At 66.4% G+C, this 56378-nt stretch carries 50 protein-coding genes, 3 tRNA genes and 1 pseudogene (2 of these 54 only partly in view); 17 read left to right on the forward strand and 37 right to left on the reverse strand.

What is annotated here, in order from left to right; translation table 11 throughout:
* The 5 genes from KTR40_RS13675 to KTR40_RS13695 all read right to left on the reverse strand — a co-directional run.
* On the reverse strand, window positions 1–506 hold the 5' end (the start) of the coding sequence (locus tag KTR40_RS13675; RefSeq protein WP_228404064.1) for an acyltransferase family protein. 691 nt of this gene lie to the left of the window's left edge; only the first 506 of its 1197 coding nucleotides appear in the window; the start codon lies at window positions 504–506; its stop codon lies beyond the left edge, outside the window.
* A 148-nt stretch (window positions 507–654) separates the two neighbouring features.
* Window positions 655–728: transfer RNA gene (locus tag KTR40_RS13680), tRNA-Met, on the reverse strand.
* 61 nt (window positions 729–789) lie between these two features.
* Window positions 790–861 (reverse strand) — tRNA-Thr (locus tag KTR40_RS13685).
* 351 nt (window positions 862–1212) lie between these two features.
* Window positions 1213–3345 carry a DEAD/DEAH box helicase gene (locus KTR40_RS13690; protein WP_228404065.1) on the reverse strand — a complete coding sequence of 711 codons (2133 nt, stop codon included), beginning with the start codon at window positions 3343–3345 and terminating at the stop codon, window positions 1213–1215.
* Window positions 3346–3750: 405 nt separating this feature from the next.
* Complete coding sequence (locus KTR40_RS13695) at window positions 3751–4407, reverse strand: MOSC domain-containing protein (protein WP_228404066.1); 657 nt, start codon at window positions 4405–4407, stop codon at window positions 3751–3753.
* A 181-nt stretch (window positions 4408–4588) separates the two neighbouring features.
* On the opposite strand from KTR40_RS13695, the gene KTR40_RS13700 reads away from it, so the two are divergent.
* The 3 genes from KTR40_RS13700 to KTR40_RS13710 are packed head-to-tail and all read left to right on the forward strand — an operon-like array spanning window position 4589 to window position 8008.
* Complete coding sequence (locus KTR40_RS13700; RefSeq protein ID WP_228404067.1) at window positions 4589–5245, forward strand: Tat pathway signal protein; 657 nt, start codon at window positions 4589–4591, stop codon at window positions 5243–5245.
* A gap of 2 nt (window positions 5246–5247) precedes the next feature.
* Window positions 5248–6456: a glutathionylspermidine synthase family protein gene (locus KTR40_RS13705; RefSeq protein WP_228404068.1), complete on the forward strand. Its 1209-nt coding sequence runs from the start codon at window positions 5248–5250 to the stop codon at window positions 6454–6456.
* Window positions 6457–6469: 13 nt separating this feature from the next.
* The gene (locus KTR40_RS13710) at window positions 6470–8008 is read left to right on the forward strand and encodes an APC family permease (RefSeq protein WP_228404069.1); all 1539 of its coding nucleotides are present in this window, start codon (window positions 6470–6472) and stop codon (window positions 8006–8008) included.
* A gap of 94 nt (window positions 8009–8102) precedes the next feature.
* Here the strand turns inward: KTR40_RS13710 and KTR40_RS13715 are convergent, their stop codons facing one another.
* From KTR40_RS13715 to KTR40_RS13745, 7 genes are read right to left on the reverse strand one after another with little or no spacing between them, the layout of a single operon-like run.
* Window positions 8103–8873: an SDR family oxidoreductase gene (locus tag KTR40_RS13715; protein ID WP_228404070.1), complete on the reverse strand. Its 771-nt coding sequence runs from the start codon at window positions 8871–8873 to the stop codon at window positions 8103–8105.
* A 50-nt stretch (window positions 8874–8923) separates the two neighbouring features.
* Entirely contained in the window at window positions 8924–10336 is a 1413-nt protein-coding gene (locus tag KTR40_RS13720; RefSeq protein WP_228404071.1) for an MFS transporter, read from the reverse strand.
* Window positions 10333–10842, reverse strand: coding sequence for a helix-turn-helix domain-containing protein (locus KTR40_RS13725; RefSeq protein WP_228404072.1), 510 nt, complete (start codon window positions 10840–10842; stop codon window positions 10333–10335). The genes KTR40_RS13720 and KTR40_RS13725 overlap by 4 nt, the downstream gene beginning before the upstream one ends.
* A 45-nt stretch (window positions 10843–10887) precedes the next feature.
* The gene (locus tag KTR40_RS13730) at window positions 10888–12051 is read right to left on the reverse strand and encodes a cystathionine gamma-synthase (RefSeq protein WP_228404073.1); all 1164 of its coding nucleotides are present in this window, start codon (window positions 12049–12051) and stop codon (window positions 10888–10890) included.
* Window positions 12052–12090: 39 nt separating this feature from the next.
* A complete protein-coding gene (locus KTR40_RS13735; RefSeq protein WP_139029995.1) occupies window positions 12091–13476 on the reverse strand; it encodes a cystathionine beta-synthase in 1386 nt (461 codons plus the stop codon).
* 55 nt (window positions 13477–13531) lie between these two features.
* A complete protein-coding gene (locus KTR40_RS13740) occupies window positions 13532–13906 on the reverse strand; it encodes a DUF1304 family protein (RefSeq protein WP_228404074.1) in 375 nt (124 codons plus the stop codon).
* A 27-nt stretch (window positions 13907–13933) separates the two neighbouring features.
* Window positions 13934–14371 carry a VOC family protein gene (locus KTR40_RS13745; protein ID WP_139029997.1) on the reverse strand — a complete coding sequence of 146 codons (438 nt, stop codon included), beginning with the start codon at window positions 14369–14371 and terminating at the stop codon, window positions 13934–13936.
* A gap of 175 nt (window positions 14372–14546) precedes the next feature.
* Between KTR40_RS13745 and KTR40_RS13750 the strand changes: the two genes are divergently transcribed.
* Window positions 14547–15530, forward strand: a complete 984-nt coding sequence (locus KTR40_RS13750; protein WP_228404075.1) for a DNA-3-methyladenine glycosylase — start codon at window positions 14547–14549, stop codon at window positions 15528–15530.
* Window positions 15531–15597: 67 nt separating this feature from the next.
* On the opposite strand, the gene KTR40_RS13755 is transcribed toward KTR40_RS13750, so the two are convergent.
* Window positions 15598–17313, reverse strand: coding sequence for an AMP-binding protein (locus tag KTR40_RS13755; protein ID WP_228404076.1), 1716 nt, complete (start codon window positions 17311–17313; stop codon window positions 15598–15600).
* Window positions 17314–17427: 114 nt separating this feature from the next.
* On the opposite strand from KTR40_RS13755, the gene KTR40_RS13760 reads away from it, so the two are divergent.
* Window positions 17428–17706 carry a putative quinol monooxygenase gene (locus KTR40_RS13760; RefSeq protein ID WP_139030000.1) on the forward strand — a complete coding sequence of 93 codons (279 nt, stop codon included), beginning with the start codon at window positions 17428–17430 and terminating at the stop codon, window positions 17704–17706.
* An 87-nt stretch (window positions 17707–17793) separates the two neighbouring features.
* On the opposite strand, the gene KTR40_RS13765 is transcribed toward KTR40_RS13760, so the two are convergent.
* Both KTR40_RS13765 and KTR40_RS13770 read right to left on the reverse strand, forming a co-directional pair.
* Window positions 17794–18219 carry a co-chaperone YbbN gene (locus tag KTR40_RS13765; RefSeq protein ID WP_139030001.1) on the reverse strand — a complete coding sequence of 142 codons (426 nt, stop codon included), beginning with the start codon at window positions 18217–18219 and terminating at the stop codon, window positions 17794–17796.
* 118 nt (window positions 18220–18337) lie between these two features.
* Window positions 18338–18886: a thioesterase family protein gene (locus KTR40_RS13770; RefSeq protein WP_139030002.1), complete on the reverse strand. Its 549-nt coding sequence runs from the start codon at window positions 18884–18886 to the stop codon at window positions 18338–18340.
* Between the two features lie 69 nt (window positions 18887–18955).
* Between KTR40_RS13770 and KTR40_RS13775 the strand changes: the two genes are divergently transcribed.
* On the forward strand, window positions 18956–19687 hold the full coding sequence (locus KTR40_RS13775) for a potassium channel family protein (protein ID WP_228404077.1): 732 nt from the start codon (window positions 18956–18958) through the stop codon (window positions 19685–19687).
* A gap of 354 nt (window positions 19688–20041) precedes the next feature.
* Complete coding sequence (locus tag KTR40_RS13780; protein WP_228404078.1) at window positions 20042–21010, forward strand: LysM domain-containing protein; 969 nt, start codon at window positions 20042–20044, stop codon at window positions 21008–21010.
* 97 nt (window positions 21011–21107) lie between these two features.
* Here KTR40_RS13780 and KTR40_RS13785 read toward each other — a convergent pair whose 3' ends face one another.
* From KTR40_RS13785 to KTR40_RS13805, 5 genes are all read right to left on the reverse strand, one after another.
* Window positions 21108–21539 (reverse strand): CBS domain-containing protein, encoded by a 432-nt coding sequence (locus tag KTR40_RS13785; protein WP_228404079.1) that lies wholly within the window; start codon window positions 21537–21539, stop codon window positions 21108–21110.
* Between the two features lie 119 nt (window positions 21540–21658).
* Window positions 21659–23257 (reverse strand): phenylacetate--CoA ligase family protein, encoded by a 1599-nt coding sequence (locus KTR40_RS13790; RefSeq protein WP_228404080.1) that lies wholly within the window; start codon window positions 23255–23257, stop codon window positions 21659–21661.
* A complete protein-coding gene (locus tag KTR40_RS13795; RefSeq protein WP_228404081.1) occupies window positions 23250–24461 on the reverse strand; it encodes a hypothetical protein in 1212 nt (403 codons plus the stop codon). Before KTR40_RS13795 ends, KTR40_RS13790 begins: the two co-directional genes overlap by 8 nt.
* Before the next feature lie 277 nt (window positions 24462–24738).
* Window positions 24739–24820: transfer RNA gene (locus tag KTR40_RS13800), tRNA-Tyr, on the reverse strand.
* A gap of 168 nt (window positions 24821–24988) precedes the next feature.
* Window positions 24989–25243, reverse strand: coding sequence for a hypothetical protein (locus KTR40_RS13805; protein ID WP_228404082.1), 255 nt, complete (start codon window positions 25241–25243; stop codon window positions 24989–24991).
* Window positions 25244–25427: 184 nt separating this feature from the next.
* Between KTR40_RS13805 and KTR40_RS13810 the strand changes: the two genes are divergently transcribed.
* Window positions 25428–25919, forward strand: coding sequence for a YajQ family cyclic di-GMP-binding protein (locus tag KTR40_RS13810; RefSeq protein WP_104998705.1), 492 nt, complete (start codon window positions 25428–25430; stop codon window positions 25917–25919).
* Between the two features lie 151 nt (window positions 25920–26070).
* On the opposite strand, the gene htpX is transcribed toward KTR40_RS13810, so the two are convergent.
* A complete protein-coding gene (gene htpX, locus KTR40_RS13815) occupies window positions 26071–26940 on the reverse strand; it encodes a zinc metalloprotease HtpX (protein ID WP_139030007.1) in 870 nt (289 codons plus the stop codon).
* 32 nt (window positions 26941–26972) lie between these two features.
* Window positions 26973–28244: an MFS transporter gene (locus tag KTR40_RS13820; RefSeq protein WP_139030008.1), complete on the reverse strand. Its 1272-nt coding sequence runs from the start codon at window positions 28242–28244 to the stop codon at window positions 26973–26975.
* A 95-nt stretch (window positions 28245–28339) separates the two neighbouring features.
* On the opposite strand from KTR40_RS13820, the gene KTR40_RS13825 reads away from it, so the two are divergent.
* The 3 genes from KTR40_RS13825 (at window position 28340) to KTR40_RS13835 (ending at window position 31090) form a co-directional block, all read left to right on the forward strand.
* Window positions 28340–28825, forward strand: coding sequence for a Fur family transcriptional regulator (locus tag KTR40_RS13825; RefSeq protein ID WP_139030009.1), 486 nt, complete (start codon window positions 28340–28342; stop codon window positions 28823–28825).
* Window positions 28826–28832: 7 nt separating this feature from the next.
* Window positions 28833–30329 (forward strand): catalase, encoded by a 1497-nt coding sequence (locus KTR40_RS13830; protein WP_228404083.1) that lies wholly within the window; start codon window positions 28833–28835, stop codon window positions 30327–30329.
* Window positions 30330–30454: 125 nt separating this feature from the next.
* Window positions 30455–31090, forward strand: a complete 636-nt coding sequence (locus KTR40_RS13835) for a DUF2461 domain-containing protein (RefSeq protein ID WP_228404084.1) — start codon at window positions 30455–30457, stop codon at window positions 31088–31090.
* Here KTR40_RS13835 and KTR40_RS13840 read toward each other — a convergent pair.
* From KTR40_RS13840 to KTR40_RS13895, 12 genes and pseudogenes are all read right to left on the reverse strand, one after another.
* Window positions 31068–31790 (reverse strand): annotated as a pseudogene (locus tag KTR40_RS13840) (ABC transporter ATP-binding protein); the annotation flags it as partial. The gene KTR40_RS13835 and the pseudogene KTR40_RS13840 overlap by 23 nt on opposite strands.
* 130 nt (window positions 31791–31920) lie before the next feature.
* Entirely contained in the window at window positions 31921–32694 is a 774-nt protein-coding gene (locus tag KTR40_RS13845) for an ABC transporter permease (RefSeq protein WP_228404085.1), read from the reverse strand.
* A complete protein-coding gene (locus KTR40_RS13850; protein ID WP_139030014.1) occupies window positions 32691–33533 on the reverse strand; it encodes an ABC transporter permease in 843 nt (280 codons plus the stop codon). Before KTR40_RS13850 ends, KTR40_RS13845 begins: the two co-directional genes overlap by 4 nt.
* On the reverse strand, window positions 33530–34516 hold the full coding sequence (locus KTR40_RS13855) for an ABC transporter substrate-binding protein (RefSeq protein ID WP_228404086.1): 987 nt from the start codon (window positions 34514–34516) through the stop codon (window positions 33530–33532). The genes KTR40_RS13850 and KTR40_RS13855 overlap by 4 nt, the downstream gene beginning before the upstream one ends.
* Before the next feature lie 218 nt (window positions 34517–34734).
* Window positions 34735–35340, reverse strand: a complete 606-nt coding sequence (locus tag KTR40_RS13860; protein WP_228404087.1) for a TetR/AcrR family transcriptional regulator — start codon at window positions 35338–35340, stop codon at window positions 34735–34737.
* A gap of 138 nt (window positions 35341–35478) precedes the next feature.
* Window positions 35479–37023, reverse strand: a complete 1545-nt coding sequence (locus KTR40_RS13865; protein ID WP_228404088.1) for an amino acid permease — start codon at window positions 37021–37023, stop codon at window positions 35479–35481.
* Between the two features lie 175 nt (window positions 37024–37198).
* Window positions 37199–37606: a DUF779 domain-containing protein gene (locus KTR40_RS13870; protein WP_139030018.1), complete on the reverse strand. Its 408-nt coding sequence runs from the start codon at window positions 37604–37606 to the stop codon at window positions 37199–37201.
* The gene (adhP, locus tag KTR40_RS13875) at window positions 37606–38628 is read right to left on the reverse strand and encodes an alcohol dehydrogenase AdhP (RefSeq protein WP_171059069.1); all 1023 of its coding nucleotides are present in this window, start codon (window positions 38626–38628) and stop codon (window positions 37606–37608) included. Before adhP ends, KTR40_RS13870 begins: the two co-directional genes overlap by 1 nt.
* Window positions 38629–38667: 39 nt before the next feature.
* Entirely contained in the window at window positions 38668–40191 is a 1524-nt protein-coding gene (locus tag KTR40_RS13880; RefSeq protein WP_228404089.1) for an aldehyde dehydrogenase family protein, read from the reverse strand.
* Window positions 40192–40329: 138 nt separating this feature from the next.
* Window positions 40330–41679, reverse strand: coding sequence for a GAF domain-containing protein (locus KTR40_RS13885; RefSeq protein WP_139030020.1), 1350 nt, complete (start codon window positions 41677–41679; stop codon window positions 40330–40332).
* A gap of 196 nt (window positions 41680–41875) precedes the next feature.
* The gene (locus KTR40_RS13890) at window positions 41876–43330 is read right to left on the reverse strand and encodes an FAD-dependent oxidoreductase (protein WP_370633139.1); all 1455 of its coding nucleotides are present in this window, start codon (window positions 43328–43330) and stop codon (window positions 41876–41878) included.
* A gap of 50 nt (window positions 43331–43380) precedes the next feature.
* Window positions 43381–44379 carry a DNA topoisomerase IB gene (locus KTR40_RS13895; RefSeq protein ID WP_228404090.1) on the reverse strand — a complete coding sequence of 333 codons (999 nt, stop codon included), beginning with the start codon at window positions 44377–44379 and terminating at the stop codon, window positions 43381–43383.
* A 104-nt stretch (window positions 44380–44483) separates the two neighbouring features.
* On the opposite strand from KTR40_RS13895, the gene rarD reads away from it, so the two are divergent.
* Together rarD and KTR40_RS13905 are read left to right on the forward strand one after the other, a co-directional pair.
* Window positions 44484–45509, forward strand: a complete 1026-nt coding sequence (gene rarD, locus KTR40_RS13900) for an EamA family transporter RarD (protein ID WP_139030022.1) — start codon at window positions 44484–44486, stop codon at window positions 45507–45509.
* A gap of 39 nt (window positions 45510–45548) precedes the next feature.
* Entirely contained in the window at window positions 45549–46802 is a 1254-nt protein-coding gene (locus tag KTR40_RS13905; protein WP_139030023.1) for an NAD(P)/FAD-dependent oxidoreductase, read from the forward strand.
* Window positions 46803–46910: 108 nt separating this feature from the next.
* Here KTR40_RS13905 and gabT read toward each other — a convergent pair whose 3' ends face one another.
* Window positions 46911–48281: a 4-aminobutyrate--2-oxoglutarate transaminase gene (gabT, locus tag KTR40_RS13910; protein ID WP_139030024.1), complete on the reverse strand. Its 1371-nt coding sequence runs from the start codon at window positions 48279–48281 to the stop codon at window positions 46911–46913.
* 98 nt (window positions 48282–48379) lie between these two features.
* Entirely contained in the window at window positions 48380–49810 is a 1431-nt protein-coding gene (locus tag KTR40_RS13915) for a gamma-aminobutyraldehyde dehydrogenase (RefSeq protein ID WP_228404091.1), read from the reverse strand.
* Window positions 49811–49978: 168 nt separating this feature from the next.
* Between KTR40_RS13915 and KTR40_RS13920 the strand changes: the two genes are divergently transcribed.
* Window positions 49979–51415 carry a PucR family transcriptional regulator gene (locus tag KTR40_RS13920; protein WP_228404092.1) on the forward strand — a complete coding sequence of 479 codons (1437 nt, stop codon included), beginning with the start codon at window positions 49979–49981 and terminating at the stop codon, window positions 51413–51415.
* A gap of 19 nt (window positions 51416–51434) precedes the next feature.
* On the opposite strand, the gene KTR40_RS13925 is transcribed toward KTR40_RS13920, so the two are convergent.
* On the reverse strand, window positions 51435–53036 hold the full coding sequence (locus KTR40_RS13925) for a CHAD domain-containing protein (RefSeq protein ID WP_370633140.1): 1602 nt from the start codon (window positions 53034–53036) through the stop codon (window positions 51435–51437).
* Window positions 53037–53188: 152 nt separating this feature from the next.
* Between KTR40_RS13925 and KTR40_RS13930 the strand changes: the two genes are divergently transcribed.
* The 3 genes from KTR40_RS13930 to KTR40_RS13940 form a co-directional block, all read left to right on the forward strand.
* A complete protein-coding gene (locus KTR40_RS13930) occupies window positions 53189–54478 on the forward strand; it encodes a CynX/NimT family MFS transporter (protein ID WP_139030028.1) in 1290 nt (429 codons plus the stop codon).
* A 6-nt stretch (window positions 54479–54484) separates the two neighbouring features.
* A complete protein-coding gene (locus tag KTR40_RS13935; RefSeq protein WP_139030029.1) occupies window positions 54485–55165 on the forward strand; it encodes a FadR/GntR family transcriptional regulator in 681 nt (226 codons plus the stop codon).
* 115 nt (window positions 55166–55280) lie between these two features.
* Window positions 55281–56378 carry the 5' portion of an AI-2E family transporter gene (locus tag KTR40_RS13940; protein ID WP_228404094.1) on the forward strand. It continues 162 nt past the right edge of the window, so only the first 1098 of its 1260 coding nucleotides appear in the window; the start codon lies at window positions 55281–55283; the stop codon falls past the right edge of the window.

Raw genomic sequence — 56378 nt, forward strand, 5'->3', positions numbered from 1 at the left:
CGGATGCGGCCCACCAGCAGGACATAGGCGGCCGAGTAGAGGAGGAGGTGGGCCAGGAACCACAGGTGGAGGTAGGCGCCCTGCCACGCGCCGTCGTAGAGGGACCTAACGAACTCCCCCGGAGCGGGACTTCCGGACGCCAGGTAGGCGAGCGGAACGTTGACTGCCACAACGAAGAAAACGAGCGGCACCCCGATGCGGACCCACCGTTCCCTAAGGAACCGGCGCGGACCCTTGCGCTCATAAGAGCCGGGCAGGAAGTAGCCGGCCACCAGGAACAACAGGCCCAGGCCCACGGCCGCGTTCACCGTGTAGAACGGGACGAACCAGTCGCTGGTGGCCTGGTCTTCCACGGGCCAGAAGCCGCCGGTCTCCCCGTACGCCTGGGCGGCGTGGTGGATGATCACCATGGAGATGATCAGCACCCTCAGGACGTCCACGAAGGCCAGTCGGCCTGTCCCGGCGGCGGCGGCAGGTGGCCCGCCGGACCCAGCTGTTCGGGACATTGTTGGCCCTCCTCGCCGCGCTCCTGCCTTTGGATCCATCCTCTACCGCCAGTCCCATGGCGCCAGAGCCGAAGGACCTTCTGTTGGCGGCACCGAAAAGGGCACAGAAAAGCCCCCGGAATCTCGGCGATTCCGGGGGCTTAGCCTGTAGCGGTGGGGAGGCTCGATCTCCCGACCTCACGATTATGAGTCGTGCGCTCTAACCAACTGAGCTACACCGCCACGAATGAGAAAAACCTGCGCCAAGCCGGTCAAAACCGCCTTGACACAGGCCCTCATCCAGAGCCCCCCACCGGAATCGATCCGGTGACCTCGTTCTTACCAAGAACGCGCTCTACCACTGAGCTAGGGGGGCAACGAGTAAATACTCTACCGGAAGATTTTCCCACCAACAAATCGGCGTCCGGGGCGGCTTTTGGGCGGCGCAACGCTTGCAGTTCGCGCCCCATGGATCCCGATTTTCCGCGCCGTTACGGGGTTGTGCGGCCGGGCAGACGGCGACAGGGTCCAGGCCTGCGGACGGTTTTGCAGCAAGTCAACGGCCCTGGTGTGTCGAGTCGCACACTCGGCTTGAGTTTTTGTCCGGGTATGCAGGTTTCGAGCCCCTGGGAGTCTGCGCCTCTGGACAAAAACTTCAAGGGTTAAATGCCGGTGGGCCGGCTTGGAAGCCGGCCCACCGGGGGAACGTGTCAGGCTAGCTGACGGTTTACCACTTGCCCTTGCGGTTGAAGTCGCGCTGGCCGCCCTCGTTGCCGTGGCGGGGCTTCCGTGAGCCGTCACCGTGGCCGCCGAAGCGGGAGTCGCTGGCCTGGCCGCGGCTGGCACCGCTGTCAGCACCAAAGGAAGAACGCTCGCTGTAGGAGCGGCCGCCGCGGTCCGCGGAGGACCGCTCGCCGTCGGACTTGCGGAATTCCTTCTTGAACCCGCCGTTGCCCTTGAAGTTGCCTCCCCGGTCACCGCCGCGGTTGCCCTGGTAGGAGCCGCGCTCGCCGGATGGCTTGCGGCCGTTGTCCAGCTCGAGGTGGATCAGCTCGCCGCCGATCCGGGTGCGGGACAGGGCACGCAGCTGCTCGGGGCTCAGGTCCGCGGGCAGCTCCACCAGGGAGTGGTCCGAGCGGATGTCGATGCCGCCGATCTGCGCCGAGGAGATGCCGCCCTCGTTGGCGATGGCGCCCACGATGGAACCCGGCATGACGCGCTGGCGGCGTCCCACGGCGATCCGGTAGGTGGCATTGCCCTCGGTCAGCGTGCGGGTCGGGCCGCGTGAGCCGAAGCCGTCCTTGGAGCGCTCGCGCTTCTGGAACTCGGGAGCTGCAGGCAGTTCCTTGACCAGCAGAGGCTGCCCGCCCTGCGCCATGACGGCAAGGGCTGCGGCGATCTCCGAGGCGGGCACGTTGTGCTCTTCCTCGTAGGAGGCGATGAGGTCGCGGAACGGAGCCACGTCCTCGGAGGCCAGGGTTTCCGTGATGCGCTCGGCGAACTTGCCCAGGCGCAGCGTGTTCACGGTTTCGGCGGTGGGCAGGTGCATCTGCTCCACCGGCTGGCGGGTGGCCTTCTCGATGGAACGCAGCAGGTACTTCTCCCGCGGCGTCATGAACAGGATGGCGTCGCCGGAGCGGCCTGCACGGCCGGTGCGGCCGATGCGGTGCACGTAGGACTCGGTGTCGTGCGGGATGTCGTAGTTGATGACGTGGCTGATGCGCTCCACGTCAAGGCCACGGGCGGCGACGTCAGTGGCCACGAGGATGTCGATGCGGCCTTCCTTCAGTGCGTCCACAGTGCGCTCGCGCTGCTGCTGCGGAATGTCGCCGTTGATCGCGGCGGCCTGGAAACCGCGGGACTTCAGCTTGTCAGCCAGGTCCTCAGTAGCCATCTTGGTGCGCACGAAGGCGATGACGCCGTCGAACTCTTCAACTTCGAGGATGCGGGTCATGGCATCGAGCTTGTGCGGGCCCATGACCTGCAGGTACCGCTGCCGGGTGTTGGCGCCGGTGGTGGTCTTGGACTTGACGGAGATCTCGGCCGGGTTGTTCAGGTACTGCTTGGACATGCGGCGGATCTGGCTCGGCATGGTGGCCGAGAACAGTGCAACCTGGCGGTCGGACGGGGTCTGCTGGAAGATCTGCTCCACGTCTTCGGCGAAGCCCATGCGCAGCATCTCGTCGGCCTCGTCCAGCACCAGGTACTGGAGCTCGGACAGGTCCAGGGAACCCTTGGAGATGTGGTCGATCACGCGGCCGGGGGTACCAACAACAACCTGGGCACCGCGGCGCAGGCCGGCCAGCTGGGGACCGTAGGCGGAGCCGCCGTAGACGGGGAGGACGGTGAAGTCGTCAATGTGCTTGGCGTAGGACGTGAAGGCCTCGGCAACCTGCAGCGCCAGCTCACGGGTGGGAGCCAGGACCAGTGCCTGGGTCTTCCGGGACGGGCCGTTGAGGTCGTGGAGTTCGGCCAGGCGGGACAGTGCCGGTACTGCGAATGCTGCAGTCTTACCGGTGCCGGTCTGGGCGAGGCCCACGACGTCGCGGCCTTCGAGCAGGAGCGGGATGGTTGCTGCCTGGATGGGGGAAGGCTTTTCGTAGCCGACATCCTGCAGGGCGGCGAGGACGCGGCCGTCGATGCCGAGGTCGGCGAACTTGATGCCCTCTTCCTCGTCGTCCTCAGCCTTGGCGGCGGGAGCGGCGGGTGCTTCCTCAACCTTGGCGGGGGCTTCGGCGGGAGCTGCTTCGGGGGCTTCGGCGGGTGCCGGGGCGGCCTCGGCTGCGGGGGCAGCGGGCTCGGTGAATTCGATGCTGGCAGTTGCTGTTTCAGCAGTGGCGTCGTTGTGATTTTCGGGCATAGGGAAATATTCCTCATCCATAGGGGGCCAGGCGGCACTACCCGAGGTGAGTGGAGCCGCAGTACGTGTGCCGTGGATGCCGGGCAAACATTGACCGGCCGGTCACAGAAGTCCGGCGCTTTCGCAATCCCGTGGCAGGACTTCCCGCTGCATCTCTTGGCTGCTATCCCAGCAGTCTGTACAGCGTTTTCTTTAGCCGGCTCTCCCTATGAAAATGCCCGCATCGCTTGTGCGGGCCCCAACACTTGCCAGTCCTGCCTCAAAAATTGGGCAGGAATAAGGGATTTCCGGAGTGGGGGATGTTTCAAGTGTAAGGTACGCACCCGCCGCAGCGGAAATTGAACGTACGACGACGGCGGTGAGCTTGCGCACACCGCTCCCCTTCCAGCCGCCTTGCCCTTGCGGCTACCGGCCCAGCTGCCGTTCCAGGGCCTCGAACTTCTGCCTGAACTCCGGCTGCTGCAGGCGGATCTCACCGTCGGCATCGGCGTCGCGCAGTGCTTCCATGGCTTCCAGGTCAGGCTCGCTGAACCACCTGCCCACGGTGATGCCGTGCCTGGGGACGTACAGCCGGTGGATATGGTCTCCCGCCTGGATGCTCCCCGTCCGGACCACCCGCAGGTAGGCTCCCACCCGGCCTTCCTCGGTGAATCGCTTGACGAACCGCGGCTCGCGCATCCGGCGCTGGAAGGTGGCGCAGGGCGTGCGCGGCGAGGTGACCTCCACCTCGACGTCCAGGCCGATCTTCCAGCGCTCTCCGATCACCGCGCCGGTGGCATCGATCCCGGCAACCCGAAGGTTTTCGCCGAAGATCCCCGGCGGCAGCTCGCGCTGGAGTTCGCCCTCCCAGAAGTCCGCGTCCTCCTGCGAGTAGGCGTAGAGGGCCTGGTCCGGCCCGCCATGGTGGACACGGTTGGCCTGGATGTCGCCCTGCAGGCCCAACCGGTGCACCTTGACCGGGCCTTCGGCGGGACGCTTGTCGATGGCGGTCACGCCTACGTTCGATGCGTCCGGCAGGAGCTGGTGGACGCGGCACACGGCAAGGACAGAGGCGGTTTCCATGGCTCCAGTGTAGGGTCGGCGGCCGGCAGCGGCGGGGAGTTGCCGGGATGGGGACTTCTCCCCTGTTCCGGACGGGCTGCCCTACTCGCAGCCGCTACCGGCAGGGACTACGCTGATTTCAGGATTGCAATTGGGGGTGCAGCGCTGTGCCCAATTCACGTGGACAACTGAGGGGGACACCATGGACCCGAACAAGGACCCGGACCACGGGCGGCCCGGCGGCCAGCCTGCGGGCGAAGGCGGGCAGCCTGCGGGCGAAGGCGGGCAGTCTGCCGGGGACGGACAGCCGGGCGGGGACGGGCACAGCGGCGCGAAGCCCCCTCCCTGGCAGGTGCCCAAGCCTGAACTGCGCCCCGAACTCCTGAACCAGCCGGTCACTCCGGTGGACCCGTTCGCACGGGACCGTGAACGGCAGCTCAACGAGGAAGCATCCCGGAAGAAACGCTCCCAGCGGCGCACCGTCGTCGTAGGCCTGGGCGTAACAGCGCTGCTCGCCGGCACCATCACCGCCGTGGTGGCCAGCAACCAGGACGATCCCGAGTACGCGCAGGTGTGCTTCAACGACGAAACCGGCGAGCGCGTGGAAGACCGCAACTGCGACAGCTCCGCCGGACGCGGCGGCGGTGTTTTCGCCTGGTACTTCTTCTCCCGCGGCGCCTACGTTCCGCCGATAGGCCAGAACCGTTCCACCGCACCCAACTACACCCGGACCGTGCCCAGCGGCGCGAAAGTGTCCACCGGATACAGCACCAAAGGCGGAACGGTCAGCCGGGGCGGCTTTGGAACCAGCGCCAAGAGCGGCAGCAGCGGTGGCGGCGGCAAGGTCTCGGGGGGCTGAGCGTGAAGCGGTTGATGTCTGAGCCCAGGCCTGGCTGGAAGCAGAAGATCGAGGAGCAGGGCCTGGTGTTCTCCACCACCACCATGGACGACGGGCGCCGGATCGAGTACTGGAACGAGGCCGCGTACTACGAGTTCACCATGGAGGAGGTGGAGCGCCTCGAGGAAACGGCCGAAGAAATGCACCGGATGTGCCTGGAAGCGGCGAAGTTCCTGGCCACGGGTGCCATGGGCACCATCGGCATCGGCGCGCAGGCGCTGGAACTCGCAGCAGAATCCCTGCAGGCCGGGGACGTGGATGTCTATGGCCGGTTCGATTTCATTTACGACGGGCAGGGCGGACCCGCCAAGATGCTCGAGTACAACGCGGACACCCCCACGGGCCTGATCGAGGCGGCGGTGGCGCAGTGGTTCTGGCTGCAGGATGTCTTTCCGGAAAAGGACCAGTGGAACGGCATCCACGAGGCGCTGATCCGGCAGTGGAAGAAGGTGCAGTACCGCACCGGGATGAGCACCCTGCACGTTGCGCATTCGGAGGTTGAGGAGTCCGGCGAGGACTGGATGACCGCAGCCTACATGCGGGACGTGGCCAGCCAGGCGGGGTGGACTACCATCGGCATCAACATGTCCGATATCGGCTGGGACCCCAACCTGAACCGGTTCGTGGACCTGGACAACTTCATGATCAGCACCATCTTCAAGCTCTACCCGTGGGAGCTGATGATGAAGGAACCGTTCGGCCACCGGCTGCTGGAGCGCGCGCACAACCCGCGCTGGGTTGAGCCTGCGTGGAAGATGCTGCTCTCCAACAAGGCCCTGCTCGCCGCGTTGTGGCATCTGTATCCGGAGCATCCCAACCTGCTGCCCGCCTTCCTCAACGAGCCTGGGCCGCTGAAGGAATGGGTTGCCAAGCCGCTGCACGGCCGCGAAGGGGACAACATCAAGATCCACGCGGCCGGTATCAGCCTGGAACAGCCCGGCGGCTACGGCCGCGAGGGCTGGTGCTACCAGCAGTACCAGGAACTGCCGGACTTCGACGGCAACCATCCCGTCCTGGGCCTGTGGGTGGTGGACGGCGAATCGGTGGGCTGCGGCATCCGGGAATCGGACGGGCCCGTCACCGATTACTTCTGCCGTTTCGTGCCCAACACCATCGACGCGCCGGCGCCGCTTTCGGCCGTGGCCTCCAGCAAAGCAGGTATCGCACTATGAATCCGGTGGCAGCATGAGCACAGAGATTACGACAACGGGCGGCCCCGGAGGCACGCCAGGCACCACCGTTCCGGCCAAGGGTCTCCGTGCCGGCATCCTGGACCTCGGCGACTCCGTGATGATCGGCCTGGCCTCCACAGCGCCGGTGTACTCGCTGGCGGCAACACTCGGCCTGATCGTGGCCGTCAACGGGAACTACACTCCCCTGATCCTGCTGCTGGGCTTTATCCCCGTCCTGTTCATCGCGTATGCGTTCCGCGAGCTGAACAGCGCCATCCCGGACTGCGGAACCACCTTCACCTGGTCGCGCCGTGCGTTCGGCCCCTGGGCGGGCTGGCTGGGCGGCTGGGGTGTGGCGCTCGCGGGCATCGTGGTCCTGGCCAACCTTGCCCAGGTGGCCGGGCAGTACCTGTGGCTGCTGATCGGTGACGGTTCCCTTGCCGGGAACAAGGCGCTGGTTACTGGCACCGGCGTGCTGTTCATCGCCGTGATGACGCTGGTCAACTACCGGGGCATCCGGCTGGGCGAGCACGTCCAGCGGGTCCTGACGTATGTGCAGTACATTGCGCTGGGCATCTTTGCCCTGGCCATCGTCGTCGGGATTGTCCGGGGCTCAGCAGGGGGCGACACCACCATCCAGCCCTTCGACTTTGAGTGGTTCAACCCGGCCGGTGCCTTCGCGGATCCCGGGGCGGTGGTCCACGGCGTGCTCCTTGCCCTGTTCATTTACTGGGGCTGGGACACGTGCCTGGCGGTGAACGAGGAAACGGAGAACCCCTCCACCACCCCCGGCCGCGGCGCGGTGATCTCCGCCTTCATCCTGGTGGCCATCTACGTGTCCGTCGCGCTCCTGGTGATGATGTACGCCACGGTGGGCACCGAAGGCATCGGCCTGGGCAATGAGGCCAACCAGGACGACGTGTTCCTTGCCATGCGGGACGTGGTGTTGGGCCCGTGGGGCTGGCTGATCGTCGTCGCGGTCCTGGCCTCGGTCCTGTCCTCTACCCAGACCACCATCCTGCCCACAGCCCGCGGCACCCTCTCCATGGGGGTCCACGGCGCGCTGCCGGCAAAGTTCGGCGAGGTGCACCCGAAGAACCAGACGCCCGGCTTCTCCACCCAGGTCATGGGGGCCGCGGCCATCGCGTACTACGTGGCCATGAGCTTCCTGAGCGAGAACCTCCTCTCCGATTCCATCAGCGCCATCAGCCTGTTCATCGCGTTCTACTACGCACTGACCGGCTTCGCCTGCTTCTGGTACTTCCGGGGCACCCTGCGGCAGTCCGCGCGGAATCTGTGGTTCCGGGGCATCCTTCCCCTGGTGGGCGCCCTGCTACTGACCGCCGCCTTCTTCATCTCTGCCGTGCAGATGTGGGATCCGGCGTACGGCAACACCCAGATCTTCGGCGTCGGCGGCGCGTTTGTGAGCGGCGTGCTGCTGCTGGCCCTGGGCGTGGTGCTCGCCGTCGTCTGCCGTTTCCTCCCCTCCACCCGGGGCTATTTCACGGGCAAGGCCGCCGCCGGGCAAACCAGCGCCCGCTCCCCCAAGTAAGTAGCGCTAAGTGTCGTTTTGAGGGGTCAAAACGACACTTAGCGCTACCTAGTTGGGAAGGGAGGGCTGGGAGGGGCGCCGGGCGGGAAAGGCGCTACGCGGAGAAGCCGCCGTCTGACTTGATCAGCTGCCCGGAAACCCAGCGGCCGGCGGGCGAGAGCAGGAACGCCACGGTGCCGGCCACGTCTGCCGGTGTTCCCAGGCGTCCGGTGGGCTGCCGGGACAGGAGAGCCGCGCGGACCTCGTCATCCATCCACCCGGTGTCCACCGGCCCCGGGTTCAGCACGTTCGCCGAGATGCCCAGCGGCCCCAGTTCCCGGGCGGCGGCAATCACGATCCTGTCCAGCGCCCCCTTCGACGCGCCGTACGGCAGGTTGAACGCCGTGTGGTCACTGGTCAGCGCAACGATCGCGCCGCCGTCGTCCGTTGCCTGCCGCGCAAAAGCGGCAATCAGCTGCCAGCTGGCCCGGGCATTCACGGCGAAGTGCCGCTCGAACGATTCGAGACTGGTGTCCAGGATGCCGGAATCCACGGACTCGGCGTGGCTGAGCACCATGCCGTGCAGCGGGCCGGTGAGCTGCACGGCGTCCGCCACCAGCTTCCCTGCCGCGGCAGGGTCCTCCAGGTCAGCGGGCAGGGTATGGACCTGGGCACCAATGGCTTCCAGCTCGGCAGTCAGGCGGACGACGTCGTCCGGTTCAGTCCCCCACGGCATGCGGGCGTCGTAGCCCGGCCAGTAAGCCAGGACCAGGTCCCAGCCTTCCGCCGCCAGCTGCCGGGCGATCCCGGCGCCGATGGAGGCAAGCCTTCCGGCGCCGGTGATGAGGGCGACGTTTCGGACGGGAACTTCGGGCGGCGTCTCCATGGCACCAGCCTAGTAGCGGCGGGTCGGGGTCCGGTGTCAGGCGGGCGGTGTTAGGCAGGCGTCCCTGCCGTGGCGGGCTCGCGGGAGCCCGAGTGCCTGCGGATGGTGGCGCTGATGACCGCCGCGATGGTGCACATTGCCGCGGCACCGAACCAGGCGTAGGTGTACTGGCCGGTGGCGTCCCGGATGGCGCCGGCGCCCAGGGCGGCGGCGGCCGCGCCGAGCTGGTGGGCCGCGAAGACCCACCCGAACACCACGCTGCCGTCCGCGCCGAACGTTTCCCGGCAGATGGCCGCTGTCGGCGGCACGGTGGCCACCCAGTCCAGGCCGTAGATCACCACAAAGACGATCATGCTCGGCTGGACTTCGGCGCTCAGCAGCAGGGGCAGCACCAGCAGGCCGATGCCGCGGAACTGGTAGTAGACCGCCAGGAGAATGCGGGGGTTGAACCGGTCGGTCAGCCAGCCGGAGGCGATGGTCCCCACAATGTCGAAGATTCCGACGACGGCGAGCAGGCCGGCAGCGGTGGTCTCGGTCATGCCGTGGTCGTGGGCGGAGGGGATGAAGTGGGTGCCGATCAGCCCGTTGGTGGTGGCGCCGCAGATGGCGAACCCGGCCACGAGTGCCCAGAAGGTCCGGACGCGGCTGGCCCGCCGGAGGACCTGCAGGGCACGGACGGCGGCATTGCTGCGGGCGGCGGGCTCCGGCGTCGTGGCCTGCCTGGCCGGAACAGGCTCTGGTGCGGTCTCGCCGTAGGGCAGGACCCCGGCGTCGGCCGGCGAGTTCTTGAGGAACTTCAGCACCAGGGGAACCACGGCCAGGGCTCCGGCGGCAATCAGCAGCGACGCCTGCCGCCAACCGGGATCCTGCGCCAGCACGGCAATGAACGGAAGGAACACCAGCTGGCCGGCGGCACTGCCTGCGGTGAGGATGCCGATCACCAGGCCGCGGCTCTTCACGAACCAGGTATTGGCAATCGTGGCAGCGAACACCAGCGCCATGGATCCGGTGCCGAGCCCGATCAGCAGCCCCCAGGTCAGCAGGATCTGCCAGGACTGGTTCACCAGCACGGTGAGGGCACTGCCGGCGCCGATCAGCACGAGGGCGGTGGCCGTCACAGCCCGGATGCCGAACCGCTCCATCAGCGCTGCGGCGAACGGCGCCGTCAGCCCGAAAAGGACCAGGTTGATGCTGACCGCCGCGGACAAAACGGTGGTGGACCAGCCGAACTCCTGCTGCAGCGGGACCATCAGGACGCCGGGGGCGGCGCGGAAACCCGCCGCACCGACCAGCGCGAGGAAGGCGACGGCGGCCACGACCCATGCAGGGTGCAGGCGGCGGCGCGGGCGCCCCGGCGGGGCTTCCCGCAAGCGGACGACGGCGGAGGCAGGGCCGGCGGTTACGTCGGCAAGGCCCGGGCCGGCTTCCCGGGACGCGCCCTCGACGGTCTTGTCCACGCTCATGCGGCTGTTCCTTCGTGTCCAGGGGCGGTGGAGAGCTGGACGGGTTCCGCCGAACGGGACCTGCTGTGCCAGCTGGTGTTGGCAGCCGTCAGCCGCTCCCCGCACGCGGTGCAGGTATCGGCGGAAGTGGTGCGCTGGCCGCAGCTGCGGTGAATAACGTACATGTGGGCCTGCTCCGACGGTGCCGGCAGGTGCTTCTCCGCCCAGATTGTCACCGCATTCAGCACCGGGAGGGCATCTTCGCCCTTCTCCGTCAGGACGTATTCATTCCTGGTGCGGCCGCCGTCACCGTACGCCCTTTTGGTGAGCAGCCCCGACTCGACGAGGCCGGCCAGGCGCTTGGTGAGCACGGAGTCGGCCACCTCGAGCCGGGCCTTCATCGCATCGAAGCGTCCGTTGCCAAAGAAGACCTCCCGGAGGATAAGGATGGTCCACGGGTCGCCCAGGATGTCCAGGCCGCGGGCCATGCTGCAGTTGCGCCGGGACCAGTCGGATCGAAGTGCCATAACGGCACCCTAGCTGACTATCTTGAAGAAAGCCAGCAGAAAGCCCTACGGGATTGAGGCGAAGGCCTGTTCAAGGTCTGCCACCAGGTCCTCAACATCCTCGATCCCGCAGGACAGCCGGAGCAGGTTCACGGGAACGGCGAGTTCGGTGCCCTTGACCGATGCATGGGTCATCTCGGACGGGTAGTTCATCAGCGACTCGATGCCGCCCAAAGACTCCGCAAGGGTGAACACGGAGGTTGACTCCGCCACCTTCCGGGCAGCCGCCTCACCGCCCTTGAACTGTACGGACACCATGCCGCCGAAACTGCGCATCTGCTTTTTTGCGAGCTCGTGGCCCGGGTGGGACGGCAGCCCCGGGTACAGGACAGCCTCCACCTCGGGACGCTCCAGCAGCCACTCGGCCACGGCCTGGCCGTTCAGGCTGTGCCGGTCCATCCGGACCCCCAGCGTCTTCAGCCCGCGGGTGGTAAGGAAGGCGTCCATGGGGCCGGAGACGGCACCCACGGCGAACTGCACAAAACCGATCTTCTCAGCGAGGTCCGCGTCGTTGACCACTACGGCGCCGCCCACAACGTCGGAGTGGCCGCCGATGTACTTGGTGGTGGAGTGGACCACGACGTCGGCACCCAGGGCGAGCGGGGTCTGCAGGTAGGGCGATGCGAAGGTGTTGTCCACCACCAGGAGGGCCCCGGCGTCGTGCGCTATCCCTGCGAGCGCCGCGATGTCGGTGATTTTCATCAGCGGGTTGGACGGGGTTTCCACCCAGACGAACCTGGTCTTGTTGGCGCTGACAGCCGCCCGCACGGAATCCAGGTTTGCCATGTCCACGGGGGTGTTGCCGATCCCCCACCCGCCCAGGACCCGGCTGATGAGCCGGTAGGTGCCGCCGTAGGCGTCGTTGCCGAGCACGATGTGGTCCCCGGGCCGGGTCAGCGCACGGATCAGCGAGTCTTCCGCCGCCAGCCCGGAACTGAAGCTGTAGGCGTGCGTGCCGCCCTCCAGCGCAGCGAGCTGTTCCTGCAGGGCGTCCCGGGTGGGGTTGCCGCCGCGGCCGTACTCATAGCCGTCCCGCAGCCCGCCAATGCCGTCCTGGGCGTAGGTCGAACTGAAGTGCAGGGGCGGCACCACCGCGCCGGTGCGGGGCTCGAAAGCCTGGCCGGCGTGGACGGCGCGGGTGTTGAAACCTTGGGTGTGCGAGGCGGACATGGTGCTCCTTTACGGGTGGCGCAGGTCAGGGGAAGCGGTTCAGTTGCTGAGGTAGGCCAGGAGGTCGTGCCGGGTGAGGATGCCCACGGGTGCACCCACGAACGTGACCATGACGGTGTCCACATCCGAGAGCAGCTCCCTGGCCGCGGAGATGGTTTCCAGCGAGCCGATCACGGGCAGCTTGGGGCCCATGTGCTCGGAGATCTTGTCCGTGAGCTTCGCCTCGCCGCGGAACAGCTTGGCCGTGAGGGTGCGCTCATCCACGGCGCCCAGCACCTCGCCCATGACCACCGGGGGCTCCTGGGACAGGACCGGGATGTGGCTGACGCCGAACTCGTTCATGATGTTGATGACATCGCGGACGGACTCGTTCGGGTGGATGTGCACCAGGTCCGGCAGTTCGCCGTTCTTGGAGCTGATGACTTCCCCAACGGAGGTCTCCTCGCCGCCGGACAGGAAGCCGTAGGAGCGCATCCACTGGTCGTTGAAGATTTTGGCCAGGTAGCCGCGGCCTGAGTCAGGAAGAATGACGACGACGACGGCGGACGCGGGCAGGTCCCGCGCCGCCTGCAGTGCGGCCACCACAGCCATGCCTGAGGACCCGCCTACCAGCAGGCCCTCCTCGCGGGCCAGCCGCCGGGTCATGGCGAAGGAGTCCGCGTCGCTGACGGCGATCACCTGGTCGGGCACGGACTTGTCGTAGTTCGCGGGCCACATGTCCTCCCCCACGCCCTCCACGAAGTACGGGCGCCCGGTGCCGCCGGAGTAGACCGAACCTTCCGGGTCGGCGCCGATGATCCGGACAACGCCGCCCTCGGACTCCGGCCTGTCAGCCGAGGCCTCCTTGAGGTAGCGGCCCGTGCCGGTGATGGTGCCGCCGGTGCCGGCACCGATCACGCAGTGGGTGACTTTGCCGTCCGTGTCCCGCCAGATCTCGGGGCCGGTGGTCTGGTAGTGGCTGCCGGGCGCGGCGGGGTTGGAGAACTGGTCCGGCTTGTACGCACCAGGGGTCTCCCGCACAATCCGGTCCGAAACACCGTAGTAGCTCTGCGGGCTGTCCGGCGGGACGGCTGTTGGCGTGACGACAACCTCGGCGCCGTAGGCCTGCAGGACGGCGCGCTTGTCCTCGCCCACTTTGTCCGGCACCACGAAGATGCATTTGTAGCCCTTTTGCTGGGCCACCAGCGCCAGGCCCACGCCCGTATTTCCGGAGGTTGGCTCCACGATGGTGCCGCCGGGCTGCAGCTTGCCCTCCCGCTCGGCGTCCTCGATCATCTTGATCGCGATACGGTCCTTGATGGATCCGCCGGGGTTCAGGTACTCGAGTTTCACCAGGACGGTGGCCTTGATGCCGTCAGTGACGTGGTTGAGCTTGATGAGCGGGGTATTGCCGATGAGGTCCAGGATGGACTGGGCGTACTTCATGTGTACAAAGCTACCGCTTCCCCGGCCACCCGCGTCCGCACTTGCCCGCCATGCCTCAGGTGAACATGAGCCACAGAATCACCACCGGGAAGAATGACTGGCCGATGCCGCTGAGCCAGAGCCTGCGTTCGCTAATAACCAGGATCATGCCGAGGATGGCGTGCGCGATGCACATCAGGGCCACCATGGTCCGGCCCACGATGACCTCCCCGGAGTTCACTAGCACCACGCCGGCGATCCCGAAAATACCCCAGATGATGTTGTAGAACCCGAGGTTGAACGTCCACATCCGGACGGCCGACGTGTCACCGGGTTTGATCAGGAAGATTGGGTGGAGGCGCTGGTCCTTGTACCGGAAGGCTTCGAGGAGGCCGACCGTGATCAAAATGATCCCGGTGATGATGGCCAGCACCTGCTCGAGGGTGCCCATGGTCCCGCCCTTGGCTGTTCCGGGCGCCTAGATGGAGAAGCCGTCCGCAGCTGATTCAGTACCTGAGCCCTGTCCCGTTTCCCCCACGGGCAGGTTCTCCCAGAGCCCCATCACGTTGCCCTCGGTGTCCTTGAAGTAGGCGAAGTAGCCCATTCCGGGAATCTCGTTCTTGGGCATCACAACGGAGCCGCCAAGCTGCTCCACGGTTTTGAGCGTGGCGTCGATGTCCGGGACATCCACCGTGATGACGGGACTGGTGATTTCACCTTCCCTGGCCATCATGCCGCCGTTGATGGCGCCCGCTTCCGTGGGCTGGCCGGTCGCCTCGTCCATAGGAGTGGTGATCACCATGTTGTAGTCCATTCCCGGGACGGCGTCGATCCGCCACCCGAGGGCCTCCTGGTAGAACTTCCTGGCCCGCTCCTGATCGTCAGCGGGGATTTCGAAATGCACTACTCCACCCATTGCGCTCACCTGGAATCTCGAAGGGAAGGCGCGGACGCCCCGCGCCACACCTGGGATTCTAGTCCCGGAATGACGGCTGGTTAAGGGCCTTTGGCACGTGCAGCAGGGTGCCGAAGATCGGCGCCGCAGATGGCGGAGAACGCTCGTTGTCACCGGGCCGTGGGACGATGGCTGTATGACGATTGCAGAGGTTCCCGCCCGGCTGGCAGCCGCGGCGGACGCCTCTCTCCGGTGGTATCCGGGCGGCCAGTACAACCTTGCCCGGACCCTCGGCCCCCTCCTGCGCGGCGCCAGCGATCCGTCCTTCAGCGTCCAGGGGAGCGTCATCTGGAATGCCTTTACGACGACGGACGGCCCGGCCACCGTGAGGTTCAGCGCCACTGCCGGCACCAGCCTGGAGCACTGCGTGGACGTCCAGGCCTGGGGTCCGGGTGCCGCGGCAGCGGTTGGGGCAGCGCCGCGGCTCCTGGGTGGAGACGACGACTGGTCCGCATTCGACGAGCCCGCCTTCCACGCCACGCTCCCCGGCATGGTCCGCGAGGCGCGGCGGCGAAGCCAGGGCGTCCGGCTTCCCGCGAGCGGCCGCATGGTGGACCAGCTCGTCCCGATCATCCTGGAACAGAAAGTGACAGTGATCGAGGCCCGCCGGGCCTACCGCTACCTTCTGCACCGCTTCGGATCCCCCGCTCCCTCCGCCGGCGCATTGGCTCCGGGCGCACTGGTGCTGGCACCCACCGCCGCCCAGTGGCTACAGGTCCCCAGCTGGGAGTGGCACAGGGCGGGCGTGGGGCCGCAACGCTCGGCCACCGTCATGCGGGCGCTGCGCTCCGCCGTCGCGCTTGAACGGCTGGCGGCGCTGCCGGCGCTGGAGGCGGCGGAAAAGCTGCAGGTAATTCCGGGGATCGGCGTGTGGACGGCAGCCGAGGTGGTGCAGCGCACGCACGGATGCCCGGACTCGGTCTCGGTGGGCGACTACCACCTGGCTGCCTACGTGGGGGCCGCGCTGACCGGCAGGCGCACGGATGACGCCGGGATGCTCCGGCTCTTGGAACCGTGGAAGGGGCACCGCCAGCGCGTGGTGCGGATGATCCAGGCCAGCGGCTTCCGCAAACCCACGTTCGGCCCGCGGATGACCATCCAGGACCACCGCCGGCACTGACATCGCGGGGTCATTCCTTGCCCGAAGAACCCGAATTATCGGGCGGGAAGTGACCCCGCGTTGCAGTTCAAAGCCCCAGCCGGGCCACCGCTTCCTCCCGCATCTCCACTTTGCGGACCTTCCCGGACACCGTCATGGGAAAGCTGCTGCGGACGTCAACGTAGCGCGGGATCTTGTAGTGGGCCAGGCGCCCGCGGCAGAAGTCGGCAACGGCGGAAGCATCCAGCGGTTCCGCCCCCGGTTCCAGGATGATGCAGGCCATCAGTTCCTCGCCGTACTGCGCATCCGGGACACCGATGACCTGCACGTCACGGATGGACGGGTGGGTGTAGAGGAACTCCTCGATTTCCCGCGGGTAGATGTTCTCTCCGCCCCTGATCACCATGTCCTTGATCCGGCCCTCGATCACCACGTAGCCCTCCCCGTCCATGCGGGCCAGGTCCCCGGTGTGCATCCAGCCCTCGCCGTCGATGGCCTCGGCGGTTTTGTCCCGCTGGTTCCAGTACCCCTCCATCACCGCGTAGCCCCGCGTGCACAGCTCCCCGATCTGCCCGCGCTCCAGCACCTCACCGGAGGCCGGGTCAACGATCTTGCTTTCCAGGTGCGGCATGGTCCGCCCAACGGTTTCGGTGCGGTGCTGCAGGGTGTCGCCCTGCCGGGTCATGGTGGACACCGGGGACGTTTCCGTCATCCCGTAGCAGATGGCCACGTCCCGCATGTTCATCTCCGAAATGACCCGGTTCATCACCTCGATGGGGCACAGGGAGCCGGCCATGACCCCGGTGCGCAGGGTTGAGAGGTCGTAGGACGCAAAATCGGGCAGCGCCAGTTCTGCGATGAACATGGTGGGCACGCCGTACAGGGACGTGCCGCCGAAATCCTGGACAGCCTCAAGGGTGGCGGCCGCGTTGAAACCGCGGCTGGGAATGATGGTGGCCGCGCCGTGGCTGAGGGCATTCAGGTTGCCGATCACCATGCCGAAGCAGTGGTAGAACGGCACCGGAACCACCACCCTGTCGCGCTCCGTGTACCCGAGCAGCTCGCCAATGGAATAACCGTTGTTCAGGATGTTGTGGTGCGTCAGGGTGGCCCCTTTGGGGAAGCCCGTGGTCCCGGACGTGTACTGCAGGTTGATGGGATCGTGCGGGCCGAGTTCAGCCATGCGGGCCAACAGGTGCGAATGTCCGACGGCGTCCGCCCGCCGAAGCAGCTCGGCGTACGTCATTTCCGCGTCACTGAGGGGGACGCCGGCGTCGAACCCTTCCCCGCCAGGCCCCTGCCCCTCAGGCCCTTGTCCACCTGGCCCGCCAGGCGCGGGAAGGAAGACAAGTTCGCGCAGGTCGGGGCACCCGGCGAGCGCACGGCGGGCCATCCCCACGTAGTCGCTGTTCCGGTCCGACGGCGCCGTGACCAGCATCCGCATGCCGTTCTGCCTGACCACGAATTCCAGCTCATGGCTGCGGTACGCCGGGTTGACGTTCACCAGGATGGCGCCGGCCTTGGCCGTGGCGTACTGCAGCAGCGTCCACTCGGCGCAGTTGGGGCTCCAGATCCCCACCCGGTCCCCCTTGGCGATGCCCAGGGCGAGGAGAGCCCGCGCCAGTCGGTCGACGTCGTCGTTCATCTTTGTGTAGCTCCAGCGGCGCGCATCCGCGCCCGGAACAGGCGCAGCCTCAATGAGGGCGTCATGGAAGGGGAACCGCGCCACCACCCGCTCGAAGTTCCGGCCAATGGTCTCCTCGAGCAGCGGGACGTCAGTGTCCCCGGCTGTGTATGCGCGCATGGTGGCACGCTACCAAGTGGGCCCTGGCAATAGAAGCACCGCGCCACCACAACACCCCGGGTGTCCGGCGCAACAGAAGCACCGCCCTCCCCGGCTCCCGGTATTGTGAAATCCATGAGTTCACCCATTGACCTGCAGGCAACGTTCATCCCCAACGACGGCGAGTTCCACCGTGTGAAGCTGGCCCTCGAAATAGCCATCGACGAGGTGGTGAACGAACCCGGCTGCATCCGCTACGAGCTGACAGAAGCCACCGAAGAAAAGCTGGTCCTGACTGAGCAGTGGGCGTCGGAGGAGGACCTTGCCAAGCATTCCAAGGGCATCGCCGTGCAGGACCTCAACGAATCCCTGAGCGCGCTGCTGGCGGAACCGGTCAAGCTGGAACGCCTCTAGCCCCTGCACTCCGAGCATTAACGAATGCGGGACCTCCCAGTGGGAGGTCCCGCATTTCGAGTTAAGGCATTCAATATAAAGGACGGATCAGGCGTCCGGGATCTGGGTGCCGTCCTGCGGGCCTGCCTGCTTGCCGGCTGTTGCCGCGGCTTCTTCCCGCTGGCGGGCCACGTGGGCGTGGACTTCCTCCATGTCCAGCGCCTTCACGGCATCCACCACCTGTTCAAGCTGCTGGGCGTTCAGCGCACCGGGCTGGGAGAACACCAGCACCTTTTCGCGGAAGGCCATCAGGGTGGGGATGGACGAGATGCCTGCCTCGGCGGCGAGCTGCTGCTCCGCTTCGGTGTCCACCTTGGTGAAGAGGACGTCCGGGTGCTTCTCTGAAACTGCTGAGTACGTGGGGCCGAACTGCTTGCAGGGGCCGCACCATTCCGCCCAGAAATCCACCAGGACAATGTCGTTGCCTTCGATGGTGGATGCGAACTGTTCACCTGTGATGTCTAGGGTAGCCATGTGTCAACGGTACGCGGGATGCCCAGGCATGTCCTCCGTGGAGGGCCCTTGTTCGCTCCGCGCGTCATCGGGAATAACGGGCACGGTCCCTATACACGGGGTTTTGGCGCTCAGGCCACTATGCTTCCCAGCGGTGCGGCGCCGCCGTCCTGCTGCCGGGCAGCGCACTGGACGCCCGCCACTCATGGATCCAGTCGGGAAGGACCAGGTCCACCGGCGGCTCGCCGAACTCGCGCAGGATCTCCTCCTGGCTCACCGGCCGGCCCTTGGCCACCAGGCGGGTGGCGATGTAGGCACGGGCATACACCTCCCCGTCGGCCACCATGCGCTGTTCAAAGAAGATGGCTTTGGCGTCCAGCCCGATGATGCGGGTCTCAATGGTGTAGTGCTGCCACAGCTGGAGGGACTTGCGGAAGGCGATGGTCTCCGCGGCCACCACCGGCCCCCAGCCCCGGCGGCGCATCCGCTGCCACACGCCGCTGCGGACCATCAGGTCGAACCGGCCCAGGTCCATCAGGGACAGGTACATGCCGTTGTTGACGTGCATGGCGATATCGATGTCCGTCGGCAGCACCCGCAGCGGGAGCGAGGCGCTGTCCCAGACCGTCAGCGGCGGCCGGCGCGACGAGCGGAAGAGCATCAGGAGGGTTCTCAGGAGCAGGTGCATCCCCTTATGCTACCCGCCGGTAACATGCTTGCCGGAGCAGGCGCTGGACCTGACAGTAGGATTTCCTGCATGACCCAACAACGCTACCGGGACCTTGCGGACTGGCCGCTGACGGTGACTGCCCTCGTTTTCCTGGGGGCGTACGCGTGGCAGGTGATCGGCAGGTTGGAAGGCGGCGCCGCCCTCTGGCTCGAAGCTCTTATGTGGGCGACGTGGGGCATCTTTGTGGTGGATTACCTGGCAAACCTGTGGCTTGCCGGCGATCGCGGCACGTGGTTCATCCGGAACCTGCATGAACTGGTGATTGTGGCCCTGCCGTTCTTCCGGCCGCTGCGCCTCCTCCGCCTGGTGACGCTGCTGTCCGTGCTGCACAGGACGCTGGGCGACACGCTGCGGGGACGCGTGGTCACCTATGTGGCGGGTTCGGCCACGATGCTGGTGTTCGTTGGGGCCCTGGCGGTCCTGGACGTGGAGCAGTCGGTGCCGGACGCGAAGATCATTACCTTCGGTGATGCCCCGTGGTGGGCCATGACCACCATCACCACCGTGGGTTACGGCGACATGTACCCGGTGACGCCGCTCGGCCGCATGGTGGCCGCGGCGCTGATGATGAGCGGCATTGCCGTGCTGGGCGTGGTCACGGCGTCCATTGCGTCCTGGCTCGTCCAGCGGGTGGAGGACACCGCTGAGGCAGTATCCGAGGCCGAAGAACCGGTCCGCGCCGAAATGGCGGGGCTGGCGGCTGAAATTGCCGCGCTCCGGCGGGAGATCGCCGAGCTCCAGGAGCGGCGCACGCTGTAGCCGCCGGCCTCCGGGCAAGTATTGGGTAGCCGCCTCTTGAGTAGTCAGTCCCGGGCTACCGGGTATCGGGCGCAAATATTCGGGTAATTCCTACTGGTGCTGCCTGCCCTGCGCGTTCCTAGACTCGGGAGTCCTAGGACCTAACACGTGCTGGTGGGTCCCCCGGGCTGGCTTCCCGGGGTCCTGCCTCCTCACGGAGCCTCCGTATTTTCTGGGTATGCGGTCGCTCCATCACGCGCCTTTTGTGCAGCCCGGCAACAGCTGGGGGCGGCCGGCGCATATTTCCTGAATCCGTCCTGCGTGCTGGAGCGCACTGCGCCAGCCTGCCATGGACCGAACCCGGATGGGCTACCCATGAACCAGCCATACCTCTCCACTCCCGAAGGCCCCAGCAGGAGCTTTGCCACCGACGAACCCCGCACCGACCTCACCGCCGTGCGGCCGGCCATCAGCAACAGGCTGTGGGCCGGGATGGCCACTGCCGCCGTGGTGGCCGCCGTCGGAGTCGGTGCCTTGGCGGCGCCTCCCGCCCCCCTGAACCAAAGCACGACGGCGATCGGCCAGGTTGCCAGTGCGGCATCAGCTGAGGTGCCGAACACCGCAGCGGAGCCTGTTTCCGAGGCAGGAGCACCAGCCCCGGAAGCGGCGGCACCGGAGTCCGCGGCACCGGCAGAACCGGCGCCTGCTCCTGCTCCCGAACCGGCGCCCGTGCCCGCTCCGGCAGCCGCGCCCGCGGGTGACCCGAACCTCTACACCGTGGTGCCCGGAGATACTGTCGGGGCCATTGCGGCCAGCCACGGCGTGGACATGAATGCCATGCTCGCCGCCAACGGCCTTGGCCCCTTCAGCATCATTCTCCCAGGCCAGACTCTGGTGCTGACCGGCCCGCCAGTTGCGGCGCCGGCGCCGGCCTCACCTGCTTCTGCCCCCGCCGCGGCTTCCGTTCCCGCCCCGGCACCGGCGGCCGCTCCGGCACCTGTCCCCGCCGCGCCCGCCGTCCGCACCATCTATGTTGCGGGCGCCGGCGGCCAGGGCATGGTGGACGCCTGCATTGGCCCCATCCACTACACCCCCAACGACGGCTATTCGCTGTTCATTACGGAGCACGATTTCTGCGGCGGCTGGGCACGCTTCTCCGGCATTGGGGTGGGCGAGACAGTGAGCATCCCGGGTTATGGAACCTACACGGTCTCGGCCCGGGGACAGGTGCCCAACCCGGGCACCACCAATGATGTCATTGCGGTCTTCGGCGGCTTCCCCCGGGCCATCCTGCAGACCTGCATCCCCGGCACCAGCCAGATGCTCCTGATAGCACTGAACTGACTGCCATAAGGGTTGCCCGCACAGCTTGTCCGCGGTCCCTGGCCTTCAAGGCAGGGAGCCGCGGACAAGGGCATGGACTGCGCCAGGAAATCCCACGCTATGCGTTCATCCGTTTGCGCTCAGAGATGTGCTCCACGAGCTCGCCCACGCGCTGTTCCGAGTAGTTGCGGGCGATGTCCCCCTGGCTGATGATGCCAACCAACTTGTGGTCGGCAATGACAGGGAGCCGGCGGACCTGGTGCGTTTCCATCATCTCGATCGCGGCGTCAACGTTAGCGTCGGCGTCGATCCAGTACGGCTTGCCCGAGGCGAGGTCGCGGGCCATCATTTCGCGCGGGTCGCGTCCGGCGGCCACGCACTTGAGCACGATGTCACGATCCGTGATCATGCCCCTCAACTTGCCGTCGTCGCCGCAGATTGGCAGGGATCCGCAGTCAAGGTCCAGCATCATCCGGGCAGCATCTGCCAGGGACTGGCTTTCCTTAATACACTGTGCGTCCGTAGTCATGAATTCACGTACGGCACTCATTGGTCCTCCTTCATCGATTGGATATCGACGCAGGGCATCGGGCACATGCGCCGATGCTGCCAGCCTACGCCCGGCCACTGTCCATGTCGACGGCGGTCTGGCACGGTTCCGGGACGGCTTCAGTCAGCAGATGCCCGGCTTTTTGGGGCCCGGAATGTGAGGTCCAGCTCCCAGTCTTCGGGAGCCGTAGGGCCAAGTTGCCAGACGTACTCGTTTTTTAGTTTGGAACCGTCCGATCTGAAGGGGCCGGTGCGCAGCGGATAGAAAGCAATTGTCGGCAGGCTTGCCTCGGGTGATGTAAGGATTGCGTTGTTGAAGTCGCCGTTCATGCTCCTCAACCGATCAAGGATGTATGTCCTGTAGGAAGCTGCGTCGAAGGTGCCCTCGTTGGTGGCTTTCGACGTGAGCTGAAGCGCGATGTGAAGCTGCCGGTTTCCCAAGGCGTCCTCGAAACTGACAAGGCGGTGGTTTTCCACTGCTGAAAGAAGGCTCTGGTCGCTGCTAAGGACGTCGCGGAGTGCATCCGGTGCCACAACCGCCCCGTTGAAATCGACGGACAGGTCGCTCCTGCCGTAGTGGAAGAGCAGGGGCAGGTCGAGGAACTGCTGGCGGATGATGTGTTCGAGCCCAAATTCCCGCAGCACGGCGTTGAGTTCACGCACGCGCAGCACATGTCCGCGGTCATGGATGTTGTATCGGATCCGCGGGTTGACGTTCTCCTTGCGCACGATCGTGACGACGAGTTCGCCTTCCCCGTTCGTTTCGACGAGGTAGTCGTACGGGTTGAACTGGAAGATCATCGGGAGCACACCGTATTCATCCTGTCGGGTGAGCCGTGCCGACAGTTCCGGGTTGGCCGCGATTGCCTGGCGGAGCTCCACGGTGTAGTCCGTTTCGATGGCTATGTTGATCTCCAGGTCGGACGCACCGTAGGAACCGAAGGCACTGTGGGCGTACTTCGTGATGTGTGCCCGCATGTTCTCGCTGATACCCTCGCCGCCAAATGCCGCCACGATATCGTAGTCCTCCCACCTGATCCGGTCGTCGTCGAAAAGGGCTTTCAGGAAGGGCGGATAACTAAGGATGATGTAGGTGTAATCAGGCCCGAACTCCAGCATCGTGGCAATGACCTTGTCCCGGTCCGGGCCGATTGATTTGATCATTGTCACGTCTGTCAGCGAAGTCGTGACGTTCATCCCTGTTGCCCATGCTCCGAGTGAGAAGCAGTTGAGCACGAACGGCTGCTTCCTCAATGTCTCGGCGGTGCGCGAAAAGCCGACCTGGAGCAGCTGCCTTGTGGCCAGGCGTTCGTCGAGGCCACGCACCCAGCTGGTTGGAACGCCTGAGCTTCCGGAAGACTCATCGACAACCACGCCGTGGCGCGGCAGCACGCCGTCCACGCTGCGTGCAGGAATGGTCCAGCGTTTGATGTAGCTGTCCTTGTCCATCTCCGGCAAAGCGGCGAAGGCCTCCGCCACCGTCTTGCCTTTGAGGGAAAGCCGTCCACCCACGCCGTGTTCGGAGAGGAATTCACCGTAGGCAGGAACACGTTTGGCTGCCATCTCAAAGGTCCGCCAAGCCCTCCAGCGCCCCGCGGTCCAACGGAAAGGTTCGATGCCCGGCATCAGCAGTATCCGGTGGGTTGAAACCCTTGGCGTAAAAATCCCGACGAACCTGTCCATAAGGAAAACGAAGGCAAAGATGAGTTTCTTATTCAAGGTGTGGCTCCTGTAAGGACATGTCATCGGTGAGCAGCATCGAGGCCGCAGGGCGGCGGTGGGCCCGCGGCGGGGTGGCGCTGTAACCGAACCTGAACAGCATCCACGCCATCCGGCCCGCAGACTCGCTGATTCCAGCCTCTTTGACGAACTCCGCATGGGAAGAAGGGTTGGTGATCACAGTGCCAAAGGGGTGGAGGTAGATGCCTTTTTCCGAAAAGAAGAGCCAGACCTGCATAAAGGTGCGCCCGGCTTCCAGGAAATGGCTCGGTTCCGCGAACGGGCCTTCCAACCATCCCAGCTGCCGAACCCCACGCATCGTCCGGAGATAGACAGCCCTTATGAAACCGCCGATGGCCGGGAAGGACCAAAGATTACGGTGCTTCATCGCGAATCGAAGCACCCGGCCGGGAATGATCATGGTCTCTGCACTGAGACCGTCCGCCCGGGCTGCGGCCTCATCCTTTGAAAACCGCAACCACTCCATGATCTCGGCGTAGACCGCGTTATTGCGCAGGTCGGAAAATAGGGTTTCCTGGTTGACCCGCACGAGTGAAGAAACAGTTTTGCTGTCAGTGGTTGAATGGAATTCGTATCCATGTTGGGCGGCAATGGAAGAAGCTGCCTTCAGGATCACCTCATCCACAACCCGCGTGTCGTACGGCCGGCGCGACGTCCGCCTGGCCCGGAATGCGGCCAAATTACCGTCGGCCAGGGACTTGGAATGGGCGTCTGCAACAGCAGGTTCCAGCCGGACTGTGCCAATAAGGTGCAACCTGTCCCCGGCAGCGAAATCCATTTCGGAAAGCTCGAGGCTTTCCACGGTGCGGTAGCCCCGGGCTGCCGCCACCACGGACAGTGACTCCAGGAAGACGCCCGCGCACACGTGGCCGAAAGGGATTCCGAACGATTCGGCAGGCAATCCAAGGTCAAGGTCATAGTAGACAACTGCCGCGGTCTCGCTGATGGGCCTCAGCTTAATCGGCTGGGAGTTATGTGGCGAGGGATACCAGCGGACCTCCTCCGCGATATCGAACCAAGGTCCCCCAACATCCTCAGGCATGATGGCCACGGATTCCGGCCGGACCTTCAGATAGGGCTCCAGGACGCGGGCCTGCATTTTGCCGGCGAACGTGCATCTCAATGTGGCATGGCCGGCCTTGGGCAACCCTGCGGATGCCGCAGCAATTCCCGTCTGGGTCATGCACTGGCGAATGTCCCATTCTTCAATTTCCCCCCAAAAAATTGCGAATATGTGAGAAGGGTATCCGGGGCATCATCAAGATCGCCCCGGAATTGTCACAGGATTGCAAAAAGATCGCCGGGCATGCCCGTCGATGTTGGATCCGGGGACAACTCGGGGTGACTGCCCATAGCCTTGGAGAGGATGCTGGCGGCTGCTGCCGCGGCGGGCGGTTGCCGGGAATGACGAAAGCCCGTAGTTTCCCAGAATTCTGGGAAACTACGGGCTTTCGCTTGGGTGGCAGATGAGGGATTCGAACCCCCGTAGGCGTTGCCAGCTGATTTACAGTCAGCCCCCTTTGGCCGCTCGGGTAATCTGCCGAACTTCAAAAGAAGTACCCGCCGATGCAGTCTTCGGAGCGTCCGTTTCCGGGCCGTTCCGCTTCCAGTAACCGCGGGCAAGACAACTTTACAGAACTTCCGCCGAAGAATCGAATCGGGCCTCGCAGGCCCGGAAAACCCTTGAAACAACGGGGGAAGGGAACGGAATCAGGCCTCCCCCAGGATCCTCCCGGCAAGCCGGGCCTCGAACTTCACGGCCTGCTCCTCGGTGATCTGGTTCAGCTGGACGGCTCGCAGCAGGTCCTCGCTGACGCCTTCCATCCGGGACGAAGCGTCCGCTACCGGAGCGAGGATGATGGACGTCGCAACCGCGGCGGCGGCAACCGACGATGCCATTGTTGCCACCGCCCCGGCTGCGGCTGAGGTGGTGCGGGTGGCATAACGGACGGCCTTGCGGTGCATGGTGTTCCCTTCGAGCAACTTCCCAACACGTTCAACCGTTCCCCTCCCTCCTTCGTTCCTGCGGAGCGTCCGCTGAAAGGGAACTGTGAATCCGGGACCCCATCAGCGCGGGCATCCGTATTAGGCTGGAATGCAGTGATCACGCCCTGTCAGCGCACAGGGTCCCACCAGCACAAGGAGAGTCATGGCAGGCGAGTCAACGTTCGACGTCGTAAGCAAGGTAGACAAGCAGGAAGTGGCCAATGCGCTGAACCAGGCGCAGAAGGAACTGGCGCAGCGCTACGACTTCAAGGGCGTCGGCGCCGAGGTTGATTTCAGCGGCGAGAAGATCCTGATGAAGGCGAACTCCGAGGAACGGGTCCTGGCGGTGCTGGACGTCCTCCAGTCCAAGCTGATCCGCCGCGGCATCTCCCTGAAGTCGCTGGACGCGGGCGAGCCCTACGCATCCGGCAAGGAGTACCGGCTCGAGGCCTCCATCAAGGAGGGCATCGCGCAGGACCTGGCCAAAAAGATCAACAAGCTCATCCGCGACGAAGCGCCCAAATCCGTCAAGTCCCAGATCCAGGGCGACGAGCTCCGCGTGACGTCCAAGTCCCGCGACGACCTGCAGGCCACCATGGCCCTGCTGAAGGACTTCGAGGAAGCCGACCTGCAGTTCGTGAACTTCCGCAGCTAGCCGTCCCCCGCCGTCGTTTTCGACGCACAAAAGTATTGCCGACACGCAAAGAGGCCGGCGCTGCCCGAATATGGGCAGCGCCGGCCTCTTTCCGCGTCGCCAGGGAGTTTGCGCATCGCCAGGGAGTTTGCGCGTCGCCCATTGTCCCTGACTACACCAGCGGCCGGCCCGCCATCCGCTCCAGCCGTGAGATCCGGTCCCGCATTGGCGGATGCGTGGCGAACAGCTTGTTCATCGCCCCGCCGCGGAACGGGTTGGCGATCATCAGGTGCGAGGCATTCACCAGCCGCTGGTCCTGCGGGAGCGGCGCGATGGTGACGCCCCGCTCGATCTTGGCCAGGGCTGAGGCGAGCGCCAGCGGATCGCCGGTCAGCTGCGAACCGTCCTCGTCGGCGTCGTACTCCCGCGTCCGCGAGATGGCCAGCTGGATTAGCGACGCCGCAAAGGGTGCCAGGAGCGCCATGGCAATCATCGCCAGCGGATTGGAATTGCGCCGGTCGCCGCCGCCGAAGAACAGCAGCATCTGGCCCACCGACGTGATCACGCCCGCGACGGCGGCGGCTACGGACGAGGTGAGGATGTCCCGGTTGTAGACGTGCATGAGTTCGTGTCCAAGGACTCCGCGGAGTTCGCGGGCGTCGAGCAGCTGCAGCATGCCCTCGGTTACGCATACGGCGGCATTCCGGGGATTGCGTCCTGTGGCGAAGGCGTTCGGGTTCATGGTGGGCGAGAGGTAGATGCGCGGCATGGGCTGGTTGGCCCGGACGGACAGTTCCCGGACCATCTGGTACAGCTGCGGCGCCTGGGCTTCGGCGACGGGGTAGGCCGCCATGGAGCGGATGGCGATCTTGTCGCTGTTCCAGTAGCCGTAGGCCGTGGTGCCCACCCCCACGAGAGCCATGATCCAGATTGGCGCGGAGCTGCGGGTACTGGTGCCGATCAGCGCCCCGAGGCCCAGCAGCACCGCCCACAGCACCCCGAAGAGCGCCGCCGTTTTGAGCCCGTTGTAATGTTTGTGCACGTCTCCTCCTTACTCACTAAGGAAACGCCTGTCTAGGGGGCTGGGTTCCGCGCGTCGTACCGGCCGAAGCCGGGCTGGAGCCTGGCTGCCGCCCAGGCCGCGGCGACGCACAGCACGCCGCCGAACAGCAGGACCCAGCCCTCGGCCGCGATCCTGGTGGCGCCGCCGGCGAGCAGGTCGCCGATCCTGGGACCGCCGGCCACCACAACGATAAAAACGCCCTGGAGCCGCCCGCGGAGGTGGTCCGGTGTGGCCGCCTGGAGGATGGTGTGCCGGAAGACGCCGCTGATGGAATCGGCGATGCCGGCGAGCGCGCAGCACACTGCCGCCGGGAGCAGCCATGGCGTGACCTCCCCGTCCGGGGCACGCCCGGCCAGCACCACCACCAGGCCGAAGGCCGCCATGGACGCACCCCAGCCCATCACCGAAAGAACCACGGCACTGCCCTGCCGGCGGACTCCGCCGAGGGGTCCGGAAAACAGACCGGCCAGGAAAGCGCCGACGGCGGTGGATGCGAGCAGGATCCCCACGGTCGCTTCGCCGCCGCCGATCATGACGGCACCGATGGCCGGCAAGAGCGCCCGGGGCTGGGCAAGGATCATGGCCAGGAGGTCGATGACGAAGGTCATCCGCACGTTGGGCCGTGTGCCCAGGAAGCGGAAGCCTTCGACGACGGAGCGGAACCCGGGCCTGCCCGGGGTGCCTGACGGGGGCAGGGGCGGCAGCCGGTAGACAGCCCACAGCACGAAAGCGAAACTGGCGAAGTCCAGGGTGTACGTCCAGCCGAACCCCACCCAGGCCACCAGCACGCCGGCCAGCAGCGGACCGGCCGTCATGGCAAGGCCGAAGGACATCATGCTCAGCGCGTTGGCCGCGGGCAGGAGTTCGGTCCGGATCAGCATGGGAAGGATGGCGCTGCGGGCCGGCTGGTTGATGGCCTGCGCGCCGCTCTGCAGCGCGACCAGGAGGTACAGGACCCACACGTTGCCCAGCTGGACCCAGGACTGCAGCGCAATCAGCCCGGTGACCAACCACATGACAGTGGAGGACAGGAGTGCCACTTGGCGCCGGTCGTGGGAGTCGGCGATGGATCCGCCCAGCAGCCCGCCGATGACCAGGGGTACCAGCGCGAAGACCGCCAGCAGGCCCACGTAAAGGCTGTCCTGGGTGATGCGGTAAACCTCAAGGCTTACTGCCACAAGGGTGAGCTGGCTGCCGACCGCGGAAACGGCCGAGCCCAGCCAGAGCCTGCGGAAGGCAGGGCTCTCCCTGAGCGGCGTGATGTCAGCGAGCAGTTTCCCCACCCTGCAACCCTAGCGGCGGCAGGGTTTCTTCCCGTTCACAAGGTGTTAGCCGAGCCTTATTGTGAGATGTTCATAATAAGTGCTTGAATGGTGGCATGACGGAACACTTTGATGGCCACGAGGCATGGGCTGCCGCCCTGCGCGCCCATGGCCGCAGGGTGACCAAACAGCGGCTGGCGGTCCTGTCCGCCGTCGAACGCCACCCCCATTCCCCGGCCGAAAGCATCCTGGCCGCCGCCCGCGCGGAGCTGCCCGAGCTGACGGCGCAGTCCGTGTACGTGGTGTTGGGCGACCTGACGGACCTGCACATGCTCCGCAGGTTTGAGCCGCCGCACTCCCCTGCCCTGTATGAAACGCGGGTGGGAGACAACCACCACCACGCGATCTGCATCAGCTGCGGCCGCGTCGAGGACGTAGACTGCGCCGTGGGCCATGCCCCCTGCCTCACGCCCCACTGGGACGAGAACGCCAAGCCCATGACCATCCAGATTGCCGACGTCATGTACCAGGGCATCTGCCAGGACTGCCAGCAGTCCCAACAACTTCCTTCCAATCGTCCCTCACAAGAAATAGAGAAATAGGAGAACAATGACTGCCATTTCAACAACCCAGTCAGGTGCCCCCGTTACGTCCGATGCGCACTCGAAGTCGGTCGGTGCCGACGGCGCGATCATCCTGACTGACCACTACCTGGTGGAAAAGCTCGCCCAGTTCAACCGCGAGCGGGTGCCGGAGCGCGTAGTGCACGCCAAGGGCGGCGGAGCATTCGGTACGTTCAAGGCCACCGAGGACGTGTCCCGGTATACCAAGGCAGCCTTCCTCCAGCCGGGCGTCGAAACCGAAATGCTGATCCGCTTCTCCTCCGTGGCCGGCGAAAACGGCTCCCCGGACACCTGGCGCGATCCCCGCGGCTTCGCCGTGAAGTTCTACACGTCCGAGGGCAACTACGACCTGGTGGGCAACAACACCCCGGTGTTCTTCATCCGCGACGGCATCAAGTTCCCGGACTTCATCCACTCCCAGAAGCGCCTGCCGGGCACCCACCTGCGCGACGCCGACATGCAGTGGGACTTCTGGACCCTGTCCCCCGAGTCCGCACACCAGGTCACCTGGCTCATGGGCGACCGCGGCCTGCCGGCTTCCTGGCGCGAAATGCAGGGCTACGGCTCGCACACCTACCAGTGGATCAACGCCGAAGGCGAGCGGTTCTGGGTCAAGTACCACTTCAAGTCCAACCAGGGTGTGAACTCCCTGAGCTCCGAGCAGGCTGAGCAGCTCGCCGGCTCCGACGCGGACTTCTACATCCGCGACCTCTCCGAGAACATCGAAGCCGGCAACTTCCCGTCCTGGGACCTGCACGTCCAGGTCATGCCGTACGAGTACGCCAAGACCTACCGCTTCAACCCGTTCGACCTGACCAAGGTGTGGCCGCACGCGGACTACCCGCTGATCAAGGTGGGCACCATGGAGCTGAACCGGAACCCGGAGAACTACTTCGCCCAGATCGAGCAGGCCACGTTCGCGCCGTCGAACTTCGTGCCGGGCATCGCCGCCTCTCCGGACAAGATGCTGCAGGCACGCATCTTCTCCTACGCGGACGCGCACCGCTACCGCGTGGGCACCAACCACGCCCAGATCCCGGTGAACCAGCCCAAGAACCAGGTCAACAACTACAACCAGGACGGCGCCGGGCGATACCACTTCAACGCCCCGTCCGTGCCGGTCTACGCCCCCAACTCGGTTGGCGGCCCGGCTGCGGTTGAGCCGCAGAACCCGGCCGGCGGCTGGGAGAACGACGGCGAGCTGACCCTTGCCGCCCACTCCCTCCACGCAGAGGACAGCGACTTCATCCAGGCAGGCACGCTGTACCGCGAGGTCTACGACGAGGCGGCCAAGGCCCGCTTCCTGGAGACCATCACCGGTGCGGTGGGCGGCGTCAAGAGCCCCGGCATCAAGGAACGCGCCATCCAGTACTGGACCAACGTTGACGCCGAGCTCGGCGCCAAGCTGCGCGCCAACCTCGGTGCCGTGGCTGCTCCGTCGGCTCCGTCCTCCGATGCAGAGGCTGCCAACAAGATCGGCTGATCCAGCGCCGACTTGCGTTACTGAAAACCACCCCGCCACTGTTCCAGTGGCGGGGTGGTTTTTCTTTTCCACATAGCCGGTTCCGGTCATGGCCGCGGATGGCTGCCTGTCCCTAGGATCGCTTCATGACAAGTTTCCAGGGCATACCCGCCGGCGCGTTCGGGTTCTATGAGGAGCTTCAGCACCACAACAACCGGGAGTGGTGGCAGGAACACAGGGACAGCTACCTGTCCCTGGTCAAGGAACCCCTCTCCTCGCTGCTCGCAGGGCTGGAACCCCGGTTCGGACCGGCGAAGCTGTTCCGGCCCAACCGGGACATCCGGTTTTCCGAGGACAAGTCCCCCTACAAGACGGCCCAGGGCGCGGTGGCCTCCGTCCAGGAAGGCGTGGGCTACTACCTCCAGGTCAGCGCCGACGGGCTACTGGTGGGCGGCGGCTACCACTCGCACACACCCGCCCAGCTGGCCAGGTACCGCAACTCCGTGGACGCGTCCGGCACCGGGGAGTCGCTCCGCCAGATTGTCGACGCCGTAGCTGCCGCAGGCTTTGCCGTGGAGGGCGAGAAGCTGAAGACGGTTCCGCGGGGCTACCCTCGCGAGCATCCCCGGGCAGAACTCCTGAAGCACAAGTCCCTCGCCGCCAGTCTCCACCTCGGCCGTCCGGAATGGCTGGCCACCCCGGGTGCAGTCCAGGAAGTCGGGAAACTATGGGAGGACCTGCGGCCGTTAGTGGACTGGGTCAGCCGGCATGCTGCCCCTTGAGCGGAGTTTCCTTCCCGGCTGAGGCCGCCGCCGGTCGGTGCCCCTTCTTCGCCAGCTGGATCTGCTCGTACACGTGGTGGCGCAACTCCGTGAAGCGCGGCAGGGAACGGGTGTTCAGCTGGTCGCGCTCGTCCGGAAGGTCGATCGTAATATCCTCCTGGATGACGGTGGGAGAGCTGGAAAGGATGATGACCCGCTCGCCGAGGTACACGGATTCGTCAATGTCGTGGGTCACGAAGAGCACGGTCACGCCGAGCTTCTTCCAGACCACCCGGATCAGGTCCTCGAGGTCGGCCCGGGTCTGCGCATCCACGGCCGCGAACGGCTCGTCCATCAGCAGGACCTCAGGCTGGTACGCGATAGCCCGGGCAATAGCCACGCGCTGCTGCATGCCGCCGGAAAGCTGCCAGGGGTAGGACCGCGGCACGTGCGAGAGCCCCACGGCTTCGAGGGCGTCGTCCACCAGCCGGTCGCGTTCGGCTTTGGGGACGCCCTGGTTCTTCAGCGGCAGTTCCACGTTGTCCCGGACCCGCATCCACGGGAACAACGAACGTCCGTATTCCTGGAACACCACGGCCATCTTCTTGGGCGGACCTGTCACCCGCTTGCCGTCCAGGAGCACCTCGCCCTCGGTCGGCGCCATGAGCCCGGAGATGCACTTGAGCAGCGTTGTCTTGCCGGAGCCCGAGGGCCCCACGAGGCAGGCCAACTCCCCTGCACGCAGGTCAAAGGTGAGGTTCCGGACTGCCTCCACGTCACCGCCGTCGGTCTGGTAGACCTTCTTCAGCCCGCGGACGGAGAGGATGGCCTCCGTTTTCGCTGGAGTGGGTTCAGGCTGCATTTTCTACCTCTTTCTGGCCGTGGTACCAGCGCAGGATGTTCCGCTCTGCCCACTGGAAGACGAAGGACATGGCCACACCCAGCAGGCCCAGCACCACAATGCCGGACCACATTTCCGGGATGGCGAAGGACCGCTGGAACTGGACAATGGTGAAGCCCAGCCCGGAGGACGATGCGAACATTTCGGATATCACCATGAGGATCAGCCCGAGGGACAGCGACTGGCGCACGCCGGCCATGATCTGCGGGCTGGCTGAAGGCAGCACCAGGTACCGCACGCGTGCCCAGCCGCTGATGCCGTAGGTGTGGGCTGAATCGGAGAGGACCGGATCCACGGCCCGAACACCTTCAATGGTGTTGAGCAGCACCGGCCAGACGCAGCCGGAAATGATGACCATGATTTTCATGGAGTCGGTGATGCCCATGAGCAGCATCAGCACCGGCACCAGGACCGGAGGCGGGACGGCCCGGAAGAATTCCAGCGTCGGTTCCAGCAGTGCCCGCAGCCACCGGACGGACCCGATCAGGACGCCACCCACCACTCCGATGATAATGGCCACCGCCACGCCCACCACCAGCCTTCCAAGGCTGGGCAGGACATCGGAAAAGAACCTGTCACCGAACCAGACTTTCCCGAACGTCCCTACGAGGTCGGCAGGCCGGGGGACAAAAAAGTTGACCGCACCCAGGGTGGAGGACCACCAGACCAGGACCAGCAGGACCGGCAGGCCCACGATGTAGCCGAGGTTCTTCAACGACCTCACACGATCACCTCCGACCGGACCGAGGAGTGCCATGCAAGGATCCGCTTCTCGATCTGGCGCATCACAATGTTGATCAGGACACCGATCAGGCCGGTGGCCAGCACCAAGGCGTACATCCCGGAGATGGCACCGCCGGACTGGGCGAGGGCAATCTCCCGGCCAAGGCCCGGGGAGCCGATCACCAGTTCCGCCGTGATGGCCAGGACCAGCGCCACCGCGGCGGCAAGCCGCACCCCCGTCATCAGGTAGGGCAGTGCCGTGGGAAACACGACGTACCGGATCCGCGCCATCGTGCCCAGCCCGTAGGTCTTGGCGGTGTTGTTGGCCACCATGTCGACGTCAGCCACGCCGTACAGCACCTGGATGAGGACCTGCCAGAAGGACGCGTACACGATGAGCAGCAGGGACGATTCGATCTTCACCCCGAACAGCAGCACGGCCAACGGGATAAGGGCCACCGACGGGATGGGGCGCAGGAACTCGATGGTGGAGTTGGTGGCCTTCCGGAGGAAGCCGCTGGAGCCGATGATAAAACCCAGCAGGACCGCGGCAGCCACGGCGATCAGGAGGCCGAGGAACCACGCCTTCATGGTCTCGCCCACCGCTACCCAGAAGGCCGTCAGGCCGAAGTCGACAACCAGGGCGGCTATGACTTCACTGGCAGGTGGAAGGAACCGTTCGTTGATCAGGCCGAGCCGGGGGATGAGCTCCCAGGTGGCCAGGAATCCAATAATCCCTGCGATCCCGAGCAGTTGTTTCGCTGCTCCCTTGCCGCCCTGCCTGCGGGGCCGCTCCGCCCGTGGAGCGGCCCCGCCGGTGGCCAGGGTTCCTGTGCTCACGGGAGGAGGTCGTCTGCACTCGGAGCTTTGGTCAAGGTGCCGTACTTGGCCGCGGCGTCGCCGAGCGTCTTGAAGGCGTCCTTGTCGAAGTCAACGCGGTAGCGCGGCAGGATCATCTTGGCGCGGGTGGCTTCGTCGATCTTGGTGTACGTTCCCACGATGTCCCGGACTTCCTGCGGGTGTTCCTGGGCGTACTCAAGGGACTTGTTCATGGCCCGGGTGAACTTCTCGGTCAGCTCCGCTTTGCCTTTGATGGTGTCACCCTTGGTGAAGTAGCCTGCGATGTCCAGTTCGGGGCTCATCTCCACGAAGTTGGACGACACCACGGTTCCGCCCTCAGCCACGGCCTTGGACAGGAAAGGCTCCAGGATCCACGCAGCATCCACCTGCTTGTTGGCCAGGGCCGCGGGGGCGTCCGGGAAGGCGACCTCCACGAATTTCACCCCGCTGGGATCACCGCCGTCCTTCTCGATCACCGATTTGATGGTGGTGTCACCGATGTTGGAGAGGTTGTTCACCGAGACAGTCTTGCCGGCAAGGTCCTTCGCGGACTTGATGTCCGAGCCGGCCGGGGCCACCACGCCACCGATGTCCTTGCCCTTCTCGCCCGTGGTGGAGGCGCCGTTGGCGACGAACTTCAGGTCCAGCCCCTTGTCCTTGGCGACCATCACCGAGATCAGGTTGGAGAAGGCGAAGTCGAAGCTGCCGCTGACCACGCCCGGCACGATCGCCGCGCCGCCGGTAGCCGTCTGGATATCCAGCTGGAGGCCTTCGTCCTTGAAGAATCCCTGCTTGTCGCCGAGGTAGATGGGGGCGCAGTCCACGATGGGGATCACGCCCACGCTGACCTTGGTCAGGCCCGCACCCCCGCCGCCCGTGGCCGGCGCGCTCCCGCCTCCGGTGGAACTTGGCGAGCCGCTTCCGCAGGCCGCCAGCCCAAGGACAGAGGCAACTGCCAGGATGGAAATAAGACGACGTTTCATGATCACTCCTTCGTGCCCATGACCAGGAGCTGACCAGCCCCAAGCCCCGATGTTCGGCATCCGAACAAAAGTTCGACTATCTGATTCAACCATGGTACGACTGCCGGCACACCCTTGTACGGCCCATTGTTACAGGTCTGAGACTGCCCCGTAAGGGACCGTTTCCGGTGGTCAGGCTGGATTGGACGTGTCCACAGCGGCTCCCTGGCCGGAATGGCTTAGGCCTGGGCGCCGCCGGCGGCCAGGCGCGTTTCCAGGTTGTTGAAGAAGACTGCCAGCATCAGCTCGAAGGCTTTGGTTGCCGCTTCAGGCTCGTTCATGACCACGAAGTCGAACTGCAACCCGTAGAACGTGGAGGTGAAAAGCCGCGCGTCCGTATCGGCAAACTCTTCGGCGATGCCCTGCACCATGAGCCAGTCGCGGGTTTGGTGGTGGAGCATCCGGAAGTGCTCCTGCGAGGTCCCCCTCGGTTCGGCAGCCACGATGTCCTGCGCAGTCGCTTCGAATTCCAGGCGGGTGAGGTGCCGGTTCCTCTGGGCCATGGTCCACTGCCAGGAGTCCAGCAGGAATTCCCGCCAGGCCGCCCTGTCGATGTCGCGCACATCCGTATTGCGCATCCGGTCCAGCCGGGACTCGATCGAAACGACAATGTCATTGATCAGCTGGTCCCTGCTTCCGAAGTGGTACACCAGCACGTAGGCGCTCATGCCCAGGCCCTCGGCGAGGCTCCGGAAGGTAAGCTCGGCGAGCGTCTTGTCCATCAGGTAATCCAGGATCGCGGCCAGGAGCTCTGCCTTGCGTTCGGATCGTGTGGGACGGGCCATGGGTCCATCTTAGGTTCGGAGCATCCGGCGGGTGACGCCCGCGCACAAGCTGCCACACCCCGCTTAAACGGCGCTGCCCCGCACCGCTTTTGCGGGGCAGGGCAGCTCCTGGCAAGCCAGGGCATTTACAAGGGGGCGTCAGGCGCGGGTGAGCTCGTCCTCGCCGTCGCGCGCTTTCTCGGCGGCGGGTCCGTTGACCGCCGTGCTGGCGTCGCCGAAGCGCTCGTTGAGGCGGGAGTGGCGCTGGCCGTAGGAGAAGTAGATCGCCATGCCGATGACCAGCCAGATGGCAAAGAAGATCCACGTCTCCACCGCAAGGTTGGTCATGAGGTAGAGGCACAGCACCGCGGACACGATGGGCAGGACCTTTCCGAAGGGGACGCGGAATGCGGGCTTCAGGTCAGGGCGCTTCTTGCGGAGCACCAGGATGCCGAGGCTGACCACCACGAACGCGGACAGCGTTCCGATGTTGATCATTTCCTCCAGCAGGTCCACGTTGGTCAGCCCGGCAACCACGGCGACGGCGGCCCCGCAGATGATCTGGAGGCGCACCGGCGTCGAACGCTTGCTGGTCTTGGACAGTGCGCGGGGAAGGAGCCCGTCCCGGCTCATGGCGAGCACCACGCGGGACAGGCCCATGAGGAGCACCATGATCACGGTGGTGAGGCCCACCAGCGAGCCGAAGGCAATGATCTTGGCGGCGGAGGTGTCCCCCACTGCTTCGAAGGCAGTGGTGAGGGTGGGGTTCTTGGCCTCGGCCAGCTGCGTGTAGGACACCATGCCGGTGAGGGCCAGCGATACCAGGATGTAGAGCAGGGTGACCAGGGCCAGGCCGCCGAAGATGCCGCGCGGCAGGGTCTTCTGCGGGTTCTTCACTTCTTCCGCGGAGGTGGCCACCACGTCAAAACCGATAAAGGCGAAGAACACCAGGGCGGCGCCGGCGAAGATGCCGAGGGTGCCGTACTGGGCGGGGGCGGCCCCGGTGAGGAAGCCGAAGAAGGACTGCTTCAGGACGTCGGCTCCGCCGGTGCCGCCGGTCGGCTCAGCGGCCGGGATGAACGGGGCGTAGTTCTCGAACTTCACGTACGTGAAGCCCACCACGATGACAAAGAGGACGACGCCGATCTTGATCAGGGTGAAGATGTTGCCTACGCGGGCGGACAGCTTGGTGCCCAGGACCAGCAGCACGGTGAACACCGCGACGATCAGGAAGGCGCCCCAGTAGAGGTCGACCCCGCCCAGGGAGATGGCCGGCGGGATGTCGGCGCCCATGAGGGCGAATACCTTGCTGAGGTAGATGCCCCAGTACTTGGCGATCACGGCCGCGGCGGTGAAGAGCTCCAGGATCAGGTTCCAGCCGATGATCCAGGCCAGAAGTTCGCCCATGGTGGCGTACGTGAAGACGTACGCGGAGCCCGCCACGGGGATGGCGGTGGCAAACTCGGCGTAGCACATGATGGCCAGCGCGCAGGTGACGGCGGCGATGGCGAAGGACAGGGTCACGGCGGGACCGGAGAAGTTGGCCGCCGCCTTGGCGCCAACGGAGAAGATGCCGGCGCCGACAGCAACCGCGACGCCCATGATCATCAGGTCCCAGGTACTGAGGGAGCGCTTCAGCTTGCGCCCGGGCTCATCGGCGTCGGCAATCGACTGCTCGATGGATTTGGTCCGGAGAAGGTTCATTGGGGATCACAATCCTGGTTTCGGATGGAAACAGACCTATTAACGGTAGTGTCCATCCACTGGACGGGCCCAATTGTCCCGAATGGTGAGACGGTTACTCTGCCGAACTTTATTCCGGGAAAGGACTTGGGACCCACCGCATGGAGGGTCCCAAGTGCTTTCCGACCGAACGGGCCTAAGCCGGCCAATCCATCAGAGTGGACCGGATCAGGAACCTTTTTCCCTCCGGGGCCTCGACAGAGAAGCCGCTCCCCCGCCCCGGCACAACGTCCACCGTGAGGTGCGTGTGGCTCCAGTAGCTGAACTGCTCCCGCGACATCCAGAATTCCAGCGGCTGCGGCTCCAGCCCCTCGGACAGGTCAAACATGCCCAGCAGGACGTCCGAGCTGCCCGTGATGAAGTCGCCGGCGGGATAGCACATGGGCGCGGACCCGTCGCAGCAGCCGCCGGACTGGTGGAACATGAGCGGGCCGTGCTGGAGCCACAGCTTCCGCAGCAGCTGTACGGCCGCCGGGGTAAGCGCCACCCGGGAAAAGTCCTCCCCGGGCAGCGTCACCCCGGCGTCAAGCCTGTCCAGCTGCATCAGAACCTCAGCACCACGCGGCCGTCGATCTTGGCGTGCTTCATTTCATCGAGGACGGCGTTGATTTCCGGGAGCTCCCGCACGGACACCGTGGGGTGGATCTTGCCCTGGGCGTAGAAGTCCAGGGCCTCCTCCAGGTCCTGGCGGGTCCCCACGATGGAGCCGCGGACAGTCAGTCCCTTGAGCACAATCTCGAAGATCGGCGCGGGGAAGTCGCCCGGCGGCAGCCCGTTGAACACAATCGTGCCGCCCCTGCGTGCCATGCCGATTGCCTGCCCGAAGGCCGAGGGATGCACGGCGGTGACCAATACTCCATGGCATCCTCCTGTTTCGCGCTGGATGACTTCCGCTGGATCCTCGTGCAGGGCATTGACCGTCAGCTCGGCCCCATGCGCCTTCGCCAGGGCCAGCTTGTCGTCGGCGATGTCCACCGCCGCCACCCGGAGGCCCATGGCCACGGCGTACTGCACGGCGATGTGCCCGAGTCCGCCGATGCCGGAGATGGTGACCCACTGGCCCGGCCTCGCTTCGGTCATCTTCAAGCCCTTGTAGACGGTGACGCCGGCACAGAGCACCGGCGCCACCTCGACGGGGTCGGATCCCGCCGGTATGCGGGCGGCGAAACGGGTGTCCACGAGCATGTACTCGCCGAACGAACCGTCCACGCTGTAGCCGCCGTTCTTCTGCGCCTCGCACAGGGTTTCCCATCCGGTGCGGCAATACTGGCAGTCGCCGCAGGCGGACCACAGCCAGGCATTGCCCACCAGGTCGCCGACCGCCAGGTCGGTGACGCCCTCGCCGAGGGCCACCACTTCTCCAACGCCCTCATGGCCGGGGACGAAGGGCGGCGAGGGCTTCACGGGCCAGTCGCCCTCGGCCGCATGGAGGTCGGTGTGGCAGACCCCGGTGGTCAGGACCTTGACCAGGGCTTCCCCGGGCCCCGGGGTGGGGACTGCGATGTCCTGGACCTGCAGGTCCTTGCCGAATTCGGTTACTACTGCTGCTTGCATTGTCGTCGTCATTGGCGAAATCCTTGCGTTGGTGTAGCGGGATAAGGCGGTCTAGAAGAAGCCGAGCTTGTTTTCGTTGTAGCTGACCAGCAGGTTCTTGGTCTGCTGGTAGTGGTCCAGCATCATGGCGTGGTTCTCGCGCCCGATGCCTGAGGACTTGTAGCCGCCGAACGCGGCGCCCGCCGGGTAGGCGTGGTAGTTGTTGACCCAGACGCGGCCGGCCTGGATTTCACGGCCGGCGCGGTAGGCCACGTTGCCATTGCGGGACCAGACGCCGGCGCCGAGGCCGTAGAGGGTGTCGTTCGCGATGCCCATGGCGTCGGCGTAGTCGCTGAACTTCGTTACGGCCACCACGGGCCCGAAGATCTCCTCCTGGAAGATCCGCATCTTGTTGTGCCCCTCGAAGACAGTGGGCTGCACGTAGAAACCGCCGGCGAGGTCTCCCGGCAGCTCCGCCCGGGCGCCGCCGGTCAGGACCTTGGCGCCTTCCTGCTTTCCGATGTCGATGTAGGACAGGATCTTCTCGAGCTGGTCGTTGGAGGCCTGGGCACCCACCTGAGTCTCGGTGTCCAGCGGGTTGCCCTGCACCATCTTCTCCACCCGGGCCACGGCGTCGGCCATAAAGGACTCGTAGATGTCCTCCTGGACCAGCGCGCGGGACGGGCAGGTGCACACCTCGCCCTGGTTGAAGGCGAACAGGGCGAAGCCCTCCTGCGCCTTGTGGTAGAACGCGTCGTTCTCCTGGGCCACGTCGTTGAAGAAGATGTTGGGGCTCTTGCCGCCAAGCTCGAGGGTGACGGGAATGAGGTTCTGACTGGCGTACTGGCTGATCAGCCGGCCGGTGGTGGTTTCGCCGGTGAACGCGATCTTCCGGATGCGGGGGCTGGAGGCCAGCGGTTTGCCGGCTTCCACGCCGAAGCCGTTGACCACGTTGACCACACCGGCGGGCAGCAGGTCGCCGATGAGTTCCATCAGGACCAGGATCGACGACGGGGTCTGCTCGGCGGGCTTGAGCACCACCGCGTTGCCGGCGGCGAGGGCGGGCGCCAGCTTCCAGACGGCCATCAGGATGGGGAAGTTCCAGGGGATGATCTGGCCCACGACGCCGAGCGGCTCGTGGAAGTGGTAGGCGGTGGTGTCCTCGTCGAGCTGGGAGAGCGAGCCTTCCTGGGCGCGGACGGCGGAGGCGAAGTAGCGGAAGTGGTCCGCGGCGAGCGGAAGGTCCGCGTTGAGGGTCTCGCGGATGGGCTTGCCGTTGTCCCACGACTCGGCGACGGCGAGCATTTCCAGGTTCTCGTCGATGCGGTCGGCAATCTTGTTCAGGATCGCGGCGCGCTCTGCCACGGAGGTCTTGCCCCAGGACGGGGCGATCTTGTGCGCGGCGTCCAGCGCCAGTTCGATGTCCTCCGCGGTGCCGCGGGCCACCTCGCAGAAGGCCTTGCCCGTGACCGGGGTGATGTTTTCAAAGTACTGGCCCTTCACCGGGGCCACCCACTCGCCGCCGATCCAGTTCTCGTAGCGGTCCTTGAACGTGACTTTCGAGCCTTCGGTTCCGGGCTGTGCGTAAACGGTCATTGCTAGCTCCTTTGCTGTGCAGGAGGCTTCCCGTACGGGATGAGCCAATGCAGCCAGCGTAGGAGCAGGCAGGTTGCAGGAAGGTTGCAGCCAAGTAAGCCAGCTCACACTGCGGCGAACTACGACGGCGGTGCGGCGTTAGGCGCGGAGTTCGGCCTCCAGCCGCTCCAGCTCAGCCACGACGGCGGCGCGTTTGGGTGAGCGGGCAGGCAGGAGGCGGAGGGCCGCACGCCGCACGCCGACGTCGTCCCTTGCCTCCGGAAGTCCGGCGTACCGAAGGAGGGACTCCGCGCTGCCGTCCGTCATGACCGCCTCGCGGAGCAGTGACGAAACGCTGGTGCGCAGGTCCACGATGCCGGGCGCCTCCGAGCGCGGGAGCACCGCGCCACGGTAGATCTCCAGTGCGATCCGGTGGGCACCGCGCTGCAGGCAGCTCAGCACCTGGCCGCTGTCCGGCACCAGGTCCATGGTGAGCTTGTAGGGCCGGGACCCGGGCACGGCCGCGGGGTTGAGCTGCTGCAGGACCTTGCGCAGCCTGACCATTTCGGCGCGCAGGGTCATGGTGGAGCCGTCACCCGGGTACAGGAGGGCGCTGAGTTCCTCGGCGCTCAGGCCGTCCGGGTGTGAGCTCAGCAGGGCGAGGATTTCGCTGTGGCGGGCGGACAGCACCGCCGTCTTCCCTTCGATGCTGAGCAGGGCCTGGTCGCGGCCCAACAGCTGGAGGCTGTTGCGGTACAGGCTGCCTTCCTTCGCCCCTGCCCCCGGTGACCTGGAAGCGCTGCCCGCGCTCCGCCGTCGTACTGGCCTGCTGGCCAGCGTGGCCGCCAGCTGCAGCCGTTCAACGCGCAGCTGCGCCTGGGCGGCAGCCACGGTCGCCTCCACGAGGGACAACGTGTGGGGTGCCACTGCGGTGGCCGTGCCGGTGATGTCCACTACGCCCAGGACGGCACCGGAATCGGGATCGTGGAAGGGAACGGCGGTGCAGCTCCAGGGATGGACGGTGCGCTGGTAGTGCTCGGCCCCGGCAATCTGGATTCCCCGGCCCAGGGCCAGGGCTGTTCCGGGCGCGCTGGTGCCCACGGTGGCCTCGGACCAGTCGGCACCCGGAACAAACATCATGCCCTCGGCGCGGCGCTGCAGCACGGGGTCCCCGTCCACCCACAGGAGCCGGCCTACCTCGTCACCCACTGCCACCAGCAGTCCGCTGTCGTGGCTGGGCTGGACCAGGAGCTTGTTGATGACCGGCATGATGGCGGCCAGTGGGTGCTGGCTGCGGTAGTCCTCCAGCACGTCGCGGTCCATGGCGAGCGGAGCTGCGGGGCTGTCCGGATTCGCCTTGAAATGGGCCGACCGCTGCCAGGACTCCCTGATGAGCTTGCGCAGGCCTGGAATTTCCGGGGTGCCGGCCGCGGCACCATCCAGCAACTCATGCCCGGCAAGGGCTGCCCGCTGGTGCGGCTCGGCGGCCGGCTGGATCAGGTTCGTCATCGAACTCCCAATGATGGTGCGCGGCATTCGTTCTGCCAGCCCGGCAATTGTACATCCCTCAGCCAGCTGGACGGCGGCCGGAATGCGTTGCTTTTGGCGCCCGTGGCAGGGCGGTCCCTGGAACGGCGCGGCTGCGGGAACCGGATGCCTGCAAAAGTCACGCAAACAGGTTTTGCGTCAGCCGCCAACCGGGATGTCAGCCGCGGGAGATGCGGATCATCTCCTCGCGGGGCACCACCTTGATGCGTTCGCGGACCACGTGGTCCAGGCCCTCGGGCCCGCTCCAGGCCGCGCCGAGTCCGGCCTCATGGGCGTCGAGCCTGTTCCAGCCCTCCCACGTGGTGTATTCGATGCCGCGCTCCTCCAGCAGGTCGATAATCGCCTGCGGGTCAGGGTTCTTGGCCGGGGGCAGGGTCAGCCGGTCCTCAAGGAGGAAACCGATGGTTTCCAGGGCGTCGCCCTTGGTGTGCCCAATCAGGCCCACCGGCCCACGCTTGATCCAGCCCGTGGCATAAATGCCGGGCACCGGGTTGCCTTCTGCGTCCAGGACCCGGCCGCCTTCATTGGGGATGACGCCCCGCTTGGCGTCGTACTCGAGTTCGTCCAGGGCGGAGCCGTGGTAGCCGATGGCCCGGTAAACAGCCTGGACCGGGTACTCGACGTACTCCCCCGTGCCCTTCGCATTGCCGGTGCCGTCAAGCTGCATACGCTCAAACTTGATCCCACCCACCTTGCCGCTGCCGTCGTCCAACAGCTCAACCGGGCTGTGCAGGAAATGCAGGTGCAGCCGCCGGGAGGACGGGTTCTCGGATTCGGTGTGCTCCTCCACCAGCCAGTTGGTGAGGGTATTCACCATGGTTTTGATCTGGTTGTTGCTGCGGATGGCGTCATCGGAGGCTTCGTCGAACTCAAAGTCCTCGGGGTAGAGCACGATGTCCACGTCGTTCATGTGGCTCAGTTCCCGCAGCTCCAGGGGCGTGAACTTCACCTGGGCCGGGCCCCGGCGGCCGAACACGTGCACGTCCGTGACCGGCGAAGCCTTCAGCCCCTGGTACACGTTGTCCGGAATCTCGGTGCTCAGCAGTTCTTCGGGGTGCTTGACCAGCATGCGGGCCACGTCCAGTGCCACGTTGCCGTTGCCGATCACAGCGATTTCCTTCGCCTCCAGCGGCCACGCCCGGGGGACGTCCGGGTGGCCGTCGTACCAGGACACAAAGTCCGCGCCGCCGAACGAGCCCTGGAGGTCGATGCCGGGGATGTCCAGGTCCGCGTCCTTGACCGCGCCGGTGGAGAAAATCACGGCGTCATAGAAGGCCCGGAAATCGTGCAGGGTGAGGTCCCGGCCGTACGTGACGTTCCCCAGGAACCGGATGTCGCCGCGGTCCAGGACCTTGTGCAGGGCGTTGACGATGCCCTTGATCCGCGGATGGTCCGGCGCCACACCGTACCGGATCAGGCCATAGGGCGCCGGGTAGGCCTCGAAGAGGTCGATGCTGACCTCGAAGTCGCCGTCCTTGACCCCGCTGGACTTGGTGAGGATGTCCGCAGCGTAGACACCGGCCGGCCCCGCGCCCACAATGGCGACGCGGAGGGGACGGGAGGAGGCGGATTCGCTGTGGTTGGACACCGGAAGCCCTTCTGAACTGGCCATGTTGATGAAAATGCGCCGAACAGGTAGCGCACAGTCCCCTATTCTAGGCCTCAGCCGCTTTTCGCCAGCGGAACCACGTCACCCTCGCGGTACAGCAGGGCCCTTAGCTCGGCCTCGGCCGAATCGGGCCGTTTGGGATCAATGGTTTCGCCCTCGTGGTAGTGGTCCAGCACGCGCGGATCCACGTAGCTCTTACGCGCGATCGACGGCGTGTTCCCCAGCACCTCGGACGCCTCCACCATGGCCCGGGCGATGGCCCTCTTGCGCTTGGCCGCCGTCCGCTGGGCGCCCGTGCGGGCCAGGCTGGCCGCCGCCGCAACCGTGCCCCGCAGGGTCCGGAAGTCCTTGGCCGTGAAGTCGGACCCGGTCCGTTCCTTCACGTAGGCGTTGATGTCGGCACTGGTGACGGGCTTCCACTGCCGCCCTTCCTTGTACGCCAGGAGCCGGGCGTTGGGGCCGCGCCGCTTGAGCAGCCGCAGCAGGGCGGCGAGGTCGGCGTCGCGGATTTCCGACTCCCAGTCCTTGCCGCTCTTGGCTGGGAACCTCAGGAGGATGCGGTCCTTGCGCACCGTGACATGGGCGCAGAGCAGGGTGGCCAGTCCGTGGCTGCCGTTCTCGTTCGTGTACCGCTCCGACCCCACGCGCAGCGACCCGCTGTCAAGCATCCGGAAGGCCCCGGCCAGGACCCGGTCACGCGAAAAACCCTCACTGCGCAGGTCCATGGTGACCCTGCGGCGGGCCGCCGGCAGCGACTCCGCCAGCTGCAGGGACCGGTCAAATTTCACCCGGTCCTTCCGTTCCCGCCATTCCGGGTGGTAGATGTACTGGCGCCGGCCAACCCCATCCACGCCTGTTGCCTGGATGTGCCCGTTCTCGAACGGGGCAATCCAAACGTCGGTCCACGCCGGCGGAATGCCGATGCTTTCCAGCCGGTCCCGGACCGGGCCGGGCGGCAAGGTGGAGCCGTCCAGGTCCCGGTAGCTGAAGCCTTTACCGGCAGCAACACGGCGGTAGCCGCGGCCCGAGGCATTGCTGCGGCGGAGCCTCATGGGGCCGCGTCCGGCCGCTTGGCGAAAGTCATAAAAGCAAGCCTACTGACTATTTGCGGATTGCGTGCCCTGCCTGCTGGAATACCTACCCCCGGGGTGGTGTTATGGGTTCCGTGCCCACTCCCGATGGATCCTCCCCCGCCAGCGCCCCGGCTCCGGCCGCCGCGCCCCGTCCCTCCCAGCCAGCAGGCCCCAAGGCCGTGGACAAGGAGACGACGGCGGGAATCCTCTTTGGCATCGGCGCGTACGGGCTGTGGGGGCTGCTCCCGCTGTACTTCTTCGTCCTCATGCCCGCGGGCGCCGTCGAAATCGTTGCCAACCGTGTGGTGTGGTCCCTGCTGTTCTGCGCCCTCCTCATCACGGTCACCCGCTCCTGGCCCGCCCTGGTCCAGGCCCTGCGGAACCGCGCCGTGTTCGGCTCGCTGGCCCTGGCCGCCTTCCTGATCGCCGTCAACTGGCTGACCTACACCTACGGCGTAACCACCGGGCAGGCCGTGGAGGCGTCCCTTGGCTACTTCATCAACCCGCTGGTGTCTGTCCTGCTGGGCGTCTTCGTCCTGAAGGAGAGGCTGCGGCCGCTGCAGTGGACCGCCGTCGGTATCGGTTTTGTGGCGGTGGGCGTCCTCACCTACTCCTACGGCAAGCTGCCATGGATCGCACTGACCCTTGCCTTCAGCTTTGGCCTCTACGGTTTCGTCAAGAAGCGGGTTGGGTCCAGGGTGGACGCCGTCACCAGCCTCACAGTGGAGAGCATGGTGCTGGCCCCGTTCGCGGCGGCCACCATGGCCTACCTGGCCGCCGCCGGATCAGCCACGCTCACCACCCAGGGTCCGGGCCATTTCTGGCTCCTGCTGGCGTCCGGCGTGATCACGGCCGTGCCGCTGCTCTTCTTCGGTGCCTCCGCGCGCCGGCTTCCCCTGACAACGATCGGCCTGCTGCAGTACTTCGCCCCGGTGCTGCAGTTCATCCTGGCGCTGGTGGTGTTCAGGGAAGCGATGACGCTGGACCGCTGGATCGGCTTCGGCGTGGTGTGGGTGGCGCTGCTGGTCCTGACCGTGGACATGCTGCGCACCGCCCGCAAGGCGTCCGTCGCCCGGAGGCGGAGCAAAGCGGCCCTCAAATCTTCCTAGCCCCTGTTGCCGGGAACCCCGGTGGAGTAGGTTGCTCGGATGGAGGACTCATATCAGGTCATCGTGACCGGGGCCGGATTCGCCGGCATCGCAGCGGCCAAGGAGCTTGGCCGCAAGGGCGTCCGCGTCCTGCTTATCGACTCGAACAACTACCACCAGTTCCAGCCGCTGCTGTACCAGGTGGCCACCTCGCAGATCGGCGTGTCCGCCATTGCCCGCCCCATCCGGTCCGTGTTCCGGCGGCTCCGCAACGTGCGGGTCCTGACGGCGGAAGTGGCCTCGGTCGATGTTGGAAACCATACGGTCACCACCGCCGAGGGTGATACGTTCCGCGCCGACATCCTGGTGATCGCCGTCGGCGCCATCCCCAACTTCTTCAATACGCCCGGCGCCGAGGAGCATGCCTTCCCGCTGTACTCCGTGACGGACGCCACCAGGCTCGGCACCAGCGTGACCCGGCTGCTGGACCGGGCGGACCGCGAGCCCGGAACCGCGGTGGACATGGTGGTGGTGGGCGGCGGTCCCACCGGAGTGGAGACTGCCGGCGCGCTGGCGGAAAACATCAAATTCGTTGTGGCGAAGTACTTCTCCCCGGAACTGGCCGCACGGTGCCGCGTGCACCTGGTGGACATGGTGCCCAGCGTGCTCGCCATGTTTTCGTCCAAGTCCCAGGAGTACACCCGAAAACGCCTGGCAAAGATAGGCGTCCAGATGCATATGGGGGTGGGCGTCACGGAGGTCAGGGCCGACGGCGTGACGCTGGCTGACGGGACGGTCATCCCCGGCGGGATTGTTGTCTGGGCCGGCGGGCTGAAGGGCGGCGAACTGATTGCCGGCTCGGGGCTGCCGCAGGGAAAGGGCGGACGGATCGACGTCCAGCCGGACCTGACGGCGCCTGGTTCGGATGGCGTGTATGTCATCGGCGACGCCGCCAACATCACCGATTCAACCGGGGCGAAACTGCCGCAGCTCGGTTCCGTGGCCCAGCAGGCCGGGAAGTGGGCGGCCCGCAATATCGTTGCCGATCTCAACGGTGGGACCCGGCAGCCGTTCCGCTACGTGGACAAGGGATATATGGCGATGATTGGCCGGGGTGCGGCGGTGGCTGAACTCGGCCGCCAGCGCGTCCAACTCCAGGGCCCGCTGGCTTTCCTGTCCTGGCTCCTGGTGCACCTTGCCCTGCTGTCCGGGTTCCAGCAGAAAGTCCGCGCCCTGTTCTCCTGGCTCAACGGGTACGTCCTGCACAGCCCCGCGCAGGTGGTCATCGGCGAACCGGACAAAGACCGGAGGTAGCGGCACCCAACACGTGCCAGCGTCCGCAAAAAACGCAGGGCCCCGGAACGTTCCGGGGCCCTGCGGCTGCCTGCGCCGTTGCGGGGCGGCGCCGCTGCCGAGAAGGCCTTACGCGTTTGCCTTGATGGCAGCCGCGAGGACGTCCAGGCCATCGGTCAGCAGTTCGTCGGTGATGACCAGCGGCGGCAGCAGGCGGATCACGTTTCCGTAGGTGCCGCAGGTGAGGATGATGACGCCCTCCTTCAGGCAGGCGGCGGCCACCGCCTTGGTCAGTTCCGGGTTCGGCTCCTTCGAGCCGGCCTGGACAAGTTCGACGGCGAGCATGGCGCCGCGGCCGCGCACGTCGCCGATCACGGCGGTACCGGAGCCGGCCAGCTCGGCCTGCAGGTCGCGGAGGCGGGCGGTGGCCAGGTCCTCGATGTGGCGGGCCCGGGCAGCGAGGCCGTATTCCTCCATGGAGCCGATGGACGCCAGTGCGGCAGCGCAGGCAACCGGGTTGCCGCCGTAGGTGCCGCCCAGGCCGCCCGGGTGGACGGCGTCGAGCAGGTCTGCCCGGCCGGTGATGGCGGAGAGCGGCATGCCCCCGGCGATGCCCTTGGCCAGGGTCATGATGTCCGGAACGACGCCTTCATGGTTGACGGCGAACCACTCACCGGTGCGGCAGAAGCCGGACTGGACCTCGTCCGCGATGAAGACGATGCCCTTGTCCTTCGCCCAGGCGGCCAGTGCCGGCAGGAAACCTTCGGCCGGGACGATGAAGCCGCCCTCACCCTGGATGGGCTCGATGATGATGGCGGCCACCTGGTCGCCGCCGATCTGCTTTTCGATCATGGTGATGGCTCGCTTGGCGGCCTCTGCACCGGTGATCTCCGGGTTTTCCTCGCGGTACGGGTAGCTCATCGGCATGCGGTAGACCTCGGGCGCGAACGGGCCGAAGTTGGTCTTGTACGGCATGGCCTTCGCGGTGAGCGCCATGGTGAGGTTGGTGCGCCCGTGGTAGGCATGGTCGAAGGCGACGACGGCGTCGCGTCCGGTGGCGAGGCGCGCCACCTTGATGGCGTTCTCCACTGCCTCCGCGCCGGAGTTGAACAGGACCGTGCGCTTCTCGTGGTCGCCGGGGGTGAGGCGGTTCAGCTGCTCCGCGAGGGCCACGTAGCCCTCGTACGGGGTGACCATGAAGCAGGTGTGCGTGAAGTGTTCCACGGCTTCCTTCACGGCACCGACGACGGCGGGATCGGAGGCGCCCACGCTGGTCACCGCTATGCCTGAGCCGAGGTCGATGAAGGAGTTGCCGTCGACGTCGTGGATGATGCCGCCGTCGGCGTCTGCAACGTAGACGGGAACGGCGGAGGCGACGCCGGCGGCAACAACGGCCTTGCGGCGCTCGGTCAGTGCAACCGATTTGGGGCCCGGGAAGTCAGCCTGGACCCGGCGCTTCTGCTCCAGGCGGAAGGTGATGTCTGATGCGGTGGTGGTCATGGGAAGGCCTTTCTTACCGAGGTATGGGCCCACGCCGGCCGGGTTCCTTGGCCGAAGCGGAGCGAGGTTAGGGCGCCGGTGGGGGTTGGGCGGCTGGGTTATGCATCAAGTGCACTCATTACGTGCTTGATGCGCGTGTAGTCCTCAACGCCGTACATGGAGAGGTCCTTGCCGTAGCCGGACTGCTTGAAGCCGCCGTGGGGCATCTCGGCGGTGAGGAGGATGTGGGTGTTGATCCAGACGGCGCCGAAGTCCAGGTCACGGCTGAGGCGCATGGCCGTCCCGTGGTTGGTGGTCCACACGCTGGAGGCGAGGGCGTAGTCCACGTCGTTCGCCAGTTCCACAGCTTCTTCCTCGGTGCTGAACCGCTGCACAGTAATGACGGGACCAAAAGTTTCCTTCTGGACAATGTCGTCGGTCTGCTTGGCGCCCGTGATGATGGTGGGTTCGAAGAAGTAGCCCTTCTCCCCCGCACGGTGGCCACCGGTTTCGATGCGGCAGTTGGCGGGCAGGTTCTCCACCACGGAGGTCACCGCGTTGAAGTGGTTGATGTTGTTCAGCGGGCCGAAGTAGTTGTCCTCGTCGTTCTGCGAGCCGGTGCGCAGGGTCCTGGTGTGTTCCACCATGGCGGCCACCACGTCGTCGTGCACGGAATCCTCCACCAGCACGCGCGTGATGGCAGTGCAGTCCTGGCCCGCGTTGAAGAAGGCGAACTCGGCGATGGCCGCGGCACTCTTCTTGATGTCGGCGTCCTTGAAGACGATGGCCGGCGCCTTGCCGCCAAGCTCCAGGTGGGCCCGCTTGAGGCCCTTGGCGGCACCGGACGCCACGGCGATCCCGGCACGGACGGAGCCGGTGATGGACACCAGGCCGGGAACCTTGTGGTCCACCATCAGGGCGCCGGTCTCGCCGGTTCCCAGCACCACGTTCAGGACGCCGGCCGGCAGGATGTCCCCGGCGAGGCGCGCCAGGACCAGGGTGGATTCGGGAGTGGTGTCCGAGGGCTTGAGGACCACGGTGTTGCCGGCGGCGAGCGCGGGGCCGATCTTCCAGATGGCCATGAGGAACGGGTAGTTCCAGGGGGCAACCTGGGCCACCACCCCGATGGGTTCGCGGCGGACGTAGGAGGTGTGCCCCTCGAAGTATTCGCCGGCGGACTTTCCTTCAAGGATGCGGGCCGCACCGGCAAAGAAGCGGAGCTGGTCGGCACCGGCGGCAATTTCCTCCGAGGCGATGAGCGAGCGCACCTGGCCGGTGTTGCGGTGCTGGGCTTCCACGAGCTCGTCGCTGTGGGCCTCGACGGCGTCGGCAAGCTTGAGGAGCATCAGCTGGCGCTGCCCCGGGGTGACGTGCTTCCAGGTCTTGAAGGCGTCCTTGGCTGCGGTCATGGCGGCGTCCACGTCGGCCTGCACCGAGACGGGCGCGTGTGCCACCACTTCCCCGTTGGTGGGGTTCACGATATCCAGCAGGGCGGTGCCGGCGGGGGTGGTGAACTTCCCGTTGATGAAGTTCTGCAAGGTCTGGACCACGGTGTGCAACCTCTTTCGTAGGGTCCACCCGCGTCCGGGCGGAACCCGGAGCGGATGGATGGAACTGCCTTGAGCCTATGCCAGCGCCCCTGCGCAGTGAATAGCCACCTGCACACCCTTCCCCGAACTGTTTAGTGCGGTTGCCCAGCGCCCCTTTATCCTTGATCCATGGCCATTTCCCTTGCCGCCCTGCTGGGTGTGAACTCCCTGAAGCTGTCCAAAGCCGGGGTTGCCGAGACCACTTGGCACCAGGACATCAACTGGGTGGCAGTCACGGAGCTGGAGGACCCGCACCGGTTCATCAACGGCGGCGAGCTGATCCTCACCACCGGACTGCGCCTGCGGTCAGCCCCCGAGCAGCGGCGCTTTGTCCGGCAGGTGCAGCGGGCCGGCGCCGTGGGCATCGGCTTCGGTGTGGGGCTGTCCCACGATACGGTTCCCCCGGCCCTCCTGGCGGAAGCGAACCGGTGGGGCCTGCCCGTGGTGGAGGTTCCCTACGAGACGCCGTTCATCGCCATCGGCAAGCTCGTGGCCGACGCCCAGTCGGCGGACCACTACGCCAAACTCGAGCGGCTGATTGCCGGGCACCAGGTGCTGGCGCGGGCACTGCTGACCGGCGGCGGGCTCAGCGAACTCCTCAAGCATCTGGGCAGCATGCTGCGCACCGATGTTGCCCTGACCCAGTTCACGGCCCAGCTCTACAACAGCAGCGGCGACTCCCCTTCCGCGGACACCTGGTCCTCCTACCCCGTCCCTACCGGCCGGCGCGATGCCTGCACGCTGTGGGTCCGGCAGCCCTTCGAGGACTCGGGCATCATCGGATACGCCCAGAGCCTGATCAGCGTGGAGTTGAACAACATGGTCAAGCAGCGCCAGGCCCAGCGCGCCCTGTGCGGCCAGGTCCTGGAGGACGTGATCCATGGGGCGCTGGAAACCAGCGAGGCCCAGCGGCGCCTGGCCGGCGTGGGCGTCAACAGCACGCGGAAGAACGTGGTGCTGCTGGCCGTCTCGGCCGCACACAACAAGGCCCTGGTGAGCACCTCGGTGCCGCGCGAACTGGAAAAGGCGGTGGCCGCCGTCGTGGGCAAGGACCTGGTGCTGGTCATCAATGACGACGGCGGCGCCGCACCTGCCCTGGCCCGGAAGCTGAGCGACCACCTGGCAGAGGCCGGCATCCACGCCACGATCGGGATCGGCGGGGCGTACACCAAGCCGAACGGCCTGCGATGGAGCTACTTCGAGGCCCGGGACGCCGCGAGCCACGGCCTGCCCGTTAACGAGCCGGAGCGCCTCAGCCTGACATCGCTGCTCCTGGCCAGCGAGGACGTGCCCCTCGCGGACATGGCCAACGAGTCCCTGGACCCGCTCCGGACCTTCGACGCCGCCCACGGTTCGGAGCTGATGGCCACGCTGGAGAGCTACCTCAACAACAACGGTTCTGTGGCTGCCGTGGCCGAGCAACTCACCCTGCACCGGAACACGGTCCGGTACCGGCTGGCCCAGATCACGGAGCTGACCGGGTACGACCCCGCCGTCACCACGGACCGCGTGCAGCTCTGGCTGGCGCTGGCCGTGGCCCGGCTGTCCGCGCGGCAGGGGAAGTAGCGCCGAACGAAAATGCCGTTTACCCCACCCCGCGGCGCAGCCGGTCGCGGGACTTCTTGTGGGCTTTCCGGTATTGGGCCTCGGAACTCCTGATCAGCCCGTCCTCCCGCGCCTCCAATGCAGCATAGGCTGCAGCGGCCGCCGTCGGTTCCTGGCGTGAACCCACGGTGGCCAGCAGGTCCCTGGCGATCACGGCGTCGTGGAAATCGCCCAGGATCTTTTGCTGCCGGTGCGCGGCCTTGGCCACTTTGCCGGCACGTTTGCCGTAGACCAGGGCGGCCGATTCCGCCACATGCCGCAGCCGCTTGGCGTCCTTGCGCACCTGGTGGAGGGCGGATTCGTGGGCTGTTCCGCGGCGGTACCGCTTTGCCGCCTTGTGCGAGCGCCGCAGCCGCCTGGCCGCCTTGGCCACGGCTTTCGCAGCCACCCGCCGGCCGGGTGCCACCGCGTCCGGAAGCACCGGCGGCTTGTCCCGGAACGCCTCCAGGTCATCGAGGAGCCGGAAGTAGCGGTTCGAGCGCAGCGCCTCCTGGAGCTGCCGGTACCCGTCGTCATAGGCGCCGCCCACTTTGTGCTCCACTTTGCCCCTGACATCGTCCACGCCTTCCCCCGGCGGCAGGTCGTCGAGGTGCCCGCTGAGCCTGGCCAGCAGAACCTCGGCATCCCGCGGCCCGCCAAGCAGCTGGCCCAGCCATTTCAGCTCGTTGCGGAGCCGGCGCACCGGAGCGGCAGCATACAGCTTCCGGTAGGCGGCAAGCACCGAGCGGACCCTGCGGAGCGCGGAGCGCATGTTGTGCACCGATTCGGTCTCCTCCAGGCGGACTCCCGGGTCCTGGGCCAGGATCTCCCCGATCTGCCCGCTGATGTAGGCAGTGACGACGGCGGCTGCGGGGGCCCTTTTGCCGGCAGCCAGGGCGGGGGTGCTTCCGTTCCGGGAGGGTCCCGCGTCCTGGGACGGGCCGGCGTCCGGAAGTGCGCCGGCGGCGCCCAGTGCGCGGGCAAGCTTCGAGGCGTGGCCGGCAGGACGGGCTCCCGCCTTGGCCAGCAGCTCCCCGGCGGGGCCGAAGAGGCCGGGCTCGCCGTGGACGAGTTCCAGTTCCCATTCACGCCAGTGCTGCTTCTCCCCATTGCCCACGGCTTCGCCTTTGCGTCCGTGGGGCAGGCGCTCGGCCGTCACCCGGTCATCGGCGAGGTCCGCCAGGTGCACGCCGTCCTCGCCGTACAGGGCGTGGGTGGTGCGGCTCGTTTCCAGCCGGACCACCGGAGCGACTGCCGCTCCCCGGAGGTACGCCTGAAGGTGGGCCAGCAGGCTGTCAGGCACCACGTCAGGCTGCCCCAGCGGGGCGTGCAGCTCCCGCCGCTGCTGGGGCTCCGCTTTGGTGCCGGCGTCTTCGAGCGGCGGCAGCTTCAGGTGCCAGCCGGCGTCGGTACCGCCCGTACGGCGGCGGAGGGTGATCCGGTGGGACGCCAGCGTGTGCCGCTTGGTGTCGAAGTAGACGGCCTCCAGCACCGCGGTATGGGGAAGCCCGGCCCTGGTGACTCCGGGAAGGCTCTCCAGCGGAGGCACCGCGGCGTCCTCGTCGACGTCGTACTTCTTTTCAATCTCCGTTTGTTGGCTCACCACAACAGGCCGTCCTTCCGCGTCACTGCGGCGGATCCGGGCCCGGCTGGCCCGGCGTGCCGTAACCGGATTCTATTGCGCGAAGGTTAACTGCCGGGAGAGGTTCCCCACAAAACCGCAGACGTCAAACGTCTAACCTTTAGGCTTGGTGGATGCCCGACTCGTATCCCCCTACCGCCGCCGCGCCTGCGGCCACCGCGCCGACCGCCCCAGCCGCCGCCCCTGCCGTCCCAGCCGAACGCCCGGCCGGGACCGGCACCAAGCCGCGGTCCGCCGTCGTTTTCGGCGTTGTTGCGCTGGTGCTGATCGGGCTCAACCTGCGTGCGGGCATCACCGGAGCGTCCGCCCTGCTGCATGACCTCCAGGCGGTCCTCGGGTATGGGGTGCTGGTGGCTGCGGTCATCCCCTCCATTCCCACGCTGTGCTTTGCGCTGGCGGGCGCCGGCACGTCCTGGCTGACCGGACGCCTGGGCGTGGAAAAGGCGATCCTGGCGGCCCTGGCCATGCTGGCGGGCGGGCTCCTCCTGCGCGGCATTCCGGCAACGGGCATGCTGGTGGCCGGCAGCGTCCTGGGCATGTCCGGCCTGGCCGTCTGCAACGTGGCCATGCCGTCCTTCATCCGCGAACACTTTGCCCACCGCACCTCGCTGATGACCGCCGTCTACACCGTGACCATGACCACCGGCGCCACCGTGACCGCCGTCGCCGTGGTTCCGCTGGCCCACGCCCTGGGTTCGCCATCGGCGGCCGTCGGGGCCATTGGCATCACCGCCGTCGCGGCCTTCCTGGGGTTCCTGCCCGTGGCCCTGCACGCCCACCGCAACAGCCCGCGCCGGGCCGCTGCCCGCGTCTCCCCGTGGCCGCTGCTGCGGACCCGCAAGGGGCTGCTCCTCACGGCGATCTTTACGCTGCAGGCGCTGCTCGCCTACGCCCTGCTGAGCTGGTTCCCCTACATGCTGACCACCATGGGGATGAGCGCATCGGACAGCGGCCTGATGTTCGGGCTGATGCAGCTGGTCTCAGTGCCGGCCGGCATGGTGCTCATAGCCATCGGTTCCAGGCCCCGGATGCTGAGGCCCGCCTTCTACCTGGTCAGCATCACCATGGTGGCGGGCCTGGTGCTGCTGCTGGTCCTGCCGGTGGGGCTGGCCGCCGTTCCCGCCGCCCTGCTGGGATTCGGCCTGGGTATTTTCCCGCTGGTGATGGTGATGATCAGCCGTAGCGGGGCGAGCACCGCCGAGACCACCGCGCTGTCCACGCTGGCCCAGTCCACGGGCTACCTCCTGGCTACGGCCGGGCCGTTCGGGATGGGGCTCCTGCACAGCGCCACCGGCGGCTGGACCCTGCCGCTCCTGCTGCTCCTTGCCCTCGCGCTGGCCCAGATCGTGGTGGCGCACCTGATCACCGGCAAGGCCATGACCAACGCCGTCGGAAGGAAGTAGCCCGCCATGGCCCTGAGCCCTTCCGCCCGCCCGCCGCTCGCGGACGAGGTCACCGCCAAGCTGCGCACCATGGTCCACTCCGGCGAATGGCCACTGCACCAGCGCATCCCGTCCGAAACCGAGCTGATGGCCGGCCTCGGCGTCTCGCGCGGGACCCTCCGCGAAGCCGTCAAGGCCCTTGCCCACAGCGGAATGCTGGAGGTGCGCCGCGGGGACGGCACCTACGTCCGCGCCACCAGCGAGATTTCCGGCGCCGCGCGCCGGCTGTACAAGGACCACACCGAGGAGCACATCCTGGAAGTCAGGCTGGGCCTGGACACCCAGGCGGCCAGGCTGGCAGCGCGGAATGCCACGGCAGACGACGTTGCAGCGCTGCGTGCCCTGCTCACCGATCGGGACCAGGCCTGGAGCGCCGGAGACTATGAGGCGTGGGCGCGCGCAGACTGGCTGTTCCATGAACGCGTGGCCCAGGCCTCCGGCAACCCCCTCCTGCACGAGCTGTACGCCAGCTTCGGCGCCGCCTTCCACCAGGACCTCCTCAAGCAGTACCGCCGGGCGGGTTTCGATGGCCGCCCGCACGAGGGGCACGGCGTTTTGGTTGATGCCATTGAGGTCCGTGACGGTGAGGCCGCTGTTGCCACCGTGAGCCGGAACCTGAACTCCTGCGCCGAATGGCTTGCCGGATAGTCCCTGCAGGGTTTCATCCGGACCCGACCCATCAGTAGGCTTACTATCTGAGAAGGTAGCAAGGCCTGTCCGGCATCCCGGCGCGGCAGGCACCCGCCGACGATGAGGAGTTCCCGTGGCGCGATCACCACGCCTGACTGAACACGACGTGAGCCACGAGCTCCCGCAGGAGGCAGCGGCGCAATCCCCGGCTGCCGCGGCTGCCGCCGCCGCTGCTGCGCAGGCCGAGCCCGGCGGCGAGGTCCAGCGCCCGCCGGCTGCCCGGAAGCCCAGGGAAACCAAGTCCCCCGCCGAGCTCTGGGGTGACGGCCTGGGCAGGGTGGGCATCCGCGCCGCCCAGGTCCTGCTGATCCTCACCGTGGCGGTTGTGTCCGTCTATGCTCTGATGCAGATCAAGCTCCTGGTCATTCCGATCCTGATAGCCCTGATCCTGGCGGCCGCAATCGGCCCGTTCGTCAACATGCTCCGGCGCCGGGGGCTGCGCGGAGGACTGGCCACGGGCATCGCCTTCATCGGCCTTTTGCTGGTGCTGGGCGGGGTTTCCACCGTCATCTATTTCTCGGTCCGCAACCAGTGGGGCGAGCTCGCGCAGCAGGCCTCCTCCGGGCTGGATGAGCTGGAAAAGTTCCTCCTGACCGGACCCGTCCCCCTCGAGCAGGAGCAGCTGGACCAGGCCCGGCAGGGCATCATCGACTTCGCCGCCAGCAGCCAGGTCCGCTCCGGCGCCATCACCGGGCTGTCCGTGGTCACCGAGTTCATCGCCGGGGCCAGCCTCATGATCGTCATCCTGTTCTTCTTCCTGAAGGATGGCGAAAAGATCTGGAACTTCTTCCTCCGCCCGTTCAGCGGGGCCCGTGAAGCCAAGCTGCGCCGCGTGGGCCGCCGCACCCTCGAGGTGCTCGGCGGCTACGTCCGCGGTACCGCCATTGTGGCGCTGGTGGACACGGTGGCCATCGGAGCGGCGCTGCTGATCATGCAGGTGCCCCTGGCCATCCCGCTGGCCATCATTGTCTTCATCGGCGCCTTCGTCCCACTGGTGGGCGCCACAGTGGCCGGCATTCTCGCGGCGCTGGTGGCCCTGGTGGCCAACGGGCCGGTGGTTGCCCTGATCGTGGTGGCCGTGGTCATCGCCGTCAACCAGCTTGAGGGCGACCTCCTGCAGCCCATCGTCATGGGAAAGTCCCTGCAGCTCCACGCACTGGTGATCCTGATG

This window comes from Pseudarthrobacter sp. L1SW, assembly GCF_020809045.1.
GTDB lineage: Bacteria > Actinomycetota > Actinomycetes > Actinomycetales > Micrococcaceae > Arthrobacter.

Bases quoted from the DNA above. Each gene is read 5' to 3' on its own strand.
- KTR40_RS13690 (WP_228404065.1), bottom strand. From the start codon at position 3,345: ATGCCCGAAAATCACAACGACGCCACTGCTGAAACAGCAACTGCCAGC.
- KTR40_RS13695 (WP_228404066.1), bottom strand. From the start codon at position 4,407: ATGGAAACCGCCTCTGTCCTTGCCGTGTGCCGCGTCCACCAGCTCCTG.
- KTR40_RS13700 (WP_228404067.1), top strand. From the start codon at position 4,589: ATGGACCCGAACAAGGACCCGGACCACGGGCGGCCCGGCGGCCAGCCT.
- KTR40_RS13710 (WP_228404069.1), top strand. From the start codon at position 6,470: ATGAGCACAGAGATTACGACAACGGGCGGCCCCGGAGGCACGCCAGGC.
- KTR40_RS13715 (WP_228404070.1), bottom strand. From the start codon at position 8,873: ATGGAGACGCCGCCCGAAGTTCCCGTCCGAAACGTCGCCCTCATCACC.
- KTR40_RS13720 (WP_228404071.1), bottom strand. From the start codon at position 10,336: ATGAGCGTGGACAAGACCGTCGAGGGCGCGTCCCGGGAAGCCGGCCCG.
- KTR40_RS13725 (WP_228404072.1), bottom strand. From the start codon at position 10,842: ATGGCACTTCGATCCGACTGGTCCCGGCGCAACTGCAGCATGGCCCGC.
- KTR40_RS13730 (WP_228404073.1), bottom strand. From the start codon at position 12,051: ATGTCCGCCTCGCACACCCAAGGTTTCAACACCCGCGCCGTCCACGCC.
- KTR40_RS13735 (WP_139029995.1), bottom strand. From the start codon at position 13,476: ATGAAGTACGCCCAGTCCATCCTGGACCTCATCGGCAATACCCCGCTC.
- KTR40_RS13740 (WP_228404074.1), bottom strand. From the start codon at position 13,906: ATGGGCACCCTCGAGCAGGTGCTGGCCATCATCACCGGGATCATTTTG.
- KTR40_RS13745 (WP_139029997.1), bottom strand. From the start codon at position 14,371: ATGGGTGGAGTAGTGCATTTCGAAATCCCCGCTGACGATCAGGAGCGG.
- KTR40_RS13750 (WP_228404075.1), top strand. From the start codon at position 14,547: ATGACGATTGCAGAGGTTCCCGCCCGGCTGGCAGCCGCGGCGGACGCC.
- KTR40_RS13755 (WP_228404076.1), bottom strand. From the start codon at position 17,313: ATGCGCGCATACACAGCCGGGGACACTGACGTCCCGCTGCTCGAGGAG.
- KTR40_RS13760 (WP_139030000.1), top strand. From the start codon at position 17,428: ATGAGTTCACCCATTGACCTGCAGGCAACGTTCATCCCCAACGACGGC.
- KTR40_RS13765 (WP_139030001.1), bottom strand. From the start codon at position 18,219: ATGGCTACCCTAGACATCACAGGTGAACAGTTCGCATCCACCATCGAA.
- KTR40_RS13770 (WP_139030002.1), bottom strand. From the start codon at position 18,886: ATGCACCTGCTCCTGAGAACCCTCCTGATGCTCTTCCGCTCGTCGCGC.
- KTR40_RS13775 (WP_228404077.1), top strand. From the start codon at position 18,956: ATGACCCAACAACGCTACCGGGACCTTGCGGACTGGCCGCTGACGGTG.
- KTR40_RS13780 (WP_228404078.1), top strand. From the start codon at position 20,042: ATGAACCAGCCATACCTCTCCACTCCCGAAGGCCCCAGCAGGAGCTTT.
- KTR40_RS13785 (WP_228404079.1), bottom strand. From the start codon at position 21,539: ATGAGTGCCGTACGTGAATTCATGACTACGGACGCACAGTGTATTAAG.
- KTR40_RS13795 (WP_228404081.1), bottom strand. From the start codon at position 24,461: ATGACCCAGACGGGAATTGCTGCGGCATCCGCAGGGTTGCCCAAGGCC.
- KTR40_RS13805 (WP_228404082.1), bottom strand. From the start codon at position 25,243: ATGCACCGCAAGGCCGTCCGTTATGCCACCCGCACCACCTCAGCCGCA.
- KTR40_RS13810 (WP_104998705.1), top strand. From the start codon at position 25,428: ATGGCAGGCGAGTCAACGTTCGACGTCGTAAGCAAGGTAGACAAGCAG.
- KTR40_RS13825 (WP_139030009.1), top strand. From the start codon at position 28,340: ATGACGGAACACTTTGATGGCCACGAGGCATGGGCTGCCGCCCTGCGC.
- KTR40_RS13830 (WP_228404083.1), top strand. From the start codon at position 28,833: ATGACTGCCATTTCAACAACCCAGTCAGGTGCCCCCGTTACGTCCGAT.
- KTR40_RS13835 (WP_228404084.1), top strand. From the start codon at position 30,455: ATGACAAGTTTCCAGGGCATACCCGCCGGCGCGTTCGGGTTCTATGAG.
- KTR40_RS13855 (WP_228404086.1), bottom strand. From the start codon at position 34,516: ATGAAACGTCGTCTTATTTCCATCCTGGCAGTTGCCTCTGTCCTTGGG.
- KTR40_RS13860 (WP_228404087.1), bottom strand. From the start codon at position 35,340: ATGGCCCGTCCCACACGATCCGAACGCAAGGCAGAGCTCCTGGCCGCG.
- KTR40_RS13865 (WP_228404088.1), bottom strand. From the start codon at position 37,023: ATGAACCTTCTCCGGACCAAATCCATCGAGCAGTCGATTGCCGACGCC.
- KTR40_RS13870 (WP_139030018.1), bottom strand. From the start codon at position 37,606: ATGCAGCTGGACAGGCTTGACGCCGGGGTGACGCTGCCCGGGGAGGAC.
- adhP (WP_171059069.1), bottom strand. From the start codon at position 38,628: ATGACGACGACAATGCAAGCAGCAGTAGTAACCGAATTCGGCAAGGAC.
- KTR40_RS13880 (WP_228404089.1), bottom strand. From the start codon at position 40,191: ATGACCGTTTACGCACAGCCCGGAACCGAAGGCTCGAAAGTCACGTTC.
- KTR40_RS13885 (WP_139030020.1), bottom strand. From the start codon at position 41,679: ATGACGAACCTGATCCAGCCGGCCGCCGAGCCGCACCAGCGGGCAGCC.
- KTR40_RS13890 (WP_370633139.1), bottom strand. From the start codon at position 43,330: ATGGCCAGTTCAGAAGGGCTTCCGGTGTCCAACCACAGCGAATCCGCC.
- KTR40_RS13895 (WP_228404090.1), bottom strand. From the start codon at position 44,379: ATGAGGCTCCGCCGCAGCAATGCCTCGGGCCGCGGCTACCGCCGTGTT.
- rarD (WP_139030022.1), top strand. From the start codon at position 44,484: ATGGGTTCCGTGCCCACTCCCGATGGATCCTCCCCCGCCAGCGCCCCG.
- KTR40_RS13905 (WP_139030023.1), top strand. From the start codon at position 45,549: ATGGAGGACTCATATCAGGTCATCGTGACCGGGGCCGGATTCGCCGGC.
- gabT (WP_139030024.1), bottom strand. From the start codon at position 48,281: ATGACCACCACCGCATCAGACATCACCTTCCGCCTGGAGCAGAAGCGC.
- KTR40_RS13920 (WP_228404092.1), top strand. From the start codon at position 49,979: ATGGCCATTTCCCTTGCCGCCCTGCTGGGTGTGAACTCCCTGAAGCTG.
- KTR40_RS13930 (WP_139030028.1), top strand. From the start codon at position 53,189: ATGCCCGACTCGTATCCCCCTACCGCCGCCGCGCCTGCGGCCACCGCG.
- KTR40_RS13935 (WP_139030029.1), top strand. From the start codon at position 54,485: ATGGCCCTGAGCCCTTCCGCCCGCCCGCCGCTCGCGGACGAGGTCACC.